This window comes from Pseudoalteromonas sp. APAL1 (assembly GCF_021532475.1).
Classification (GTDB): domain Bacteria; phylum Pseudomonadota; class Gammaproteobacteria; order Enterobacterales; family Alteromonadaceae; genus Pseudoalteromonas; species Pseudoalteromonas lipolytica_C.
In genome coordinates this window covers 1-57,671 of record NZ_JAKGAW010000013.1, presented here as the reverse complement: position 1 = coordinate 57,671, position 57,671 = coordinate 1, and the positions used below count along the sequence as shown (strand labels likewise).

Below are 57,671 nucleotides of genomic sequence, written 5' to 3'. Positions count from 1 at the left end.
TAAGTTGAGTTTGCGCCGGTTTACTAAAATGCTTAAGTTGCGCGACAATCTTATGGACACGTTCTATGAGTGACTGCACCAGTACCAGATTTTCGCTGGCTTGCTCAATATTGCCTTTAATAAGTAACCGTTTTGCACTCACTAAATAAGTATTCATAGCACTTAAAGGCTGATTGATTTCATGATTAATGCCTGCACTTAATTGACCTATCGTTGCAAGTTTGGCTGTTTGGATCAGCGCTTTTTGGGCTTTTTCGAGCGCTTGAGTTCGTTCAATCACTTCTTGCTCAAGGCTGTGTCTTGAAAACAAAAGCTTTTTATAACCAGCAAAACGCACCATTGCCATATGAATTAATACCACCGCAATGGCATAAAACACACAAAACCAGAGGAGCCTTGGGATTTGCGCAAGCTCTACATTCGTCACATCCACCAGCACATTAGCTTTGGCGTTTATAATATCTATTGTTTCTGTCGCACTGATAAAGCGCGCTTCTTTGCCATCAAGTTGAATACTTTGCTGAGCGGTTTTTTCACTTAATGGCTTGTTGGTGTACATAAGCAAACTTGGTTTATGTGATAAGTATCGGCGTGACTTAACCAAAGCGGCCATTTGTTCATCACTTAGTGTATTAAGTGACTTTAAACGCCAATCGGCGACATCCGACATCACAATCACGCTATCTTCTAGCGCGATATAAAAATGGGTGCTGTCTGATGCATTAAGAAGCTGGCGGTCTTGTTCAAACTTTTTAGCATTTACTTTTAACGTGACAACGGCAATCACTTTGCCCTTCTCTATAACGGGCTCTGAAAAGTAAATCCCCCGCTCACTGGAACGCATACCTAAAGCAAAATAAGCAACTTTTTCACCTTGCTTGGCTAAATAAAAATATGGCCGAAATGCAAAATTACTGCCCAAAAAGGTGTAATCAACTTGCCAGTTACTACTTGCCACGACCGAGCCTGTTAAATCCATTAAATAAACATCAGATGCACCACTGGCTCGTTGAATATCTTCGAGGTAATAGTTAACAGCCTGTTCGCCAGTACCTTTATTAACCAAAAAAGATTTAACCAAATCATTGGCGCTAACTAAGGTAGGAATAGTTTTAAAGCGGGCTAACTCGCTTGAAAAATAATGACTTAACTGAGTAGCTTGAACACGACTTTGTTGCTCTGCTTGTTGATAATCGTGAGCGCGTCCAAGGTAAAAAACTAACACAAGCAACAATAAAAGCATTGCACCTGCAAAAACTAACTTTTTACTTAATGACGACATTCAAACCTTTGAGATAAGCGCAACTAGAAATTGAACTGGTAGTGTAACGATAAATCTTCAGTTGTACCAGCAACTGCGCCATTGTCCATGCGTGGATCAAACACGTTATATTGTTTGCCTAACAGGTTTTCTGCCTTAAGCATTAGCTGGCTTTTGGCATTTAGCTGCCACTTTAAGCTACCGCCTAGCAAGGTGTAGGCTGACTGTTTAAAATAGGCACCACTCACCGAGCTCACCTCAACTTTGTCTCGCCACAATACATTTAAACTTAGTTGCCAACTGTCAGATAAGTTATAACTAGTTACTAAACTTGCAAACCGCTTGAAACTTGCATTAATTGGGTCTTCAAAGTATTGAGTATAGGTACCTGTTACAGAGAACTCTTTATTTGATTGCCAAGTACCATCAAGTTCAATACCGCTGTTTTGGCTATTAAAGGAGTTTGCAAAGGTAAATAAGGCATCATTAGATTGTGTAGGTTCAATGTTTATAAAGTCGTTTAATTCATTATAAAAAAGCACTGCATTAGCTTGTAACTCAGATGTTTGAAAATGCCAAACCAGCTCAGTGGTTTTTACTGACTCAGAGCGAAGTGCCGGGTTGCCTACTGTGACATCATCATTTGAGAAAAGCTCGTTAGTAACAGGTGTTCTGAATGACTCGCCATATTGTAACTTAACGGTATGCTCTGGGTTTATGACATATACACCAGCAAGACGAGGCGAAAGTTTGCTGTCGATGTTGTTCACATCGTCATAGCGTGCTCCAACATATAAAGTAAATGCTTTTGTGTAAGGGATTTTTAGTTGCCCATACGCACTATATGTTTCAAAGGTGTATTTGAGGGCCGCAAACTCAGGAAAATCCATCACAGTAACAATACCTTGCTGATAATAGCTAGGATCTATAATTATCAGACCTGATTGGTCGTCGTAATAACTGGTGCGAATTCCAGCTTCAACTTGTTTAGCCTCTGAGTACTCTACTCCTGCAGCAAGCTGCCATTGATTATTAAATTGATAACTCAACTCAGTTTCAAACTTACTATCTGTAGTTTGCCAAGCTGGACCAACCAAAAAGTCAGGCATATCATCAAATGCAACGATTAAACCTGCGCTAGAAATATTATGCTCAGTGTATGAATAACTTGAGTCAAGCTTTAGCTTATCGTTATTAACCCAGTTATATTTAATGCCAACAAAGGTGTTATCACTAGTATGTTGGTTTTGCTTTGAGTAGCCTGCAAGGTTTAAAAACTCATCGAGTTCTGTCTTGTTGTAACGAGCACTTAGTTTGAGCTTTTTGTAATCGACACCCGCTTCGAGATAAATTGCTTCAAGAGGATCTTTAACCCCTTGCGGATAGCTTTCACCGTCTTTTTGATCATAAGAAAATGTCGCATATACAGCGGTACTGTCATTAACTGTGCGGTTAAACTGCCCTGTTGACCCATAGCGACCATTATTGCCAACCACGAGTTGCATAGCATTTCGCTCTTTAGAGGTAACAATATTCATCACCCCTAAAAACGCATTACTACCATAAATCGCTGAGCCTGGACCGCGGATAAACTCTATTTTTTCGATGACTTCAATAGGAATATAAGGCATGTAAACTGAGGCTTTGCCAAATGATGACTCATTAACTCGCTCGCCATTGATCATCACTAATACATTACCGCTATCAAGATAAACGCCTCGTGCATGGTCTTTAGGCACGGCGCCAACCCAGTCTCCACGAGTTGATTGCATACCTGGTACGAAGTTCATTATCTCATACGCATTATCGATACCAAGTGCTTGAATTTGCTTGCGGTTAAACACCGTCATAGTAGAAGGAACTGACGACAAGGTCTCAGTAGTTTTAGTTGCCAGATCAACATGTACCTCAAGCAAGTCCTCAAAACTTAAAGAAAATAAGTCTTGTTCTTCAGCTGAATGAGCAACCGAAGAGATGGTTGAAGCAACTACAATTGAAAAAAGTGCTGAACATCTAAATAGCTTCACGCTGCGAGATACCTGTACTAATAGCCCATGCTGCAAAAGCAACACATTGTTTACACTATTAATACAAAAGATTGGCAAGCTTGCAATGTTTTTATAATTTTAGTTGAAGAGTTATCGGAAGTAGATACAAAAAAACCCATTTTAAACTAAAAATGGGTTTTAATATGAAGCTTAATTAAGCTGTTTCAATATTACTTGTACGCTTTGCTTTGATGTACTTATATAGACCAATAAGTGACGCTGCTATCCAGAAAATTTCGATAACAAAACTAGCAAGGTTAAAGTTATAACAAAGACTAATCAGTAACAGAATTGCCCCTGTTAAGTTCATCATGTTATACACAAGGCCGGTTGGCGATGCTTTATTCAGTTGTAATAAAAAGAAAGCACCAACCACTAAGAATGTGCCTGTCATGCCAATAATATCAAATAAAAGTGCTATCACGTGCGTGAATCCATTTTGTTCATGTGTTTATACCCATACAACTGGCCCAATCCATGGGGAGGGTTGTTTTCATTCATTGAAACAGCAAACCGGACAATAGTATCAGGGCATGAGGGATAAACGAGGATAAATGTCCGTATTTTAAAACCTATTTATGCGTCACCTTACCACCGATGATTTTTAGAGCAGGTGCGCCACGGATCATGGTCTCGCGGGCAAATTGACGTTGGCAGTCAGGGCAAATACCTGTTTCATTGGTAAAGTCTTGGCTAATACGCTCAACAAAGCATTTAACCAAGGCCCCTTTTCCACCTTTGCGGTATTTAAATAATTGGCTTTTACATTGTGAGCAAAAAATATCGACTGTTTTAGTTGGACCTTTTTTATTTGGTTTAGCCATTAACTACCCGATTTTACTTCTAAAACGCTGATCCTACCATGTTAAGACCACAGTCCCAAAACAAGGCCAATAAGAGAAAACTGTAATATAGAGTAACTTGCATTCACCAAAAAAAGCTTTAATGGACGCTGCTCAAAAATATAACCAATCCCCAAGGCACAGCTAACCCAACATAAACCAATAATAAAGCCAGTACCTACTGCCACTCCTACATTGACGTGCGAGCCAATGAATAAGGATAAACTAAAGGCGATTATGCAGCATAAAATAAAACTACCACCAAAGACTTTAATTGGATTGATACTTTGTAAATCAAGCTCTGTTAAACCACAGCTTTCCATCCAAATTCGCTTAAATAGCCAAGGTGAGTACCACAGCGCGCCTAGAAGAAATGAGGCAAGGCCAGCAAAAAAAATAGCAAAAAAATTAAGTTCTGAAAAATGCATATTGCAAACTCATACAACGAACAGTACTAATTTGACTGTAGTTAAGGATCTGCGATGCAGCAAACCAAAAAGACTTAGATTTATACCTGTCTACATCAAAATAATACTTTAGGATGTCACTTAACACGCGTTCCCACTAAGGAAACAGCTTATTTATTGTTGAACTGGTTTTTTTTGTAATTTGCGCTGCAAAGTTCGCCTGTGCATATTGAGTTGTCGTGCTGTTTCGGAAATATTGCCATTATTACTATGGAGTACATGTTGAATATGCTCCCATTCTAATCGCTCTGGCGACATAACTTGGCTCGGCTTTGTATCTTCTAATGATGGGTTTGCTTCAGCGTCACCCAATAATGTTTTTAATAATGAATTAAAATCAACAGGTTTTGGTAGGTAGTCGTTAGCACCTAAACGAATTGCTTCAACAGCACTAGCGATACTAGCAAAACCGGTTAATAGCACAATGCGAGCAGTTGGAAACTGTGTTCTTATCGGTTTAATTAAGGTTAAGCCATTGTCGTCACCGAGTTTTAGATCAACCAAATAATGGCTCGCATCAACAGCGTTTAGTTTTTGCATTGCTTGCTCTTTGTTATGGGCAAGCTCACATGCAAAGCCATGTTTTGTAAAACGCCTTGCCAGTGTGGTGGCAAGGTTTACATCATCTTCGATTATTAACAGTTTCATACGATCTTAAGACTTACGGTGGCAATTGCACCCTGCTGTTGGTGATTACATAGCGTTAATGAACCATCTAAACGCTCTAAAGTTACATTTGATAGCAGTACTGCCATACCCATACCGCTTTTGCTTGGCATTAACTGTCCTCCTAATGCGGACATTTGTTGCTCACTAAAACCTGGCCCAAAATCTCTTAAAGAAAGCGACAGTTGTTGGTTATCTATTTGCCAGTTAGCTTCTATGGTATTTTGTTGGTTTTTTATATTCGCTAAAACTGCATTTTGTAACAAGTTCAAAATTGCTGGTAATAACATAGCATCACTCAAAATGGAGCACTGTGGCGCATCATTGAGCCACTGTAAGCTTTGCTCAGGAAAATGCAATGTCATGGCATCTTCAATTGTATGCTGTAATGTTTGAGCGCTGATCACCTTTTGTGTTTCACCGGTTCTTAAGGCATTTGATAGTGCCCTAAAATGTTCAAGTTGCTGTTTACACTGTGCCAATGGCTTAGCCATTTCTTGCACAATGGGATCATCAGCTTGTTGTTCTTGCAACTCTTCAAATAAAAGCTGCAAATTTGCAAGAGGTGTTGCTAATTGATGCGTAACTTGCGCGGCAGCACCGTCGAGTGTTAATAGCTGCTCATGCCTAAGTTGCTGTTCACGGGCCTTTGCGATAGTAGCTTCTCTGGCCCTTAACGTGCTATTTAATGTGCCAATAACAAATGCGATAACAATGGCGCTGATAACAAAATTAATCCACATGCCAATAAAATGATGAGTCATTTGCATTTGGTGCATGGTGTGTTCAGGCATCTTTATCAATAAAAAGCTATAAGCTGCAATTGCCAGCACAGCGGTATAGGCAAGTCCTTTGGCATTAACAGATACCGCAGCTATCATAATTGGTAACAACAATAACGACACAAACGCGTTAGTTGCCCCACCACTCAATGACAAAAGTATCGTCAAAAACAATAAATCAGCAGTTAACTGCATTAATACAGCAGAAGGTTTCGCTTTTGTTACTTTTCGATAAGCAAATATGCTCAACAGCTGAAAAATAGCTTCAATTAGAATAACGGATAGTAAAGGCAGTAAGGCAATTTGATGTTCAAATAAGAAGTACACAACCATTACAGCAATAAATTGCACTGCAATTGCGGCACTTCTTAACACCAGTAAGCGGCTAAGAGCCGGATCAGTTTGCATAGCAGAGGTGTTAATGATTATTCATCATCCATAGAAATTGTAAAAACAGCACATGGCGTGCCTTGATGAAACACCATTTGCCATTGTTTACCGTTAAAACGCCACAATGACATACGAATTGAATAGTTAAATTCTGAGCGAGCAGAACGTCTAAAGGCCGCCTGATAGCTCAATTGGGCTATGTTATCGCTTAGCATACGGCCTTTAAAATGTTGATTGTAAAACTGCGGTACCACCTCAGTCGGCAAACGGGTTAACACTTGGAACTTATTAAAAGACGTGCCATCTGCTGCAATTTCGATGAAGTCATCATCTAGCAAAGCATCAAGTGCTTCTGCAGATTGTCTTACCTCAGGCTCTAACAACTGCCTTTCGGCATCAATCAAATGATTAAATAAAGTTTCTTTAATTTTGCCGCCCATAGTAACCCTTACTGTTTGAGCACTTTACCGCCCTTCATAACAAAGTTAACTTGTCTAAGTTCACTAATGTTATCAAGCACATTCATATTAACGCTGATAATATCTGCTTGTTTACCAACACTCAAGTCACCTAGGTTATCACTTTGGCCTAATAGTTTAGCAGCTTCAACAGTTGCGGACTTAATTGCCTCTTTAGGTGTCATACCGTATTTAACCAGTAATTCAAATTCTTTGGCATTATCACCATGCTTAGACACCCCTGAATCAGTACCAAAAGCAATTTTCACGTTATTTTTAAGCGCTAACTTAAACGATGCTTCCATCTTGGGCGCTACAACTTCGACTTTATCAGCAATTGCTTTTGGCATATTTGGGTTATTCTGCACTTCTTCTTTTACTGTAGCACCAGCAAGTAAAGTTGGGACTAAATAAGCATCTTGCTTTTTAAATAATTTAACGGTTTCTTTATCTAAAAATGAACCATGTTCTATTGAATCAACCCCAGCTCTGAGTGCCGCTTTTATACCTTCTGTGCCATGAGCATGGGCCGTTACCTTGCGACCTAAATGATGAGCCGTGTTAACAATGGCACTGAGCTCTTCATCAGTAAATTGTTGATTCACACCCGCAGCAGTATTACTTAACACACCACCTGTCGCGGTAATTTTAATCACATCGGCACCACTTTTGATAACATCGCGTACCGCACGAGTACAATCATCAGCACCATCACACACACCCAAGCCACCGCCTTGTGTTGCTTTGGTAATATCACGACGATAGCCATGCATGTCACCGTGACCACCGGTCGGTGTGATCATGTCTCCTGCAGCAAAAATACGCGGACCAACAATGTCGCCACGTTCAACAGCTCGTCTTAATGGGAAGATAACTTGATAGCTGCTACCAAGGTCGCGCACAGAAGTAAAACCGGCATCGACTGTGTGCTGTAAATATTTTAGAGAACGAAGTGCATAATCTGCTTCGTATTCAGTTGCCCATTGGTGTGGGTTACGCTTTGCATCACGCTCAAAGGTAACATGAACATGCATATCAATCAGGCCTGGTAAAACCATCTGATTTTTTAAATCAATAACATCTGCATTACTAAGGTTTAACTGCTGTTGTGTTAAATAGCCTGCTTTAATGGCAGTAATTTTGTTATCGTCAATAACCAGTGTTTGCTGCTCTTTGACATCTTGCTCAGTGCCTACCAGCATTTTTCCAGCGTGAATAATGGTGGTTTGTGCATTAACCGTAAACGAAGATAATAAGGACAGTACCGATAATGTGCTTATTTTTAAGTTTATTTTTTTCATAATCGCCTCTTTTTTATACTAGGTTTAACTTAAATATCGAACAAATGCCATTATTTACGACGTAGTAAAGCGTTAAGCTAGTGTTGAGAGGTGATTTTTGGTATAACTTTGAAAAATTTTAACAAGTCTGACCACATAAAGAGAACACATTATGTCTTATGCCCAAATTACTGGCTGGGGTAAATGTATACCACCCGCTAGCATTAGCAACGATGAAATAAGTAACATTGTTGATACCAACGATGAATGGATCACTACACGTACAGGCATTAAATCTCGCCGTGTCAGCCATGTTTCTACTGCTGAACTTGCTACTGTTGCTGCAAAACATGCCCTAGCTTGTGCTGGCGTTGACGGCAAAGACATAGACTTAGTGTTATTAGCAACCTGTACACCATCAACGATGGTGGCTAATACCGCCTCATTAGTGCAAAAAAACATTGGCGCTGTTGGCGCTGCAGCAATGGATACTAACGCTGCATGTTCAGGCTTTTTATACGCTTTACAAGCTGCCACAGCACAAATTCGTGCTGGTATGATTAAAAAGGCCGTGGTTATTGCTGCTGAGCGCATGACTTGGTATGTCAACTGGTCACGTCGAGACAGTGCTGTACTGTTTGGTGATGGTGCGGGTGCCGTTGTGTTAGAAGCCTCAGATACGCCATCAGGCTTACTTGCGACTAAAACAGGCTGTGATAGTGAAGACCGCGATATCCTGCATATTGAGAACTTTGGTAGCGATTTAAATAAATATGAGCCAATTGGCCCGTCAAACTTATTATTCGAAGGTCGCGAAATCTTCAAACGTGCAGTTAAAGGCATGAGTGAAGCCTGTGATGACGTGCTAAACCAAGCGCAATTGCAACTTGATGATATTGATGTATTAGTTCCTCACCAAGCTAATTTACGTATCATCCAAGCCATTCAGCAACGCTTAAAAGTAGCTGACGACAAAGTCATGGTGAACATTGCCGATTACGGTAATACCTCTGCAGCGACAATTGCAATTGCAATTTGTGAAGCTGTTGAGCAAGGCCTCATCAAGCCTAACTCAAATATAATGTCAGCAGCCTTTGGTGCTGGTTTAACTTGGGCTGCAAGTTATATTAAATGGGGCGATCGTGTGACACCAATTGCGGTATCTGATGCTGCTCTACCTGAGTGTGATAAAACAGGTCTTGAACTTGTTGCACCAGCTGTTGCGGCATGTAAAGCGGCAGAGTAATACCCTACACTCATTAATAGAAAAGCGCGGCTTAGTCCGCGTTTTTTTATGAGCATAAAAGGATTAGACCATGGAATTATTAGGCATACATCACGCTGCAATCATCTGTAGCAACTATGAAAAGTCAAAGCACTTCTATAGTGAAGTTTTAAAACTGCCGATTATTCACGAACTATACCGCGCTGAACGTGACTCGTATAAATTAGATTTAGCGCTTCCTGATGGCAGCCAATTAGAGTTGTTTTCGTTTCCTGGCGCGCCACAAAGACCAAGCTACCCAGAAGCTCAAGGACTTCGCCATTTAGCGTTTAAAGTTGCCGATATTGCAAAATCAAAACACTATTTAGAAACACAAGGTATTAGCGTAGAAGAAATAAGAGTGGATGAAATCACCGGGAAGCAATTTACATTTTTTGCCGATCCCGATGATTTACCGTTAGAGCTATATCAACTCTAAATTATTGAAAACGATCTTGTAGATAATTAAACACGGCACGAATACCCAATGCTTCACCGCCTGCAGGACGACCCGGCAATGAGCGTACGTTCCAAGCCATCACATCGAAGTGAACCCAAGGCGTGCTTGGTTCAATAAACTCTTTTAAGTAAAGCGCGGCAGTGATTGCACCACCAAATGGCGTTGAAGCACAATTGGCGATATCTGCTACATCACTTTTTAATAATGCTTTGTATTGATCAAATAAAGGAAGTTGCCAAACAGGGTCATGACAGCTCTCGCCTGCGTCTATTAATTTGTTCGCAACATCGCGATTATTGGCGAAAAAGCCTGGTAATTCAGTACCTAATGCTACTCGGCAAGCGCCTGTTAGGGTTGCAAAGTCTACGATTAGATCTGGATTATCGTTTTGTGCTTCAGCAAGTGCATCACACAGAACTAAACGGCCTTCGGCATCGGTGTTATCAATTTCAACAGTGATCCCTTTACGGGTTTTGATCACATCACCTGGTCTAAATGCATTTCTAGAAACCGCATTTTCAACCGCAGGTACCAATACACGTAAGCGAATTGGTAAGTTGGCAGCCATAATTAACTGTGCAAGGCCAATAACATGCGCGGCACCGCCCATGTCTTTTTTCATGTTACGCATGCCTGAACTTGGTTTTAAATCTAAACCGCCAGAATCAAAGCAAACACCCTTACCAACTAAGGTAATCTGCGGAGCATCTTTTGCACCCCAACGTAAATCAAGTAAACGCGGTTTGTTTTCCGAAGCACGACCAACCATGTGAATCGTTGGGTAATTTTGCTCTAATAATTCATCACCCACCCATTCGCTGAACTCACCATCAAAGGTGTCAGCTAAATCAGCCATCACTTGTGATAAATGTTGTGGCATCATATCTGCAGCAGGTGTATTGACTAAATCACGCACTAAATTAATTGCGCTGGCATGCTCAGTTAAACGCTTAACTAGGCTTTCATCAGCAATAGCAAGCTGCGCTCGCGGTGAAGCTTTTTCTTTATATTCACTAAACTCGTACCCACCTAACACAAAACCAAGTGCAACTTGCTCAACGAAAGTGTCATCACCCTGGATTTGATAGCAACCTGCAGGAAGCTTCGTAGATAGGTCGCCTGCTAACCAAAAGTCATTAAGATCATTAACTAAGCAATAAACATGCTCCAATGAACCCGACTCACTATCAGCAATAAGGGCAATGCCTTTATTTTTAAAATCACAGTTTGATAACCAGTTTTGAAGTGGTTGTGGTTGCTCAGTTAACCAATCGGTAAGATTTGCTTTTGCAATAAAAGAAAGGGGAATACCCGTTGAAGAATGGCGAATTAATGCACTCATTAAACGACTCGTTATAAAGAAAAGATAACTAAGCATACCAATATCTTGGTACAAAAGGTATAGGCAAAATCAGATTGCCAAACCCAAATCAGTGTTTGTTTTGCTTCTCTTTTTCTTCTTTTTCGACTTGTTGGTCTAGCTCTTTAAGTGACTTATTAATATTGAATGAACTTGGTAATACATCAACACCAACCCACTGCCCTAACTTAACAACAAGGGGGATGGTAATGGGTGCAAATGGCAATACAGCAAATACACCCAAACCCAAGCCTTTCAAGATATCTAAGAATTGTTCATTAGCAGTATGTAACTCTTCTTTACTAGCTAAGCCTTGAGTGTACCGCCTATATATATGAAGCATTTCTTTGGTTTCTTGCTTTTCTTGAGCAAGCGCGATTTTAAGTGCTACCATAGCGCGCTTAAAACGTAATGTTTGACGCTTTTTGGTAATTTTGGCTACTCTGAACGGAGCCCTATGAATAACTTTGTATAATCGCATTTAGGTATTTTCACACAGCATACGAAGTTCACAAAGCATAATTTACTTATATTAGTTTTTGACTTATCCTTAGCACTCTATTATTAATTATTTTTCATTAATTCAAATGGACCAAAAACAACTAAAGGACGAGCAAAAACCAACAAAGCCCGCTTCTGATGAATGTTGCGGTGGTGGTAGCTGTTGCCCATGCGTGTGGGATGAATACAAAGAAAAGCTTCAACAGTGGCAACTACTGAACGATAAGCAACAAACAAAATAGACCGTTCCAATTCCTTTTTTGCCTACATTTCACTCAAAACTTTCTGTTTTTAAAATTTTTTTAGATATTTTATATAAATTTTCACAAAAAAATAAATCACAAAGAATAAATTATCCCCTTAAAATTCATACACATAACCCAAATAAAGTGAATGCCAGAATAACCAACACAACCAAAACAACATTAAATTAACAATTTGCAAATTATTTTCACAGTCTGTATAAGTTATTTACACCAATTTAGAGTTGGTGACCTAATCATAACTATTCTAACTGGGGAAGTCAGAATGAAATTCAAAAATAGCGCGCTGCAACAAGCAATTAAATTTGCTTTAGCAACAACAACTGCAGGTCTGTTTGTATCTGGATCTGTAATTGCGGCAGAAGAAGCAACTGAAGAAACAAAGGTTAATAAAAATGTAGAGAAGATTGCGGTAGTTGGTACCCGCTCTGCACCTCGCTCAATCGGTGACTCACCGGTACCAATCGATATCATCGGTGGTGAAGAGCTAGACAAAGGTGGTAACACCGATATGCTTGAGCTACTAAAAGGCTCTGTACCATCTTTTAACGTTCACCAAAACCCAATCAGTGATGCTGCATCACTTGTTCGTCCAGCAAACTTACGTGGTCTTCCTTCTGACAGTACACTTGTGCTTGTTAACGGTAAACGCCGTCACCGTGCATCAGTAATCGCTTTCTTAGGTGGTGGTATCAATGATGGTGCTCAGGGTGCCGATATCTCAGTTATTCCAAGCATTGCCTTAAAGCAAGTTGAAGTACTTCGTGATGGTGCAGCAGCTCAATACGGTTCTGATGCAATCGCCGGTGTAATGAACTTTGTATTAAAAGATGCCTCTGAAGGTGGCTCTTTCGAAATTCGTCAAGGCGAATACTATGAAGGCGATGGCGATACAACGCAAATTTCAGGTAACGTGGGCTTACCATTTACCGATAGCGGCTTTGCTAACTTAAGCTTCCAATATAAAACAGCTGACGCGACAAGCCGTTCAGTTCAACGCCCAGATGCTGCTGCACTTAACGCAGCGGGTGTACCAGAAGTATCTTCTCTTGCGCAAGTTTGGGGTGCACCTGAGGTTGATGACGATATCTCTATCTTCGGTAACATCGGTTTAGATATAAGCAACACAGCGCAATTCTATATGTTTGGTAACTACTCTGAGCGTGATGTGCGTGGTGGTTTCTACTATCGTAACCCACATACTCGTCCGGGTGTTTATTCAAATGATGGCGGTGAAACACTACTTGTTGGTGATTTAACTGGCGATATGAGCGGTAACTGTCCTACCGATATCATGATTGATGATAACGTTTTAGATAACCAAAGATACATCGATCTAGTTGCTAACAACCCAGATTGTTTTGCGTTTAACGAAATGCTTCCGGGCGGTTTTACACCTAACTTCGGTGGTAACATAACAGATACTGCACTAACAATTGGTACCAAAGGTGAAATCACATCTGGTTTCCTTGAAGGTGCATACTATGACTTAAGCGGTACAGTAGGTTACAACGAATCACGCTATTTCATTTATGACACAATCAATGCGTCATTAGGCCCAGACAGCCCGCGTGACTTTAGCCCTGGTAAGTACTCACAATTAGAGAAAAACTTTAACGCTGATTTATCAAAGGGTTTTGACTTTGGTTTAGCGTATGACGTTAACGTTGCGGGTGGTCTTGAATGGCACGAAGAAACGTTTACAGTTGTATCTGGCGACGTAGCTTCATTTACTGCGGGCCCTCTAACAGAGCAAGGTTTTGGTATCGGTTCAAATGGTTTCCCTGGTTTCAAACCATCTGATGCAGGCGAATATACACGTCGTAACTATGCGGCGTACGTTGATGTTGAAGCACCATTCACTGACGACTTCCTAATGGGCTTAGCGCTACGTTATGAAGATTACGATACATTCGGTTCAACAACTAACTATAAGTTAACTGCTCAATACCACTTAACTGAAGACCTGAATATTCGTGGTTCAATCAGTACTGGTTTCCGTGCTCCTACAGTTGGTCAAGCTAACGTAAGTAACGTACAAACTAACTTAAGCAGCGGTGTTCTAGTTGACTCAGCACTATTACCACCAACAAACCCAATTGCTGTGCAATTAGGTGGTACAGAACTTCAACCTGAAGAATCGCAAAGCTACACTTTTGGTGCTGTATGGACAATTGGCGACTTATTCTTCACTATTGATTACTACAACATCCAAGTTGATGATCGTATCAGTCAATCAGACAAAATTGAGTTAAGCCAAGCAGACAAAGACACGCTTGAAGCGGCTGGTGTACCAAATGTACAAAACTTAGCGCAAGTAAGCTTCTTCACAAATGACTTTGATACAACAACACAAGGTGTTGACGCTGTTGCAAACTATTCAACTGAATTATTAGGTGGTAGTTCAACATTCAGCTTAGCGTATAACTGGAACGACACTGAAGTAACTAAGTCGAGCCCAATTACAGGTGAATTTAAAGTAAGCCGTTTAGAAAATGACTTACCAAATCACCGTGCAACGCTTAGCTGGGCACAACAGTGGGAGAACTTCTCTGCATTTACACGTGTTAACTACTATGGCGAATACCAAGGCGTTCACGTAGATTACGATGCAACAGCTAAAACAGCTGATGCAGCAGTAACAATTGATGCAGAAGTTACTTACTTCCTAACTGAAGAAATTAGCTTGTCAGTTGGTGCGACAAACTTATTCGACCAAGAAGCAGAAAAGCTTGATTTCTTCGACCGTACTGGCATCCCTAATAACAACTGGGGTGGTAAATACTACGAGACTTCACCATATGGTATTAACGGTGGCTTCTATTACGTGAAAGCTACATATACTTTCTAAATAGAGGTACTTTCTAGGTTGAGAGATCAACCTAGAGAGTCTATACCCCAGACTTTTCTGGATATTTATAGTTAATCAAGGCGAAAGACATTTCGCCTTTTTCGTTTTATAGTAAATAAAAATAATAAACATCGCCCCATCATTATGCTGTTAGAAAAAGCGAATCAACTACTTGCTGAAAACAAACTAAAAGAAGCAGAGTTTCATTTTAAAACGATTCTTGATGCTGAACCCGAAAATGGCGAAGCATTATTTGGTTTAGGGCGAATCGCTCTGCGCCTAGAACGCTATGATGCGGCAGTATATCTATTACAGCGAGCTTGCGAGCGACTACCGCACATGCTCGAGCCACTGCATGCCTTAGCGGATGCTTTTAATGGCGTTCACTCACCGCAAGATGCAGTGACTGTACTTGAATACGCAAAATCAATTGCCAGCCATAACCCTGAACCACATTATTACTTAGCCCAACACTATTTGACTTATGGCGAACTCGATAAAGCCTATAACATCTTAAAACATGCGCTAACTATGGGTAACTACCCTGTAAAAGCTTATATTTTATTTGAGTTGGTACAGTTTGCTCGGTTTAACAACGAACAAAACTACATAAACGAACTCCACCACTTCTTAACGTTAACCGATAACGTCCGCTTAAAAATGGTCTGTTACTACGCCCTCGGCAAGAGTTACGATGTACTTGGTGATACACAACAGGCGTTTGATTATTACAAGCTTGCAAATAAGTTTCAGTCTAAATTGACGCAATTTAAAACCGCTGAGCTAGTTCCATTTTATCAACGTGTTATTGAACAAAGTCACGCCCAATTAATTGCCTCACGCGATAAAACTTTTAAAGGGACAGTTACACCAATATTCATAATTGGTATGCCACGCAGCGGCTCTACACTCATAGAGCAAATGCTAACAAGTCATAGTGACTTTGCGAGCCTCGGAGAAGATGCCAGTATCAGTAATCAGGTTGTTGCTTATATTGAACAAAAAACTCAGCGCCCCTACCCTGATTGCTTAGCTGAATTAGATCAAGGGCTTATCAACACAGCCCGGAATATTTATATTGAACGCTTAAAGCAAGCACCAGTGGTGCGCCCCTTTATGATCAATAAACTACCTTCAAACTATCAATCACTTGGGCTAATTTATTTATTGTTTCCAAACGCTAAATTCATCAATATGCAACGGGATTACAATGCCATTGCTTGGTCGGTGTTTAGCAACTACTTCGCAGAAAATGAGCCCTACTTTTGTTCTCTACCCGAGTTTAAACAATACTATGATTTATATCAGCAGTTAATGGCACATTGGCACAACGTAATGCCAGAAGCTATTTTTGATTTAAGCTATGAGGAACTAGTGAGTGAAAGCGAACAAACATTAACAGCATTGTGTAAATTCTTAAACATTGAGTATAACAAGCAATTTTTAACTTTTTATAAATCGAAAAAACCAGTGGCAACGCTCAGTAAAACGGCTGTAAGACAGCCGCTTAACGACAAAGCAATTGATAAATATAAACGCTACGAGAGCGCTATGCACACGCTTATGAATGAGCCTCAAACCAGTTCAGCAGATCAACAAACTGATCAAAACGCGCCTGTGGGTGAGTAAGCATATTAATGTGATCATAATCGACCTTATGGCCAAATTTACGGCCATAAATGGTCATGGTTTGCTTGCCTGTGCCCGACTCTTCCATAAACTTTGCAATATCAATTGGCTGACATAGTGCTTTATCTTTGATACCCGCAACGTGCATGATAGGTGGTAGCGCTTTATCGGCTAATGCTTTGGCGTAATCAAAGCCATCATCGGTGTCGACCCAAGGTTTACGTTTAGCCCATTGCATGCTTTGGTAATGCGATTTACGGGTTTCATCATCACTGCCCCATTTCAGTTTTTTAGCCGGCACAAAACCATGCTTACGGGCAACTAATGGCGCCAAGCCATACCAAATCAAATTACCTTGAATATACTTGCTTGGATGATGGTTATACAAAGACCGTTTAGAACCAAAATAGCCGCAGGCTTTCACATCATCAATCAATTCAGGAAAACGGGCAAACACACTGTTCATCAACACCCCGCCCCATGAGTGAGCAACCCAATAACGAGCAGGCTCGCCTTCAAGCTGTTTAATTTTATCTAGAAATGCAGGAATATCTTCTAAAATGGCCTCGGTCTGACCATACTTTGCATGCTTTGAAATCGCAGGCTTACTCTCACCACGACCGCGCAAATCAGCTACATAGCATACATAACCATGCTCAGCTAAAAATGGCGCCAAGCCTTTATTGCTGTGGGTGTAAAAGATTTTGCCATTTTCAACAGCTCCATGCATAAAAAACACCGCAGGGCCTTTCGCATCAGTCTTACTGATACGACGTAAATGTAGAGTTTGGCTTTCGGCGAGTTTAATAAACACCGATTCTTGTTTAATCGTCACGTTTGACCTTTTTATTCTTATAGACTCATCGTACCAGTATTAAGTTACGCCAGTCTATTCAGCAAAGCAAGTGTGAAGTTGGCGAGTGCCACTCAAAATGAGAATCTCAGGCACGATGAGATTTTGATTAAATAGTAACACCAATGCAGAGCCATTATTCATTGATATGAGAAGTTCGACTTGCAGAAGCCTTTGGCTAAATGAGCGCTAATAAAAAGGCTATGAAAAAGTGCTGAAGAAGTTTGTTTGGTGATTATAATGCTACGTAATTAACATATGCGGAGGAGACAGCCTTTTGCCATTCGTGGTCTTAAGTTTATCATTGAGTGTGAACAGACGTTGAGCATGATAAATATCTAGACAAAAGCGTGTTAGAGTATTTATTTAGTAACGCTTTGCTAAGCGGCAATAAAATATCTGGCTCAAATTAGGTCGGGGTAGCGCAAGCCAAACGTTTTGAGTCCTTTGAAGTCACTTGTTATAGCGCGTTTTCACAAAAGCATGATAGGCAAAGACCTGATTTACTATCAATCAGCCTTTCTTCACAACACTCTTCTTCACACATTTTGCTTAAAAGAGTTCCATTGTAATTGCAAATGCAGCATTCATACAAACCCTCGGATTCGGTTAATTGATATGTCTTTGCACAATCATGAATAAATTCGTGATCCCAGAAGTCCATTTGCGAAACGACTTGGTAGCAACTTGGGCAATGAAATGATCTTTTCTTTTTATTGTAGTTAAAGTAAAGCTTAACTTTTGCTGGTGTTAATACTTCCATAACAGTTCTAAATTCGTTTAGTAATGCGTTTAAGGTATATGATTAAGTATTATCTTCTTCAAACATTTGGACTGAATTTACAGGAGTTTTGTCGAGATACTGCTTTCTAGATTCAAACCAACTACCTGTATCAAAAAAATAATGATAAGCAAATAATATAAATTCAATAACTTCCACAGGCTTTACAGTTAACGATTTGTCTACCGTATGCATGACCTTATTTCTAATAACTCGAAGTTTTTCATACCACTGTACAAATTGATCAGTAAATCTTGTTCCACAGACGGTATCATGTACTTTTAGCAAGTCTTGTGCATAAAGAGTTCTAAACAGTGAAAACTCAACATCCTTTTTACTGCAACCTTTTGGCCAAGATTGAGGGCTACCAGAAATTAGCAAATATGGAGAAACATTAGCTATTCTGCCTTTTATATAGAATTCCACAGCCTATTGCACGAGAGCTGTAGCACTAATTAGTGTTTGTTTGGCTGATCCCCAATATCTCTCACTCTCAACTGAATGTTTTGAATCATCAATTAGGTCGACTATTTTTTCAAACTCACTAATGAGTTCGACAACTGAATCCCTAGAGGAATTTAAATAATCCGTAGCTGCATTGAAAAAATCGTCTTTTGTTGGGAAATCAATAATCAACGCACACTCCTTTTCTCCATTGCGCTATAACGCCTTGCTAAGCGGACTAAAATGGTTGGTTAAAATCGCGTAGCGATAACCAACTGTTTTAGTTCCGTTTAAGCAACTTGTTAGATGATTTTCTTCGGCTAAATAACAAGCTAACAACTGGGAAAACAACACCAAAAGCTAAAGATGCAATAGAGATATATAAGCTTGTCTGTGAATCTGAAAGGTATTGCGTAACAAGCTTATTTTTTTGAGATAATTCATCAGAAAGCTTATTCAGATCGTTTGATACAACAAGATAATTTTCATCAAGTTTGACTCTAATGTTATCAAATAGATCCTTTTGATTTATCTCTAAGCCATCAAAAGGGTTTCTTTGCTGGTACTCCGCTATTAATGCCGAAATATTATTCATGTTATTGGAATCTGTTGAACCTTTTAAATAGCCCTGATTTTTAATATCTTTTAACACTGTCAATAAAGATACATCTTCTCGGTAATGATCTGACTTTTCATTATTCCACCGATAAAATAGCCCCCATTCTTGATCGAAAGTTGTTGAAAAATAGTGTTTTAAAGAATCCAAGTTAGCACCATTCCCAACCATCGTTGAAATGTCGGCTTGAACCTGAGATTTAGTTTTATAGAGTTGGTCATCACCGAACGCCCAACTCCATGCCCAGTAAATTAATAACCCCATAATTACTAAAGCTACAATACCTGCGACGGTATCATCATCTTTCTTTTTCACGGGTACTTCTAAAGTATTATCATTTTTTTCTAGATCATCTTCATGTATATCTTTTACAGCTTCCATTAATGGCTTCCATATTCGTTATAATCATCTAACGCCCCAATCAGGGGCTTTTAAATGTTGGCTAAAATGTGAAGCGAAGCGGAACCGAGCCAACGGTTAAAAGTCCCTGCCTGCATTGGCTTGTTAGGTGTTACCTACGCTAGACCACTTAATATCAGTGATGTCATCGGTTTCTTCTAGAATTTGTCGAACTGCATCTATTAAAGGCTTAGCTAATTCAAGAGGTGCCTTATTTCTACCGAAAAAACCTTTGGCATATGGCTCAAGAAAGCATTGCCACTCTGTCTGCGAACCATCTACGTTGCCACAACATAATCTATATTCGTTGTCACCCAAAAAGTGTTCCACATACCAGCCCCAATCTTCATTCTCAGGGTAAGAAGTAACGATACCTTTTTGAGCTAATTTCTTACTAATCCAAAAAGCCAGTTCTGCCCCATAAACCTCAGGGTTAACCTGAGAGTCATCTGGTAAAAAGGGTTTGAACATATTGGACTTAAAACTTACTGACGTATCCATACGCAACACCTAACGCCCCATTCAGGGGCTTTTTATAGTTGGCTAAAATAACGAACGTAGTGAGGGAAGCCAACTGTAAAAAGTCCCGCACTGCAATGGCTTTTTAGGTGTTACGATGCACGATAGTTGGTTTTTCTCTAGAAAGTACATGAATCCAATCATCTGCAGTTTGGACACAATAATGAACGATTTGATCATCTTGTGGTGTAACGTTAAACAAAAATGTACTTTCTTTTAGATAATTAAGTAAAGAAGAGTTTTTAAAAGTAATAATATTACCGTTTTCAGCGATTTCATCTTTGCTAAAATCATTAGCGCTTTCGCCTATGACTTGATAATAAAGTGCATCGTCAAATTGGATAAAATAGCCGAGAGATTCATCTTGAACTTCAATAGCTCTGAGGTTTGAGATTTTACTTCCTTCAACGATCTCCAAATCTTCTTTTTGAGTCGAAAGCGCAGCTTGACTTAAAGTTATAGTCAATTGTCCATCATGTGATTCAACAGAATCTAAGAATAAATAATAAAACGGGATTTCGTCTATCTCGGACTTCAACTTGTAACACCTAACGCCGCAATATGGGGCGCAAAAAGCTTGGCTAAAATTAGGAACGAAGTGACGCAAGCCAAGCTTTATGCGTCCCATCATAATTGCCTTGTTATATGCCAATTACCACTCTATTTGGATTTTTGTGCCTACTTTAACCAAATCCATGAATTCGTCCATTTCTGAATTTGTTAAAGCAATACAACCATTTGTCCAATTGAAATTTTGAGTAATTCCAGACAACCAACCCAACCAATTCCTTTGCCCATGCACCATGATAAAACCTCCAGCAGAAACACCTTTTCTTTTAGCATTATCTAAATCAGCTTCATTGGGATAATTGATGTGCATTGCTCGGTAAAAAGAAGAATCTTCTTTTTTATAGTCTAATGTATAAACACCTTCGGGAGTTTTCTGATCACCTTCTTGTTCCTTGTGACCTTTGGGTGCACCACCAAAAGCAACACGATATTCTTTTATTACTTTACCATTATCCAGTAAATACATTTTATTTTCTGACTTATCAACTTTTACTAAGTTAACCTCGGCAAAAGTTGAAAATGATAGAATACTCAAAATTAACGCAAATAGTTTCATGGCATATAACGCCGCAAATAAACGGCAAAAATTAGTTGGCTAAACTTGTGAGGAACGAACAAAGCCAACTGATTTTTGTCCGCCCTTTTTAATTTGCTTTGTTATATGCCTGTTGTCTCTATTTTATGGCCGTAAATAACAAGGTGATTAATAATCTCTCGAGACTCGGGGTTACCAATTAACTCATTGGTTAACTCATGACCTCCCCAATCTTCTGTCATTAGATGATCATGTGCATTTCCAGGCTTTTCGGCTTGCGCTGCAATAGCCTCTAATCGAGATGCTAACCAGCGAAGCTTTTCTGGTGATGCATGAATGAAAACTTGTTCAGCTTTTTCGTCTTTTTCTAAAGTTAACATCCGAACCCTTTTGGCATATAACATGTTTATAGCGAGCTAATCGCGCGTTTTTCTACCACAGCGTAGCTCGTTTTTCTTATTAGATTATTTCTAACAAACTTGTTAACTAATTACTAGTGTTATTAAAATTTAGGAGTTCTCGCTTTTACCTCAGGATAAAAACGAGCGATTGGGTCGTTTTTCTGACTATGCAAGCAATATATTTTGACAAAATAGAAAAGCAATTGCGGACGTTCGAAGCCCGCTTTTTGAGAAATTCGCCAAACACGTCTTGGGGCAGAAACAAGTTAGCTTTTTCATCTGTCCGCTTTTTAAAATCAGACAAAATAGTACCGCGCGATCTAAACTTTATGTTACATAACACCCTTATTGCTCAATTACTTGTACTATTTTCTTTTCTGCTTCCTTCATAGTTTAAACTAACGTCTTACTCAAAAAGCATTATTTAACGCAGCGGCTGCTGTTTCGTATTTATAATATTAATCAGCTGTCACTTACCTCAATTATTCTTTACACTCAAAACCTTTAGAGTCAACTTTGGCAATGTTGTCTTTATTGCCACACGCTTTAATTGCCATTTCAGTGTGATTGCGCTCATTGTATTGTTTAGCAATTGCGCCAAGGCTTAGCAAAATTACTACAGCTATCACTATTTTTTTAAATTTAGACATAAACATTCCTTTGAAAACAGACTACTTAAAACACAACGATATTGCTCTTTTGATGGGGCATAGAGGCTCACATTACCAGTTGCTTGAGACGTAAAGGTAAAAGGACAAAGAAAGATACTATTAGTCATTTTTTATAAGCTTCCTCGTTGTTTTTAATATTCAATTAAAATACACAGAAGCTCGATTCCTTCGATTGTCTTTAACAAGATAAAGTGCTTCATCTGCATTTTTAATTATTTTTTCTAAGTATTTCAAGTTAAAAATGATTTTTGCATATCATGTTTTTAATGAGACTAAGCAAAAATATCCACCGCAAACTAACTCAGAGCAAAGATTTATTTGGTACAATCAGCCTTTGATATGGCTAACAGATAGGTTTTCCTTAATGCATCCGCGAAATCGCCACTTAAATGGCTACGACTTTACTTTGCTATGTAAAGATACTCCTGCCCTAACACCTTATATAACGCAAACGCCAGCGGGCACTGATACCATTGATTTCACCAATGCATTAGCGGTTAAAACCCTCAACCAAGCGTTATTAAAAAGCCATTATAAAATCGATTTTTGGGATTTGCCCGACAACTACCTTTGCCCTCCTGTTCCTGGCAGAGTGGATTACATTCATCACTTGGCCGATTTATTAGCAAGCGATAACCAAGGTCATATTCCTACGGGTAAGCAAGTAAAAGTGCTTGATGTAGGCACGGGTGCAAATGTGATTTACCCGCTTACGGGTAATCACGAATATGGCTGGCACTTCACGGGCTCAGATATTGATGCTTTGTCTGTTAAAATTGCCAAACAAATCGTGCAATTCAACCGCCTTAAAATTAATGTTAAGCAGCAAAACAACGCCGATAAAATGTTTACGGGCGTGATATCGAATAAAGATGTCTTTCACCTAACTTTATGCAACCCACCGTTTCATGCCAGCGAGCAACAAGCCAAAGCAGGTACTGAGCGCAAATGGAAAAACCTAAACAAAGCACCACAAAAATCGCTTAATTTTGGTGGCCGCCAAAACGAGCTTTGGTGTGAAGGCGGTGAGCGCGAATTTATCAGTAAAATGTGCATTGAGAGCCAAGAGTTTGCAGAGCAATGTATTTGGTTTACATCGCTTGTTTCTAAGTCTGACACTTTACCGCATTTAAAAAAGTTACTTAGCACACTTGATGTGAAAGAGGTAAAAGTTATAAAAATGGCACAAGGCCAAAAAATAAGCCGCTTTATTGCTTGGAGCTATTTTGACCAAGCCGACCGCAAAGCCATTCTTAACGAACTAGTATAAGGATAATAAAATGATCGACTTTCGTTCAGACACAGTTACAAAACCAACAGCAGCTATGCGCGCGGTAATGAATGACGCCCAAGTAGGCGACGATGTTTATGGTGACGACCCAAGCGTTAATCAGCTTGAACAATTTGCTGTTGAGCGCCATGGCTTTGAGAGCGCCCTTTATTGCAGCTCAGGCACGCAAGCAAACTTACTGGCATTAATGGCACATTGTGAGCGTGGCGACGAATACATTTGTGGTCAACAAGCACATAACTATAAATTTGAGGGTGGCGGTGCTGCTGTATTGGGGTCTATTCAGCCGCAACCAATTGAAAATAATAGTGATGGCAGCATAGATTTAAACAAAGTTGTGGCTGCAATTAAAGCTGATGACTTTCACTTTGCTAAAACCAAACTACTTAGCTTAGAAAACACCATTGGCGGCAAAGTTCTCCCGCTAAGTTATCTTAAACAAGCCAGAGAGTGTGTTGATAAACATAACCTTGCTCTGCACTTAGACGGTGCCCGCGTGTATAACGCTGCGGTTAAGTTAGGCGTTGATATCACTGAAATCACTCAGTATTTTGATTCAGTGTCTATTTGCTTATCAAAAGGACTCGGTGCGCCGGTTGGCTCACTATTATTAGGTAGCAAAGCACTGATTGATAAAGCGCGCCGCTGGCGTAAAGTGCTCGGCGGTGGTATGCGCCAAGCGGGTATGCTGGCAGCTGCAGGCCAGTATGCACTTGAGCATCACGTAACAAGGCTTGCTGAGGATCACGATAACGCAGCGTATTTGGCAGAGCAGTTAAACACGCTAACTGGTTTTGATACGTCAACTTTTCAAATTGATACCAACATTGTTTACGCAAATGTTGCCGAACATATCGATTTAAAAGCAGTGGCGCATGCGCTAAAAGAGCAAAACATGCTGTTTTCACCGGGTAAACCACTGCGCTTAGTGACCCATTTAGGCGTCACTAAGCAAGATATTGATAGCTTTATCTCGGCATTAGCGGCCGAGATTTAACGCTTCTTTATAATGTTTGCGGCACACCGATACATATCGGTCGTTGCCGCCAATTTCTACCTGATTACCGTCTGCAATAGCTTTGCCATGCTCATCAGTACGCAATACATGATTAGCTTTGCGACCGCAATGGCACACCGTTTTTAACTCAATAAGTTTGTCAGCCCAGGCAAGTAGATATTGTGAGCCACTAAATAACTCACCCCTAAAGTCGTTACGTAAGCCATAACACAGCACCGGAATACCAAGCTCATCAACCACATCTGTTAATTGCATTACTTGCTCTTTTGATAAGAACTGGCACTCATCAACTAAAATACAATGGCGCTTTTGCTCTGCGTTTAATGATTTGATCAATTCAAATACATCGATATCAGCATCAAAAATATGGGCATCAGCTTGTAAACCAATTCGTGAAGACACCTTGCCAACACCTGCTCTATCATCAATAGCCGCAGTTAAAATAACCGGTTCCATACCACGCTCGCGGTAGTTAAATGCAGATTGTAAAAGTGTGGTAGATTTGCCTGCATTCATTGCAGAATAATAAAAGTACAGCTGTGCCATGATGTTGCCCAAATTTTAAAGTCGCAATATGCTACCCTAATCGCGCGGCAACATCATCTATTACCTTACTCTTATTACTTGAAACCTTGTCCCAGTAAAATTGCTGTTTTATAACAAGCCTTCGTGTTTAAGTAACCACTCTTTTCTTTCAAGGCCACCTGCATAGCCTGTGAGTTTACCGTTTGCGCCAATAATTCGATGGCACGGCACAATGATGCTAATGGGATTTTTACCATTTGCAGCGCCCACTGCACGCACCGATTTTGGGTTATTAATGGCAATTGCAATATCTTGGTAACTTCTGCTTTGTCCAAACTCAACATCAATCAGTGCACGCCATACTTGCTTTTGAAACTGGGTACCTTGGGTATCTAGCGGAACAGTAAAACGCGTACGCTCGCCGTTAAAGTATTCATTAAGCTCACTTATACATATTAAAATGGGTGTAAGGGTGTGCTCATCAACAGCCTCAGTTTGCATTGCAACCACCGGGTAAAAGCCAACGTAACTGATGCCTTTTGACGTACTTTGAATGGTAATATCGCCAATCGGGCTTGGCATAATAACTTGTTGCATACTCATAATTGTTGCCATAGTTGAAAAGTTAAATAAGAGCGAAATGGCGCGCAGTGCTCGCTATTAAATTCGCTTATACCAGCGAGGGCTTTTTTAACCCCTAAGTCGCCCGCCAATAAAATATCGGGGTGGCTTTGACCGCGTAGTTTGGCGTAATTAACTGTCCATGGGCCAATGCCTTTGAGCTCTAACCAATTATCAAGCTCTTGATTATCTGGGTTTTTCTGACAATAAGCACTTAAACGCCGTAGCGCATCTTTGCGTGATTGTGGCATTTTAAAAAAGTCGAGTTCAGAATTGGCAACCCATTCAGGGCTTGGAAAATAGTGGTTATTACTTTGCTGATTAAACTCATTTACAAGCTGTGTTACTAGGTTATGAGCCGCTGTAACACTTACCTGCTGACCAAGTACCGCACGAATACCTGCTTCATACTCAGACCAAATTCCCGGCAAACGAAGTCCAACACAAAGCGGCATTGCGCCTTTTAGCTCTGCATTTAAATGCTGTTCAATAGTGTGCGTGTCGGCATCTAAATCAAGCACACGACGAATGTTATGGATCACTTGCTGTAAATAGCGGGTGTTATCGATATCAATAACCACTTTAAAATGGTTTTTATGCTCAACAAAATGTGCGGTAAATTGCCCTTGGCAATGTTTATCTTTAAAAGTGCGACCATAGCTCGTTGCGCTTAGCCATTCTAGACCACTAATTAAGCGGCGCTGTAAAAAGTCATGGAGTGCTTGCCAGTTATAAGGCGGCCTAAATGCTAGTGTTAAAGTTAATGTTGATGCTGGTTTTTTATCTGACTTGCGTAACTTTGACGGGGCGATATTTAACTGCTTTAAAAAAGCATCATTAAAACGACGAATACTATTAAAGCCTGCCGCAAATGCGATATCAGCTACCGACAAATCAGTTTGTTGTAATAGCTGCTTGGCAAAATTGCATTGGTTAAATAATCGATATTGGGTGATCGACAGTCCAAAATGTTGGTTAAACAAACGGCGTAAATAGCGGCTCGACACCCCTAGCCTCTCTGCTAAAACCTCACAGTCGTAAGCCTCGCCTTTATCAATTAGTTGTTTGGCACGTAATGCGGTGGTTTTAGTACCTAACCAAGCTGGGCTATTCGGGGCACTGTCTGGGCGACAGCGAATGCAGGGTCGAAAACCATCTTGCGCAGCCAAGTGCGCATATTGATAATACTCAACGTTCTTTTCTTGTGCCGTTGGTGCGGGGCAAATGGGTCTGCAATAAATGCCGGTGCTTTTTACAGCAACAAAGAACACCCCATCAAAGCGTGGGTCGCGGCTTTGTCTTGCAGTTTGCCATTGTTGGCTAGTCATAATTATTCTCGTTACACGCTAATACCGTTAGCTTAACTGAATATTATTTTTTGACTAGCCAGTTTCGGACCTTAACTATTTTTAATTGCGGCTAAATATCGGCGCTCAACTTCCGGCCAATTGATCACTTCGTAAAATGCCGCAATATATTCAGGACGACGATTTTGATACTTCAAGTAATATGCATGCTCCCACACATCAAGCCCTAAAATAGGCGTGTGATTTTGCATTAGTGGGCTATCTTGATTAAGGCTACTTTCAACAACCAACTGGTTATTATCATCAACACATAACCACGCCCAGCCACTGCCAAAGCGGCTTACCGCTGCATTAGTAAATTGCTCTTTAAACTCATCAAAGCTACCAAATGTATCAACAATGGCTGCATTTAACTCTGCACTTGGCATACCGCCGCCATTAGGTGACATAACTTGCCAAAATAATGAGTGATTATGATGGCCACCCACATGCTCTTGCACTGCTTTTTGTAATGACTCAGGCATTGATGAAATAGTGCGTAATAATGTTTCAGCATCTTGCTCAGAGTAATGACTGCCCTCTAGTGCAGCATTTGCTTTATTGATATAGGTTTGATGATGCAAGGTGTGATGAATTTCCATGGTTTTCGCATCAATGTGCGGTTCAAGTGCATCATAGTCATACGCTAAATCGGGTAATGTAAAAGGCATACTGATTCCTTATCGTTAATGTAATAACTGCGTTTTGTGGGGATGGTCAGCTAATAGCTGATTAATACGGTTAATGAGTGTCGGAAATGCCGATGCCATGCTGGCAAACTTAACCAGTTCATAATAGGTTTTATGATGATGGTGCAGCACCAAGGTGCGAACCTGTTGCTCTGGGTGATTCAAAAGCACACTTAATCGTTGATGAGCATGGCAAAGCCACGTACAGGCTTTATCGGGTTTTTGCATTACTTTAAAGGTGTCAGCTAGATTCAAAGTAGCAACAACAAATGCTGCAATACAATGTTCTAGCGAGCGTGTTACCGACTGATTGACTGGGATATTAGAAAATTGCGCAAGAAGTGTTTCGGCGCAGCTGCTTGCAACCGTGTAATGATCACGTGCAGTAATAAGCTCGCCAGATTCAAATGCTAAGTTGCCTTGATAAATTGCACTTTGCCAAGGGGCAAGCGCATCATCAATGGCGTTTGCAGTTAAAGGTGTGTGGCGTGTTGTTTGAGTCATAAAAATCACCTGCACTTATACCAATCTTTGTATGTGTATTTAAACTACACACAGAAAATCTTAAATGCAAATGATTTTTATTTATATTGGTGTTTGTCAATTTTGAGCTATATCAACATTACTTATTGATGCGCAAAGTCGATAAGCTCTTGGCCTGTCAGGCGGTAAATAATCCATTCGTTTTGTGGTTTAGCACCAATGCTGTCGTAAAAATCAATGGCTGGTTTATTCCAATCAAGTACCACCCACTCAAAACGACCACAGTCTTTCTCAAGTGCTTGCTTAGCTAGATATTGCATAATTTGCTTACCAGCACCTTTACCACGGCTATCAGCACTGACGTAAAGATCTTCTAAATACAAACCATTTTTGCCAAGCCATGTAGAGTAATTATAAAAATACACTGCAAAACCAATTGGCGTGTCGCCCTCTAAACAAATAACACTATGAGCCGTAGCACCTTCACTGAATAACGTTTTTAAAATAGCTTGCTCGTCTGTTTTAACTGCGTCGGGTTCTTTTTCGTAAATAGCAAGTTCGGTAATAAAATGTAGGATTGTTGCAGCATCACTCGCGACTGCCGGACGAATTGTAATTGCGTTACTCACTCTGTATTCCTTTTTTACATCATTATTGTAAAGCCCAGTTTATAAGGGCTTTAGTATGGTGTAAACGCCCTTTACAGAAATACATGGCATTAAAAAAGGGGCAACTAAAAGTTAGCCCCATTTTGCTTTATTTACTCATCGACTTATAAAGTACCGGCAGTACAAATAAAGTTAAGAATGTTGCACTGACCAAGCCGCCAACAATAACCGTTGCAAGTGGCTTTTGTATTTCAGCCCCTATACCTGTGCTTAGGAGCATTGGAATTAGTCCAAGCATTGAAGTAAGCGCAGTCATTAGTACGGGTCTGAGCCGTGAAACAGCTCCTTCAAATACCGCTTTATCTTTGCTATCGCCGTGACCCACTCGGTGATTAATGCTTTCAACCATCACCACACCATTCAATACAGCAACACCAAACAGCGTAATAAACCCTACAGAACTAGGTACAGATAAGTATTGCCCAGAGACATACAATGCAATCACCCCACCAATTACAGCGAGAGGAACATTAACAAGAATAAGCACCACTTGCGATAAGTTACTAAAGGCAAAATAAAGCAATAACGCAATCAGTAATAAGGCCACTGGCACCACTATCATTAGCCGCTTTTGTGCCCGTTGTTGGTTTTCGAACTGGCCGCCAATCGCCACGCTGTAACCACTTGGTAACTCCACTTTATCAGCAATCGCAGTACGAATATCCGCAACCACAGAGCCCATATCACGCCCTTGTACATTCGCTTGAATGACTATGCGTCTTTGAACATCATCGCGACGAACTTGTGGAGCGCCAGACTCAATCTGTACATCGGCTACATCACCTACCCTAACAATGGCACCCGCGGGGGTACGCAGTCGAAGATCAGCAATCACATTTGGGTTTTGGCGATAACTTTGCGCTATACGCACATAAATATCATAGCGCTCATTGGCATTAATAATTTGCCCTGCTGATTGCCCACCAATACCGTGCTGGACTACATCCATTAAATCAGCTACCGATAAACCAAAACGCGATAACGCCAAACGGTTGGGTTTAACTATAAGCTGTGCTTCGCCGCCTATTTGCTCCATCGCGACATCTTTAGCGCCAGGTATTTGCTGAACTAGCTGCTCAATTTGTTGGCCTTTTTCACTTAAAACAGCCAAATCACTTCCGAACAACTTAATGGCCAATTGAGCCTTTACACCCGATAAAAGCTCATCTACTCGGGTTGCTATGGGTTGTGAAAAGTTAAACAAAAGCCCAGGGAATTGCTCAAGCTTGGCTTCCATTAACTGTTGCAATTCGACCCGCGTTTTCGCGTTAACCCATTGCTCATGTGGCTTTAAGCCTAAATAGATTTCTATGTTGTTAACCGGTTCAGGATCGCCCCCCACTTCTGCCCGACCGATTCGGCTCAGCGCATATTCCACCTCGTTAAATTTAAGCAACATGGCTTCAAGCTTTGGAGCCACTGAGATTGCTGTTTCGAGACTTGCAGATGGAGCAAGAGTCACACGTAGATTAATCGTGCCTTCTTCAAGTTCTGGCACAAACTCAGTACCTAGCCTTGGTAGCATAACAGCCGCTACAATCAGTAATAACCCTGCAATAGCTAAAACGCTGCGTTTAGCCTGCAATGCTTTTTGTAAAGCCCGTTGATAAAGCATATCGATAGGTTTTAGTAAGATACTTTGCTTTACTGTCACGCCCTTAGCAAATAAATAAACACACAGTGCTGGCACCACAACTAAGGCAACAATTACAGCGCTAATAATCGCAAGCATAATACTCACAGCCATTGGCTGAAATAACTTAGCCTCAACGCCTTCAAAGCTAAACAGTGGTAAAAATACCGTTAGAATAATCAAAGAGGCAAAAAAGATAGGCCGTGCGACTTCTTTTGCAGCAATTGCAACCAGCTCGGCGGGTGGCTTATGTTGATTGTGCTTCATCCCTAAGTGCCTAAATACATTTTCTACCATAACAACCGAGCCATCTACCAGCATGCCGATGGCAACAGCTATACCCCCTAATGACATTAAGTTAGCCGATAAGCCAAGCCATGCCATTACACTCAGTGCTAAACCAATCGAAATAGGGATCGACAATAACACCAAAAATGTTGCTCTTAAATCCAACAAAAATAGCGCTAATACTATGATAATAAATATAAAAGCTAAAAGCAGTGCATCAATAACTGTTTGTACCGCTTGGCTTATAAGCTCTGCTTGGTCGTAAATTGCTTTAAATTCAACCCCATTTGGCAGTGCTTGATTTATCATCTCGACACGCGCGTTAATGCCATCAATCGTTTGCTTGGTATTAGCGCCCATTCTTTTAAGCACGATACCTGTGACCACTTCACCACGATTGACTATTTCCCCTTGATCATTGCGTTTAGATAAGGTGACAGCGCCTTGGCGAATTTCACTGCCAAGCTCAACATTCGCAACATCAGCCACTTTAACGACCGTACCATCAATGGTTTTGATAGGCGTTTGCGCAATTTCAGTAAGCCCTTTTTCGCCTGGGGTAAACCAACCTGTACCACGAATAACCAGCTGCTCTTGGCCTCGGTTCATATACCAGCCACCCACATTGCTATTGTTAGCATCTAGTGCGTCACTAACATCTTGCTGTGTTAAGTCATAGGCTAGGAGTTTATTGGGGTTTAAGTTTACTTGATACTGCTTGACCTCACCGCCAAATGACAAAATATCGGTAACACCATCAATAGGTAATATAAGTAATTTAACCACCCAATCATTTAAGCTACGTAGTGCCATGCTATCTATGTTTGCATCTGGCTTTGCTTCAAGTAAATACTGATAAACTTGTCCAAGCCCTGATGTGTTAGGGCCCATTGTTGGCATACCTACACCGTCTGGGATCAACTCTTTAGCAGACTGCAAACGTTCAAAAACCAGCTGCCTAGCAAAGTAAATATCAACACCTTCTTTGAACACAACAGTGACGCCCGATAATCCCGTTTTAGAAATAGAACGAACTTGCTCTACATCGGGTAGTGCATACATAACCGCTTCTATCGGGTATGTGATCAGCTGCTCAACTTCTTCAGCCGCAAGCCCTGGTGCTTCGGTATTAACTGCAACTTGCACATTCGTCACGTCAGGAAAGGCATCTAAATTGAGTTTTGGGATCATAAATAAACTCACAGCAATCGCTGTAAGCAAGGCCAATAGCACCAGTAAACGATTTTTTATCACCGCTTCAATTAATAAATTAAACATGCGTCACCTCTAGTGGTTATGCGGATCAAATCCGCCTTTAGCTAGCTGTGATGCAATAAAAAAAGCACCTTGGGTGACAACCTCAAGTCCGGCTTCAATACCAAATACTTCGCGATAATCACCAAAACTTCTGCCAAGGGTTACTTCTTGGGCAGCAAAGCCGCCATCGTCATCAACAACAAATAATTGCCAGTCACCATCTGCGCTGCGAGTTAAAGCATTTTCTGGTACAGCAAGTACCGCTTGCTCTGTTTCAAACTGAAAATACACATCGGCAAACATGCCCGGATGCAAACTATGCTGAGTGTTTTTTACTTCGAGCCTAACGGTTCGTGAGCGTGTTTGTTCATCAATGGTATGTGCTTCTTGAATGACTGTTGCTAGATAGCGATTACCGTTTACTTCTAACAGCGCTGTCGAGCCATTATTAATAATACGGTCTTGGTTCGATGAAAGCTGAGCTGCAACCCAAAGCGCTGATTCATCAGCAATCAGCATCAACTCAATCCCCGAATCAACTCGCTGGCCTTGGGCGAAGTTATCGGTTAAAACAGCACCGGATGTTTGTGCAAATAAGGTATATTCGCCGAGTTTTTCTGGGCTTATAGTCAGTGTTTGAGTTATGGCTTGTTTTGATAAACCAAAGGCAACTAAGCGGCTATAAGCTACTTCATACTCGGCTTTGGCAGTCAAGATTTGCTTTTTGCTCACCGTGCCTGGTGTCATTTTAGTTAGCCGTTTTAACTCTGCTTCGGCCAATCTAAATTCAGTTTGCTGGCTGGCAACTTCGCCACTAAATAAGGTGACTAAAGAGTCACCTTTATTTACATGCTGCCCTAACAAGGCATGGCGCTTTACAACGATTGAATCAACGCGCGGTGACACCACATAACTGGCATAACCATTGGCTTTAATTTCGCCCGGTGCATATAAGGTTTGATTGTGTTTTTTCAGTACAAGGCGCTCAACCTTGATATTAGCTAGTTGCTGTTGCTGCTCAGTTAAATTGACTTCATTAGCATGCTCAGCTTGTTCATTTTCTTGATGTTCATGTGCTTCTTTCGCAGAATTATTTGTCACATACATAAAGCATACGCAAAGTAATGCGTAACGCATAAAATTTCTTAAAAACATATATCGTCTCTTACTTAAAATGGGCTAAGCCCAAATAAAATCTAAAAAGGGTTTTGGATTAAGTAAGATCTAAAATAGGTGGGCGATGTAACGGCGCTAAATCTGCTGATGTGAAGTTTAAATCGAGAGATTCAATTTTAGTAAAATAGGTATCAGCAGGCTCGGTCAATTGCAGCGAATCGACAAACACAGGGCTGTGAAAAACATGACAATGGCCTTTTTCGGCTGAATCAGACAACTGTTTGCTAAGTTCGGTGTGCTCTAATTGGTGTAGCTGATGATCGCCATTGATAGCGCAATGGGCTTCAAGATCAATTTCTTCAGATAGTAGTACCGAGGTGTGATTAAACGCAGCATTATGATCGGCCACATCAAAGCTATCCAGCAGTGGCTGGAGCAATAATACGCTAATCAAAATAAAAAATGCAGCTTTCACATTGAGCCTAAAATTAGAACTAAAAATTGGTACAACGGCGTTAAATTAACAAATCCATCAGCATTTGAACAGAAAATTATAATCTGTACACGAACAAATCATTATAAACTTTTCAATACCACAGCACGCATGGTATAAAAATAAAGCAAATCAATAACTAGGTATTTTTATGGGACACGGACACCACCACCATCACGATACAAATAACCAAAGCACCCGCCAACTCATGCTGGCAGTGGTAATTAATGTGTTATTAACCGTCGCTCAGGTGATTGGCGGACTCGTTTCTGGCAGCTTATCGTTAATTGCTGATGCGCTGCACAATTTAAGTGATGCCTCATCGTTATTCATTGCCATAATTGCCCGAAAAATAGGTGCCAAACCTGCCAATGATCGTTATCAATACGGTTATAAACGCGCTGAAATTTTAGCAACCTTATTTAACAGTTTAAGTTTAATTGTGATTGGTGGTTACCTAATTGTTGAAGCCATCTCCAACTATTTAAACCCAGAGCCCATAGACGGCTGGATCATCATTTGGGTTGCAGGTTTTGCACTGGTTGTTGACTTATTCACCGCGCTTTTAACTTACAAAGCAGGTGCGAAAGACAGCATGAATATTCGTGCTGCGTTTATACATAATGTGTCTGATGCATTAGCGTCTGTGGTGGTGATCATTGCGGGTACCTTAATTATTCTTTATCAATGGTATGTTGTTGATTTAATTGCCACCATGCTGATTTCGGTATACGTCATTTACCATGGTATTTTGCTGCTAATAGCGAGCAGTAAAATTTTAATGCAGGCAGCCCCCGATAGTTTTGCGCTACCAGAAGCTATCACTGAACTTAAAGCCCAATTTGCAATCACTGATATTGATTACCTTAAAACATGGCAGATAGATGACCATCACATTCATTGTGAGCTTAAGTTTAGTGCCAAGCAAAGCATTCAAAACGATGAAATACGTCACTTTTTACATGAAAACTTTGCTATTGAAAGCTGCACCATAGAACAAGTTTTAGTGTAAATGTATCGCGTTATCATTTACAATTCAGTTTTGTTTTAACAGCAAACTGAAGGAACAAACTTTGTTGAAGTTGTGGTTACGTCGTACGCATTTCTTGCTTGCCTTAGTAAGCGGTTTATTTTTAATTTGTTTAAGCTTGACCGGCGCGTTGCTTATTTACGCAAAAGACATTCAATACCTTACTCAAAGCGATAAATGGACAGTAACGCCAGCACCTTCAGCACTAGATTTCGATGACCTCATCCAACACGTTTCTGCTACAACAAAACAACCCGTTACCCTGTTAATGCCTGAGCAGCGAAGTGATCTTGCTTGGCAATTACAGTTGGCCAATAACAAATATGTCAGTGTTAATCCATACAACGGTCAAGTGTTACATGAGTACGATTACTACAGTACGATTTATGGCTTTACCATGGCTTTGCACCGCTGGCTGCTTTATGAAGATGGCGATAAAAATCGCCCGCTAAGAAACTGGGTATCGGTGTGTGCGCTGATTCTTATTATTGAAATTCTGCTTGGCTTTTATATTTGGGTAAAGCCAAAAAATCGTATTAAGCGCTTGGCTATTAAGCGTAAAGCAAAGTTTAGAGTGCTGATGTATCAACTACATACCGTTCTAGGTGTGTATTTTTTAATTCCACTCATTTTAATTGCCTACACAGGTATGGCATTTAACTGGAAAGAACAAACCAAAGCCGTATTAGAATTTGTGATGCAAGGCACAGTTGAAGATAGACCTAAACCACCAGCAGTTATTTCCCCTTCAGCTGATACGCCTTTTCAAGTGCAAAAAGCGTTTGATAACGCACAAACTGTATTTCCTGAGGGTAAGTTATTTAGAATTTATTTACCGAAAAAACCAACTGATAACATAGGTTTTAGAATAGAGAACCCGGGTGAAAGCCATGCCTATAGTTGGGTATGGGCAAACCCATATTCAGCAGATATTGTTGCAAGCTATGATGCCAGCCAAAGCTCATGGACCACGCAAACATGGAACTTTAAATATAAGTTTCATATTGGTGATTTTGCAGGGCCTATTGTGCAATTACTATGGTTACTATTTGCTTTATCACCGTTATTTTTCACGATTTCGGGTGTTTACTTTTGGTACAAACGGCATTACAAATAAACAACCATTACTGAAAATGACATTCGCCATGAATAGTGAGCTCAAACATGCCTTTAACACTGAAATGATATTGGCTAAAACTAGTTATGCAAAGACGGATTACACAAGCGCTTTTTATCACTTAGAGCGGGCTCATATTCTTGGCCAAAGCTATATCATTGCGCATACTTACTCACATTGGTGGATGTGTAAAATTGGTTTTAAAAACCATAATGCCAAGGAAATAATTGGTCAGTTTGCTCGCATGGCTGCGTCAATTGTGTTTTCGCGTATTTGGGTCCCACTCGGTAACACTGGCGGCACCAATGTTAGCCCTTTCAAACCAATGCCTATTCCTGATGACCTAAAACGTTACTTAAACTAGCATCAACTAGAACCGCACTTACTTGTACCCTTCTTATCGCGAGTAACTAAAAAGCCATAATTATTATTGCAAATAATTATCATTAGCCTTGCCTTTACACTTCTTTACATTTAGACTTCCGCACAATCACATAATAATTAATACTGATTTAACAAGGATAAACATGTTAAAAACTTCACTTACTCTGATTGCACTCGCACTAAGTAGCCAATCTTTTGCTGATGATGCCATTAATAAAAAACTCACCGCAGAAGAAATGGAACACGTTGTTGTATCAGGCAGCCGTGTATTTGAAAGCATTGATGAAGTACCCGCTTCAGTCACGATTATTAGCCAAAAGCAAATTGAAGAGCATTTAAAAGTTAATCCAGAACTACAAAGCTTATTGGCGCAAATGGTACCTGGCCTTGCACCAGATACGGGTAGCTCGAGTAACACAGGTCAGAGTTTACGTGGCCGTGCACCACTTGTGATGATTGATGGTGTGCCACAATCTACACCACTGAGAAACGGCTCTTTAGGGGTTAAAACACTCGACCCAAGTGCCATTGCTCGTATCGAAGTGATCAAAGGTGCGACTTCAGTTTATGGTAATGGTGCATCGGGCGGTATTATTAACTACATCACAAAACAAGCAACAAGTGATGGTACGCCAGAGGGTGAAATCAGCCTTTCGTCACGTTTTAGTGCAGTAAAACTAGAAGAAAGCGCTGGTGCGCGAGTCTCTGCGGCGATCAATGGTCGAGCAGATAAACTCAGTTATCTATTTACCGCAAGTTACGAAGAAAATGGCGTTCAACGCGACGCAGAAGGTGATATTCTTGGCTTGCAATATGGTTTATCTGACGCAGTAACAGAAAACTACTTCACCAAACTGGGTTATGATTTTGATGATGAGAAGCAGCTACAATTTAGCTATAACTACTTTAGCTCTCAGCAAAAAACCGATTTAGGTGATGTTGTAGGGGATCTTAATGATGGCGAAAAAACCTATGCCATTCATGTACCTAAAGAGCTGCAAAAGCAAGGTAAACCACAAGGCCCAGATGGTAACGAAAACATTACCTTAAAATACACAGACTACGCCCTGTTTAGTAATACTCAAATGACTCTCGACCTTTACATGCAAGATATCGAGAATGTGTTTTTCTTTTCTACAAACTTAGCTAACCCAGACGAAGGCTACGAAGGCGGCCAATCAATTATTCGCTCTGAAAAGAAAGGTGCGCGCGCTACCTTCAATACCCTTGTTGATTTTGACAATGTTGAAGCCACTTTCATTTATGGCCTAGATGCACTTAATGATGTGACGTCTCAGCCGCTAGTAGATGGCCGTCTTTGGGTACCAGAAATGGATATGGAAAGCCTTGCTGGCTTTTTACAAACTAAGTGGGTAATCGATAATGATTTAGTTATTAAAGCGGGTGTACGCCAAGAAAGCATAGATCTTGCTGTAGAGGACTATGAAACCTTAAAACTGTGCCGCTCAGCAACACAATGCTCAGTACCACTTAGCGTAAAAGGTGACACCATTGATTACGATGCAACCACTTACAATGTAGGTGTGAAATACAATTTACTTGAGGCCTTCAGCCCGTTTGCCAATTACTCGCAAGGGTCTGATATTTCAGATATTGGCCGCTTATTACGCTCTGCAACAGTAAACGATATTGGTCTAATTCAAACAGAAGCATCAATCATCGACAACTATGAAGTTGGTTTTACCTCACAGTTTGGTGACTTGCGTTTTGAATTTGCAGCTTACCGCAGCACATCAGAATTTGGCACCACGAATAGCTTTAATGAAGCAACGGGTGTTTATGAGCCAGTACGTGCGCCGCAAGAGATTTGGGGTTACGAAACACTGGTTGATTATAAAATTAACCCAACCCTAAAACTGGTTGCAACTTACAGCTATGTTGAAGGTAAAAACACCGAAGACGATATTTACTTAGGTTCTCGCCAAATCAGCCCACCAAAAGGTACAGCTAACTTAAACTGGCAGCCTAATGATGAATTATCACTTACGGTGAGTTATTTATATGTGGGCTCACGCAAACGCTTTGAACCAAATGCAGACGGTGACTATGTTGGCGATCAAGGCCCTATTAGCAGTTACAATCTATTCAACCTAAGCGGCCGTTATAACTTTAGTAAAAACTGGCAAGCGTTTATGGGTGTTGAAAACCTATTTAACAATGATTACTACCCTGCCCGCGCCCAGTCATACACCTACGGTGGCTATAACATTAAAGGTTTAGGTACCACAGTAACACTTGGTGCAACTTATCGCTTCTAAATTAATTTTTATTAGAACAACAAGCCCTTCTTAGTAAGGGCTTTTTTCATTTAAGAATAGAAACGATAAATTGTTCATTTATCAACCATTAACGCAAACTTAAACGAGAATCACACTCAATAGTAAACAACTGATTTACAAAGGAAAAAGTTTGCAATCTTGTTTTTATATACTACAATTACCGCAACTTGGAATTCGAGGACAGCATTATGAAAGGTAACCAAAAAGTCATCGATAGTTTTAACAAACTACTCGCAAACGAATTAGCCGCTATAGATCAATACTTTATTCATTCTCGTATGTATGACGATTGGGGCCTAAATAAGCTGTATGAGCGTCTTAACCACGAAATGGAAGAAGAAAAAGACCACGCTGATTGGTTAATTAAACGTATTCTATTCTTAGAAGGCGTACCAAACATGACTAAACGTCGTGATTTATTAATTGGTTCAGACGTTAAAAGCATGATGCAAAACGATTTAACACTTGAATTAGAAGTTGTTGATTGTGTTAAAGAAGCAATTGCAATCTGTGAACAAGAAAAAGACTATCAATCACGCGAAGTGCTTGAAAAGCTATTATTTGATACAGAAGAAGATCATGTGTACTGGTTAGAACAACAGCTTGGTCTAATCGACAAAATTGGTAGCCAAAACTACCACCAATCTCAAATGGGCGAATAGAGGCTAATTGTATGAAAGGCGATAAAAGCGTCATTGCTGCACTTAATAAAGTATTAGCGAATGAATTAGTGGGTATCAACCAATACTTTTTACACGCTCGTATGTTTAAAGATTTTGGCTTTTCAAAATTAGACAAAGCTGATTACAAAGTATCTATTCAAAAAATGAAAAACGCCGACCGTTTAATTGAGCGTATTTTGTTTTTAGAAGGTTTACCAAATTTACAAGATTTAGGTCGACTACGTATTGGTGAAAACTCTGAAGAAATGATCGAAGCTAACATGAGCTTTGAACTTGATTCATTACCTGATCTTAAAGAAGCAATTAAACTTGCTGAAGAGAAAAAAGATTACATCAGCCGTGAAGCGCTCGATAACATCTTAAATGAGCAAGAAGAACAGATTGATTGGCTTGAAACACAGCAGCAGTTAATCAAAACCGCAGGGCTTGAAAATTACCTGCAATCTCAAATGTAATTTGCTAAAAATTCAAAAAGCAGCCTAGGCTGCTTTTTTTATAGCTAGTTTTTGCTATTAATCGTCTTCACGGTCAATGATTGACACTTTATTACTTAAAATTAAAGAGTTAGGGATTAAATGCACAGCTCCTTCGCCTTTAATTGTGATATAGCGCAAATTAAGATCAATCACAGTGCCCTTTGAATTACTCACTTCTATGTAATTACCAAGCTTAATAGGTTTATAAAGCACAATCATGACACCAGCAACTAGGTTTGAAATAGCATCTTTCAACGCAAAACCCAGTGCAAAGCCCGTTAAGCCTAAGCCTGCAACCAACGCCGCAACATCAAAACCGAGTTTCGATAACGCAAGCACAATAGCAATGAATAATAAAATAGCGCGCTGCGAGTTAGAAATTAGCCGAAAAGTTTCAAGAGCGGTTGAATCAAAGCGACGTTGAAACTGTTTAATTGCCCGGTCAATTATGAGGCTTGCTATATAAAAGGCAGCAAGCACTAAAAATGCTTGAATAAGTTGGCTAGTCATAAGGTTTTCAATTAAAAAATAAAGCCCATCATAGGCTTAAATTTGCATGAGGAAAACATTTATTGTTTTTCAAACACACATGAAATGTCAGGTTTATCCAATGTATAAGTGATATTGCCATTATCTTTAAAACGCAGATCTTCAGTTGTTGAGCCATTATCGTCTTCATTATCACAGCGAAAGTAGCGCTTGGTTCTAACAATACCATTTACAAAGTACTTTAGCTTCGAGCTAACAACACAAAAGTTTGGGATTTTTTTTACCTGCGTACCGTTATGCAAATCACTAAAGTCAATTAGTGTGCCTAAACTAAAACCTTGTGTGGGTGTTTTGATTAATGAGAATGATGCATTTTGGCAAACTGCGTCACTGCCCTCTTTAGCTGCATACTCCCCTTGTTTATCTTTAATTAAAGACAAAAATTGGGTTTTATTACTCGGCTTAACATCTAGCAATGCACTTGCTAACGCTGAGTTTGAGAACAAAAAAGCAACTATCCAAAAGTAAGATATCATTTAAATTCCATAAACTATAAACACTTAATTAGCATAGCATGCCATTTAAGCTTGGTGAATCTAAGAACCATATTGTTAATACGACTAAAATATGAATTTGGTTTTATTTAGTCATTTCTAGATAAGCAATTACTTTATTTATGTGCTATATCTTTGAATGATCATAATTTTGGAGGGAATCAAATGAAAATAATTAAACTATTAGCTTTAACTACTTTACTAACATTAGCCAGTACACATAGTTTTGCTGGTGATGACGAGTGGAAAACTATCGCTGAGAAAAAAGTTAGTTACAAGAGCGAAACTGATACTGTAAACCCTATTACCAGCAGCCGTTATAGTAACATTAAGGTTAAATGCACACATGGCACAGTGAACCTTAAAAGTATTAAAGTCATCATGAATAATGGTGAAGAAAAGGTATTTGAAAACCTGGGTGTTCTAACCAAAGGAATGTCATCACGTAGCTTAAGTTTACCAGACAAAAACGACGCTAAACTCGATAAAATAAAACTTGAATATGAATCGGTAGGCAGCACAGCACTTAGTATGGCTGGTGTGACCGAAAAAGCCGAAGTTGAAATCCTCGCGAAAAAAGCAAAGAAAGATGATTAAAGTCACGAGTCAATGATGTTTGAGGCCACACACTTTCACAAGTAGCGGCCTCTTTCTGCCGCTACTTTTTAAGAGCAGACGCGCGAAACAAGTTTCACGCCTTCGAGTGCCCTTGTAGGTCGCCATTTATGGCGACAAAAACCGTGGAGATTTTCACGTAGGAACGGCTTCAGCCGTGAACCTTAGATGTTCGGCGTTAAAACGCCCTTGTAAACTTGTAACTCGATAACTTTACCCTTAATCGCGCTAAAGCACGACCTACATAATATCGCGCGAAACAAGTTTCACGCCTTCGAGTGCCCTTGTAGGTCGCCATTTATGGCGACAAAAACCATGGAGATTTTCACGTAGGAACGGCTTCAGCCGTGAACCTTAGATGTTCGGCGTTAAAACGCCCTTGTAAACTTGTAACTCGATAACTTTACCCTTAATCGCGCTAAAGCACGACCTACAAACGCTCGAAACTTGCTAACTTTTCCCTTGTAACTCGCTAACTCTCTCAACGCTTATAAAGCGCCTCAATTGTTGCTGAATCAATCGAATAAGCATTGATCATATAACCTGCTAACGCACCTGATGCGTTCTCTGGTAATTCAAGCTTTTGTGATAACGCATGCAGTGTAAATTGATATCTGTGAGCGCCATGACCTTCTGGTGGGCAGGCACCGCCAAAGCCTTTAAAACCATAATCATTTGTTATTTGCACACTCCCTTTAGGCAAAGCATTCTTGTCAGCATTTCCCGCACCGCTCGCTAAGCTTGATACTGATTTAGGAATATTCACAACTTGCCAATGCCACCAGCCACTGCCTGTAGGGGCATCAGGATCATAAACGGTCAATGCGAATGCTTCAGTCCCTTTCGGAGCATTTTGCCAAGCAAGTTGTGGTGATAGGTTATCGCCGTTACAACCAAATCCCTTGAACTCTTGCGAAGTACCCATAAATTCACCATGAGCAATGTCTTTACTTGTTAAGGTAAAAGACTCAGCGAATGTGGTGCCAGACAAACATAGCAGGAATAATGGCGTGGCAATTTTCAATGTTGATGATTTCATAATATTCTCCGATTAATAAGAATAATCATAATACCTAGCAAGGAGAGATCAAATTAGTACCAAAACTGTCAATTATTAGCCTACTTCGCTCATTATTGTTTTACGAAGAGCTGTTGGAGTCGTATTAAACAACAATTTAAATTTATCTGTGAATCTAGATTGCGACGAAAAACCACATTGCTGCGCAATAGCTCCAATAGGCTCTGAGCTGCTTTGAATTAAATGTAGCCCATGGCTTAAACGCGCTTTGTCTTTAATTAACTGAAAACTACTTTCTTCTGCGGTTAACTTTCTTCTGAGTGTAGACTCGCTCATCGCTAAACTAGCTGCAATACTGTTTGCATCCCAATCTCGTGTTAAATCACTGGTGATAATTGTATGCACTTTATGAGTCAGTGTTGGTGGCTCAATGATTGAACCTAAATCTATAAAGCCCTGCAAAAATAACACTTGCAGCAGCTCTTGTCTTCTAATTGACCATAATTGTGGTGGTGTTACTGCAGCCCATTCAATAAATTGTTTTAAGGACATTTGAAACAAAGAGTTTACTTGCCCATTAATGAACTTTTTCTTTGCTCCCGATTGATATTTCAAACACTCAAAGTCTGTGTAATCAAACTCAATCAATAACGCCATATAACCAATATTTTGCGGAATGTTGCGCATGGCGACCTTAGGTGTATTTGCCATAAAGACAAAATCGCCTGCATTGCAGTTAACTTCTTCTGTATCAATTAGTCTTTTACTGCCAGACAACACAACGACAAGTAATGGTTTTGCGATAGGCACATTAACTATGTGCTGTTCATCATTAGCGCAATAAATCGAAAACGGTAAAGACTGATGTTGCTTTACTGCGCTTAAACCTATCTCTATCAATTCATTCATATTTTCAGTGTTTTTTATTGGAGTCGAAGGAACGGATTGGACCGTGATTCTTAGTTATTCGGCGTAAAACGCTACCGGCTAACTTTACACTTTAATCGCGCTAAAGCACGACCTACAAAGGCGCGAAAAAAGTTTCACGTCTACGGTAGGATACATTAGGTACTAGGGTTTAGGCTCTAGGACGCGATGTAAAATCGCTGCTACTTGTTCGGCGTTGAAACGCCTCCTACAAACTTTACTTTCGCAACTTGCTCACTTTAACCCAATCAGCCAAGCATACTGTTTAACATCATCCCTGGCATTAAAAATACCATTGCAAAAGAAAATGATCCGGTGAGTGCAATTGCAAGACAGCAAAATGCAGTTTGCATTAAAAAGACGTTGGGTTTACCAGAGGCACTGTTTTGAAATGACACATAGGCAAGTAACAGGTTTTCTCTAATTTTTTGAAGGTAAGAACACGCTACTCTGATGATTGGCAAGCTGTACATTGCTAAAAAAGCAAATACAACTTCTATTCCACCAAAATGAAATAACAGTGCAATCTCAGGTGAGAACCAACCAACAATAGCTATCAAGCACCAAAATGCAGCTTTTTGATATTTAGTTAGTTCTTGCCATTTGATCATCGTTTTCTTTGTATTTCCAGTTATATTTAAATTAAGTGAGCAGCTGATTTGTCTAATTTAGTTACATAAGCTTTGAGCTCTGCAAGCTGAAGTTTTTTGCCTTGGTGAGCATTCATCGCTTTGGCAAAATAGCTATTGGCTTGCTGCTGATCACCTGCATGCTCATGAATGATTCCAATGCGAAGATAAGTAAAAGCAAGATTATTTGGGCCTATTTCTGTTTGCAGAATTTTAGCGCTATCAAGCTCAAGAATTCTTGCAAGTGAATTTAACGCATAGAGCGCACTATCATGTGAGCCATTTATGTACTGAGAATGAGCAAGTTCTAGCTCTTTTTTAAGAAACTCAGCTGTAATTTCATTTGCGTTTGTAGGTACTGCTAACGAGACTAAAGCAGCTAAGGTTAAAACTTTAAACATATTAAACCTCCCTTTAAAATGTGTTTACAGATTAATCAAACTAGATTAGCTGGTCAAACTTTATACAAGAAAGCAAATTATCAACGAGCTTAATCGCGACCAAAACCAATCAACTTTTTGCCATTTAGGCCATTTTTATGCCATTCGGTTTGCTCTTCACAGAAAATTTGCGCATCTAATTCTTTACTTGGCTCTTCATTTAAACTGCCTGCAGGAACAAGCAAATAGCTGTTATCTTTTGCAGTGAATGGCAAAGCGGAACCACAGGTTTTACAAAACGCCCGTGATAACGCACGACCAGGGTAATTAAATCGCGTAATGTGCTGTTGACCTTTTACCCATTCAATAGCATCAGGGGAGGTAAACAAATTTGCGGCATGTGCTGTGCCTGATAATTTTCGACACTGCTCGCAATGACAAAAGAAAAAACGTTTAAAGTTGTCAGTTACTTTGTAGCTTACTTCACCACAACAACACCCACCGGTTAGAGTTTTTGCCATTATATGCTCCTTATTATTGTGTTATAAAACGGCGTTTGACAATGCGCTAAAAATTAATTTTAGGTAATAAAAAAGTTTATACTGACATTTAGTATAATCTATGTGATTGATACAGATTAGAAAACAATTTACGACGAAAAAATAAAAATCATTAATTTTCAATTAATTGAATTACATCTGATGCTAGTTTGACTAAAATTTGAGTATCATTTTCAGAAAAATCTCTTGGCTGTGTATCAATAATACAAAGTGTCCCAAGTATAACACCAGTCTTAGCAATCAAAGGTGCTCCGGCATAAAAGCGGATATAAGGCTCCCCAGTAACAAGCGGATTATCTAAAAAACGTTCATCAAATAGAGCATTAGTAACTATCAAGGGTTTAGTATCAAGGATTGCATGACCACAAAATGATATATCACGAGGGGTTTCGCAAACATCCAGCCCTACTTTAGATTTAAACCATTGACGGTGCGAATCTACAATACTAACTAATGCGATCGGAACACAAAACAGTTTAGCTATAAAATCTGTAATTCGATCTATATCAACATTTTCTTCTGAATCTAACAAGTTTAACGAATTCAGATATTCAAGCCTCAAAGTTTCATTTTCAGGTTGTATTGGAACCTTCATTTTCTCGCCATTAGACAGATTGTATTAATAAACTATAGTTTCCATTAACCGTTTTTGTTAGGACCTGATGTGAATTATTTTATTAAGTTCATTCTGTACTTTCTTTTATCAATTATTGGCATATCACTCTTTTATGTCGAAATTAACGAGTACAACCAACAAAAGGTCTTTAACAAAAGCCTTAATCAATACATTGTTAACCTTGAAGGGCTAGCTAAAGTAAATAACCTTATTTTTTCCCTGCAACGTGAACGCGGAATGTCAACTGGGTTAAAGGGTGAAAAGGATTATTTAGAGCGACTTAACACCTATATCAAGGCAACTAATTTTAGCATTGATGATGTGAAAGCGGCCGATCAGTCAGATTATTTTAAGGAGTTTGCGACGCAAGTTGAAAATGACATAAGGTCTATTAGAAATGAAAACCAACTAGCAAGTAAAAGCAAAGAAAGTATTTTTAAAAGCTACTCGGTTTTGATTACCCTGCTATTAAAAAAAGTACGAATTGTTGAAGCCGAGCAGCAGTTTTTTATTCGCCAAAGTAATGATAATAACCTTGAAGCGTTAGATTTATACACTTTACTAAGAGCAATTGAATTAGGTGGGCAGCTCAGAGCAAAAGTTGCAAGATACATAACATCTGAAGATGAACAAGTTAAATTAGTAGTCTTACGAGAAGCACTTAATCTTCATTCTCAACATAATTCATTGATTAAAAATTTATTTAATGACCAAGATGCTAATATCTACAATAATCAAAACAAGCTATTAATAGAAAATTTAATCAACTCACTATCTCAAGGCAAAGCAACTGGAAAAATCACCAAGTTTGAATGGTGGGATATCAGTACAGCTTATTTGAATGAGCTTATAGAACACAGTAATACCATCATCTCTGAAATGCGGTTGAGTGCACAAAAATTAAAGACGCAAGGTGAAGAAAAGACTTTGCTTGCACTTTGCTTTGCCGTTATTGGCGGGATATTATGTGTTGCTTCAATATGTATGATTATTCGGCTATTATCGCTAAGCAAGGACAAGCGTTTAAACTACAGTACTGCAACCACAATTCAACTTATTATTACCTTTGTGGGAATAACCTCTGTTTTGTTTGTTGAACACTATGCAAGTCAAAAACTTTTAAAATATCAATCAAACATTGAGATATTAAGAAACCTAAACCTTCAAGCGATAGATAATATCTATACATTTGACCAACTTTGGCAAAAGCAGAAAGCCAATCAAATGTTGAGCGCACTTTCCTCCATACAACATCAAAATCATTTAGATTTTAACGATATGGATCTAGATGAGCCCCGTGATCTTCAATTTCTTAATAGTATGAACCTGCAAAGTATCATCCAATCTGAGCGTGAAGCTATCAATGAAGGTCGAATTATTTCAAAAGCAATTGAGACACCTGCAAATGGTGTTATTTACCTCATCGCAGGTTTAAAAATCTCGCAAAGTGGATTAACTAATACACTCATAGTCTATGAGGTGAGTCTTAACCATTTGATAGCTAAAGCGCGAGAGAAAATAATCACATTAGAAAATATGCCCAGAGCTGGTTACTTTGTAGAAGACGACTTACTTTCATTTAAAAGCCTGATAAATAAAAATTCTAATCAATATGATAAATCAGAGCTACTCAGTGCATATGTATGGGATCAAGAGCTAAATTTAGGGAGCTACTCATATGAAAGCTCAAAAAATAAAAATGCGTTTTTATCTACTATTCAAAGTAAATTTATCTGGCAAGTTAGTTCGTTGTTTTTCTTATTTCTGCTAATCCTATATGTAAGTAATAAGTCACAACAAAAAAATAGAAAACAAGCAATACTCGCACAAGACAATATAAAAACAAGACAGCTATTTATGAGTGCTTCCGAACAGCTCGCTTCTATTGGCAGTTTTGAAGTAGACATAGAGACAAAATGGGTAAATACATCTGAAGGATTTAGAAACTTATTCAATCTTCCTTTAGATACTGAATTTGTAAAAATAAAAGCTATCCTCAAGCGGTTTGATCAAACTCAGCGAAACAAAATTATTAACCAATTAAAAAACCAAAATTTAATGCAAACCTCTGAGTTACAGTTAACGCTTGCAGAACGTCAAACAAGGCACTTCAACCTTGTTTCAAAAATACGCTTCAAAGAAAGCTCTCAAACATACACATTAGTTGGTGTCGTAAAAGAGACAACGACTCAAGTTTACGAGTCCGAAAAACAAAAAAGGATCCAGCTTGAATTAGACTCAGCTCGCAAAGAAGCTCTTAACAAAATGAGTGAAGCTGAAAAAGAAAGAAAAGAGACACAAAAACTACTGACAATTAAACGCTCTACAGAGAAGCTGCTACAAGAGGCAATAAATGCTTTTCCGGCTTCGATAATTATGCTTAATAGTGAGCAAGAAATTACGATGAAAAACCTTTACCCTGATCCGCTTGTTACGAGCCAAGTTAATACAGCTACATTCATGGGGGTTGAAATATCAAAAGGAGATAACGTACTAAATATTATTAAAAATTTACCTTTAGTTGAAAAAGATGAATTACTAGATATGTTACATAGCAGTTCTGCAGCAGAAGAATATTGCTGCGAATTAAAATGCAAGTATCTCGTTGACTCTTTTGAGTATTGGTTTGAAATCTTATTAAAGAATATTGCCACTGATTCGGGAAAATACACCTTAATTTACCAAACGAATATAACCAGTAATATAAATTCAGCTAAAGAGTTACAAGCAGCTAAAGTGAATGCAGAATTAGCAAGTGAAGCTAAATCACGTTTCTTAGCAACCATGAGCCATGAAATTAGGACACCAATGAATGGCGTAATTGGAATGTTGGATATGTTGGGTGAGTCACATTTAGACCCTGAACAACAACATTTAGCACATGTAGCGAAAAGCTCAGCATTAATTTTACTTCGTATAATCAATGATATTTTAGACTTTTCTAAAATTGAAGCGGGTAAAATGCAATTAGAATACTTAGCATTTGATTGGCTAGACATAATTAAAGAGTTAGCTGAGCTGCTGGCCTACCAAGCTAATAATAAAAAATTAAAGTTAGCCTTTTACTTTTCTTCTGAATTAGCAATTAAACAGCTAGGTGACCCTGTAAGGCTAAGACAAATTTTACTTAACCTAGTAGGAAATGCGCTTAAATTTACTAAAACAACAGCGACTTTATCTGGGTTAATAGAAGTGTCTATAACGCCAAGTGAGCAGCCAGGCTTCTATTTAATCGGTGTAAAAGACAATGGTAAAGGCATGTCGAATCAACAAGTAGATAAACTTTTTACACCTTTTGAACAAGCAGATAACAGCATTCAGCGCCAATATGGCGGCACAGGTTTAGGGTTATCTATCACCAACAAACTGGTTGGCATGATGCAGGGTGAAATTGATTGTCAAAGTCTCGAAGGTGTTGGTAGCCAGTTTGTTGTAAAGTTACCACTTAATGCGCAGCAAGAAGTCGCAGACTTTCCGTTCAAGCTTACAGAAATAAAAATTGCCGTTGTCGGTGATGAAGATAAGTTTGAAACCGACTTAAATGCTCACCTCACTAGACTGCAAGCTAATTGCGAAGTGATCCCAAGAGAATTATTCAATGCGCAACTAGTCGATAGTCAAAGATATGACTATCTTATTATCACTGCAGAGTCTTTCCAACAGCTTACTACAGAAGGCAAAGACGTATTTATAGATGGTAGTCGTTGCCATTATATCTTACTTGATAATAACCAAGATAAATTACCTAAACCAAGCAATGTTAATATCTCTAGTCTGCCTTTATACCCATACTATGCCTCAAAGGTGAGTACACACATAGCACAGCTAGAAAATATCATCGCTAAAGAAAATGAAGACTCCCGAAGCTTAAACTCAGCAATGTCACTACCAAGTATTAAAGAAGCTGAGCGCTTGCAAGAGCTAATACTTGTTGTTGAAGACAATGTTTATAATCAAGACTTATTTAAACGCCAGTTAGCAACTCTGGGCTTTCAATGCGTCATTGCGGACAACGGCAAAATAGCACTGCAATTGCTAGAGCAATTTGATTTTGCGCTAATTATTTCTGATTGCCATATGCCAGTGATGGATGGTTATGAGTTCACAAAACAAAGGCGCATCATTGAAAAGCAAAATAATCTGCCTGCATTACCAATTATCGCCGCAACTGCTAATGCTTTAGATGGCGAAGAGCAAATTTGCTTGGCGTGTGGCATGAATGACTATTTAGCGAAGCCAATATTACTGCAAGAATTAAATAAAAAATTAAAACGTTGGTTAAATGGTAAATCGACACAACCAATTGAGAAGGAAGATCAAGCATCTCAAATTAGCAAGTTACAAACTGAGTCTAGAAACAAAGCTCCTTTTATACAATTAGACGTGCTCGAAAACTATGTAGGGACCGATAAAAGCCTACAAAAATTGTTTCTAGAGAAATTTGTTAGCGACTCAGAGAAGCTAATTAACCAGTTGAATCTTGATGAGCCTAATAATATTAAAGATATTGCCCATCAGCTAAAAACTTCTGCTAAAACGGTAGGGAGCAACCAACTAGCTGACACACTTCAAGAATTAGAAGAGGTGAGTCAGAAAGGATCATTACAAGAAATCGAAATGTTAATTAAGCAGTGTAAAATGCTGTTCAGGAGTGCACAAGATGAAATTACATCTATACTAATTAATACTGATTAAGACACCCAAGGGTAGAACGTATGTTGGAGCAACCTCCTTTGATTCTAGCCATCGACGATAGTCAACTTGTATTAACGCAATTAGAGTTTCTAATTTCTAATCAAACACCGTGTAAATTCATTGGTTTTGATTGCGGTTATAAGGCTTTATCAAGCCCCGAGATCCATCAAGCTTCTCTAATCTTATTAGACATGAATATGCCTTCTATTGATGGTGTAGAAATGCTAAGAAAGCTAAGCGAGTTAAACCTTCAGCAACCGTTAGCTCTATTAAGTGGTGAGAACAGCCTTTTTCTTAAAAATGCCGCTTCACTCGCCTCCCTGCACGGCTTGAATATTATATCATGCATTGAAAAACCATTATCAGTTAGTAAGTTGGCAGAGTTATATAAAGCACTATGTCAGTTTAATAAAGCTCCCCCTTCACAAAAGAAAGATATCACTTACCCTAATGAAGAGATAATCAACGCACTTTATAAACACGAATATATCGCTTACTTCCAGCCTAAAGTATGTAGTAGAACTGAGAAGATTATTGGTGTTGAGACGCTTGCGAGATGGAATCACCCACAAAATGGTATTGTTTCACCATTCTATTTTATTGAGACACTAGAAAGTGCAAATCATACAGCTGAGCTCACCAAGCAACTCTTAAAACAAACTGTAGAATTTTGGTCTATCAACAGAACCTTATTATCGAACCTTCAATTTAGTATTAATATTAGTGCCAATGAACTCAGTGATGTTAGTCTTCCTGAAAAACTTGAGCGCATATGCACCGATGCTTCCATGCCCACTTCACAGATCACCCTAGAGCTAACGGAAAGTAATATTATTAACAATATACGTTCTTCGTTAGATGTTCTTTTACGGTTTAAACTAAAAGGCTTTAAATTATCAATTGATGATTTTGGAACAGGCTATTCTTCAATGAAGCAACTTAATGAGCTTCCCTTTGATGAACTCAAAATTGATCGCTGTTTTGTCAACGGAAGTGCCGAAGATCCCAGTAAAAAAGCGATAGTAGTAAGTACCTGTGAAATCGCCCATAAACTCGGTTTAGATATTGTAGCCGAAGGTGTTGAGAAGTTTGAAGATCTTCTATTGATAAAAAACCTTGGTGTTAAGTCAATTCAGGGGTTTTATTACTTTAAGCCATGCACTCAAACTGAGTTTTTACAACTATTTCAGCAAAATAAAGAAGTTACTTACTCAAATTCTTTATAAAACGACTAATAAATGAGCCACTATCAATGCAAATAAAAGTCGACCACGCGCAAAGAAGACCAAAAGTTATCATTTTATGTGACAAACCTACAGAGTTAGCAGGTGCAGTAGAAGTACTTTCTTCTCAAGTTGATGAATTTAGAACACTAACAAGCCATAAAGATGCTGAAGAGGTTATCGCTACCACAGAGCCAAAGCTCATTATTCTTGCCAGAGAGAGTGTTTCAAAAAGCATTGAAAGTTATAAATTACTTGCTGAGTCAGGATTATTAAATTATCCGCACGAAAATATTCTACTATGCGAAAATAAAGAGTCAGGGATCGCTTTTAAATGTTGTATTAAGGGTATTTTTTCTGATTACTTTGTTTATAAATCTATGTACGAAAATTATCGCTTTAAGATGATTTTACATAACGCACTAAAACGAACTCAAAGCCAAACTGAAGTCAATAAACTCAGAGATGAACACTTTGGTAAAATTGACGACGATTTAAAAAACTTAATTGATGAAGCTGCTAGTTATCGCAGTCAAGCCACTGAGACTTTAAATAATGCCCGTGAAAAGCTGAATAATCATAAGGGTATAAATGTCTTACAAGACCAATTACTACAAGACCTACAAAAAGAGCACCTGTCACCGTTAATCGACTCTTTAGAGTCTCAACTTGAAAAAGTGGCTGAGGAGCTTAAAAAGCGGTTACAAGAAAGACGCTTTTCTCTTGCTGAACTTGCTGCGTTATTAAATGAAAAAGATAATTCTGACACAGCTGAAACCGTTCAAGAAACAAAAAATAAAACTGCTGAAATGAAAGATAAACCTTCTCCCATTCCATCAGAACAGCATAGTCCCCTCTCTGAGACGCCACAAAAAAAGAGCGATATAAAAATTATGGTGGTAGAAGACAACGAATTTTACAGGGAAATGGTATCGAGGATTTTGATTGGAGAGGGATATCAGGTCGTCAGTGTTGAAAGCGGGCTAGATGCAATAAAAAAACTGAAAAAGCAGCGCTTTTCACTCGTGTTACTAGATTTATTCATGCCTAATTTAGATGGGTATAACACAACTAAAAACTTACGCAGTATCCCAAATTGCAAAAACCTGCCAATTGTTGCAATTAGTGCCAACAAAAATAAAGAGATCATTCGCAAGTGGGCAACCCTTGGCTTAACTGCCTACATTACCAAACCTTCCACAAAGTCTTCTTTGTTAAAGGCAGTTGATAAAGCATTACTGCAAACACTATAACCAGCCCGTTTTTAATCAAAAACGAGCTGGTTTAGTATTTTATGCAAAATTAGAAATCTAAGTTTGATAAAACGTCATCATCAACGTTATTAGACAAGGTCACTTTAAGTTTAGGGGTACGAGCCATTTCACGTTTGATCGCAAAATTAGCTTCTTCGTTACGCGCCCAACTACGACGAGCAATACCGTTATTTACATCAAATAATAGCATAGATTTCAAACGGCGCTCGGCAGCTTCACTACCGTCTAGTAGCATACCAAAACCACCGTTGATCACTTCGCCCCAACCTACACCGCCACCATTGTGAATAGATACCCAAGTAGCACCACGGAAACCATCACCAATTACATTGTGAATCGCCATGTCTGCTGTGAAGCGGCTACCATCATAAATGTTTGATGTTTCACGGAAAGGTGAGTCCGTACCACTTACGTCATGGTGGTCACGTCCAAGTACAACTGGCCCTATCTCGCCACGATTAATGGCATCATTAAAGGCTTTAGCGATTTCAGCGCGGCCTTGTGCGTCTGCATAAAGAATACGAGCTTGCGAGCCAACAACGAGCTTGTTTTGCTTCGCATCTTTGATCCACGTGATGTTGTCTTGCATTTGCTGTTGGATCTCTTCAGGCGAGTCCGCCATGATTTTATTTAAAACGTCTGCAGCAATCGCATCTGTTTTATCAAGATCTTCTGGTTTACCTGACGTACATACCCAGCGGAACGGGCCAAAACCGTAGTCAAAACACATTGGGCCAAGAATATCTTGTACGTATGATGGGTATTTAAAATCAATACCGTTTTCAGCCATTACATCGCCACCAGCGCGTGATGCTTCTAGCAAGAACGCATTACCGTAATCAAAGAAGTAAGTGCCTTTTGCCGTGTGCTTGTTAACAGCATCAGCGTGGCGTTTAAGTGTCGCTTGTACTTTTTCTTTAAATACTTCTGGCTCTTCACGAATTAAACGATTTGACTCTTCATAGCTGATATCAACCGGGTAGTAACCGCCTGACCATGGGTTATGAAGTGAAGTTTGGTCTGAACCTAAGTGAATGAAAATATCTTCTGCTAAGAAGCTTTCCCATACATCAACCACGTTCCCGATAAAGGCAATTGAAACTACTTCTTCATTTTGCTGAGCCGTACGTACACGCTCAACAAGCTCTGGCATGTTATCGATTAGCTCATCAACCCAACCTTGTTGGTGACGCTTAATAGCCGCCTTAGGGTTAACCTCAGCACATACGGTTATACAGTTAGCAATGTTACCCGCTTTAGGCTGCGCACCACTCATACCACCTAAACCAGCAGTTAAGAAGATCTTACCTTTTGGTGACTCGCCTTTTTCAAGCACTTTACGGAATGCATTCATTACCGTAATAGTTGTTCCGTGAACAATACCTTGTGGGCCAATGTACATAAATGAACCCGCAGTCATTTGACCGTATTGAGTTACACCCAGTGCATTGAATTTTTCCCAATCATCCGGCTTTGAATAGTTCGGGATCATCATACCGTTAGTTACAACCACGCGCGGTGCTTCTACTGATGATGGAAATAACCCCATAGGGTGACCCGAGTACATGTGTAGCGTTTGGTCTTCTTCCATTTCGCTTAAGTACTTCATGGTTAATAAGTACTGCGCCCAGTTTTGGAATACCGCACCGTTACCACCGTAAGTGATAAGCTCTTCTGGGTGCTGTGCTACTGCGGGATCAAGGTTGTTGTCGATCATTAACATGATAGCGGCAGCTTGCTCACATTTAGCCGGATAATCGCTGATTGAGCGCGCTTTAAGTTCATAGTTAGGCTTAAAACGATACATGTAAATACGGCCAAATTGCTTAAGCTCAGCGGCAAATTCAGCGGCTAATTCTTTGTGCCATTCTTTAGGGAAATAACGCAATGCGTTACGAATCGCTAATTGCTTTTCATCAGCCGATAAAATGTCTTTACGTTTTGGAGCACGGTTTGCATCACTTGGATACGGTTTTGGCTCTGGCAATACGCTTGGAATACCTTGCTTAATTTGTTCTTGAAAAGTCATTATTTGCTCCCTAAATTTACTGTGAACGCTTGTGATTTAACAAGTGCAACCATGGCATCAATGTCTGGCTTAAGTAAGCGGTCTTCTTCTAGTTTGGCAACTTTGCTGCGAATGAGCGCAAAGTTTTCTTCAATAATGTCTGAACACTTGTTAGGACGTCTAAATTCGATTGCTTGCGCTGCATACATCAACTCAATAGCAAAGATTTTATCTAGGTTACCTAAAATCTGGTTTAACTTACGACCAGAGATACTCCCCATAGATACGTGATCTTCTTGGCCCATTGATGTCGGTACGCTGTCTGCTGATGGCGGGAAACACAATGACTTATTTTCTGTTACCAGTGCTGCGGTTACATATTGCGGGATCATCATGCCTGAATTTAAGCCTCCCGATGTGGTTAATAAACGTGGTAAGCCGTGTAAACCTTCAAGCAATAAATAACAACGACGATCAGCAATGTTACCAAGCTCAGCCGCAGCAATAGATGCATAATCTAAAGCCATAGCTAATGGTTGACCATGAAAACCACCACCCGAAATCGCTTCTTCCTCACTAATAACAATTGGGTTATCAGTCACTGAGTTCATTTCTATCTCTGCAAGCTCTTTTAAGTGGTAATACGCATTGCGTGACGCACCATGAACTTGAGGAATACAACGCAGTGAATAAGGGTCTTGTACACGATCACAATTGGTATGTGAGGCCATATTCTCAGAATTGGCAAAAAAGCTACGCATACGCGCGGCAACTTCAACGTTACCTTTAAAAGCACGAATAGCGTGTAATTCTTCACGGAACGGTGATTGGCTACCTTGCATACCTTCAATGCTCATAGCGCCTGCAATATCTGCAAGGTCTAATAAGTAGCGCATTTTAGTAAGCGCTGTAATGGCGTGCGATAAAATAAACTGAGTACCGTTGATTAACGCAAGACCTTCTTTAGCATGCAGATCAAGCGGCTCTAAGCCATGCTCTTTTAATACCTCTGCCGCGGGTTTGATTGTGTCGTTTACCCAGAACTCGCCTTCACCTAAAAGAGGTAAAAATAGGTGTGATAATGGTGCTAAGTCACCCGATGCGCCAACTGAGCCTTGCTCTGGTACAACCGGGATAATATCTAGTTCAATAAACTTAAGCATACGCTCAACAACAGTTAAACGAATACCTGAAAAACCTTGGCTTAATGCATGTACTTTGGTGATTAGCATTAACTTTGAAATAGGCTTAGCAATTGGCTCACCCACACCAACAGCATGTGTGATCAATAAGTTCTTTTGTAATAGGTTTGTTTCTTGTGGAGAAATTTGTGTATCACACAGTGGACCAAAGCCCGTATTGATACCATAAATGGCTTTATCTGAGGCAGCCATTTTATCTACGTTTTGGCGGCTTTTATTTATTTTATCAATGGCTTCTTGGCAAAGCTCTGCCTGTAACGTACCGGCTGCAATCGCATTAACGTTATCTATCGTTAATTGGTCAACACCATACTTAAATGTCATTTATAACTCCTAAAAAACAGGATTAAGTTTTAATTAGTGGCAGTCTAGCTTGCTCTAGTTGTTTTACAAATGCATAATTATCGTTATTCATTCCAGATTTATCGAACTAAAAGAGCCACTATGCAAGTTCATGATGTAGACCTACGATTATTGCGTGTTTTTGTAGCAATTGTTGAGTGTGGCGGGCTTTCAGCCGCAGAGTCACGTTTGAATATTGGCCGCTCAACGATCAGTGCGCATTTATCAGATTTAGAAGTAAGGCTTGGTATTAAATTATGTAAACGTGGCCGCAGTGGTTTTGAAATTACAGATGCAGGTGCTATTACCTACCAAGCATCAATTGAACTGCTTCAGCAATGCGAAGCCTTTGCTAATACCGTCGCAAGCTCTAAAAACGAGCTATCGGGGCGTTTAAGTATTGCTATGATAGATACCATGGTAAGTGACCCTCGCTGCGCCATTCCCCGCGCAATTGCAAGGTTAAAAGGCAAAGGTAAAAACATTCAGTTTGATATTAACGTCTGTGAAGCCCGTGAGGTAGAAACCGCAGTAGCCAATGGCCGTTCATTAGTGGGGATTGGTGTTAGCCGTCATCATATTCGCGGATTAGATTACACTGCCCTACATAACGAAACTAACTTTTTGTATTGCGCAGTCGGTCACCCACTGTTTGAGTGTGAAGACAAACAAATCAATGAGCTTATTAAAGAAGCTGAAGTAATTACCAGTAACTACATGCGAGATAAAGAAAGTAGAAACGATGGCTTAAACTACCAAAACAGTGCGGTAGCCTACCATGATGAAGGTATCGCACATTTGATTTTATCGGGTGAATTTATTGGTTATTTACCCGACCACTATGCTCAGTTCTGGGTTGATAAAGGCATTTTTAAAGCTATTCAACCAAACAAATATCACTACGATATTCCTGTTGTATTAATAACCTCTAAAACAAATGCCAATTCACCACTTGCAAGCGCCATGATCAAAGAAATCAAAGACTGCTATGGTGTTTAATTCACTTATTGCTAGTTTCGCTATTCTTGAGCTCTATTATTAGTACAGTACTAAACGCGATCAGTGCAAGATTTGTAGTCACCGGATTGAATGCTTCAATCAATAGTGCTGGTTGTAAAAAAGCTACAAACAGTATTAAACCTATTAACAATAAAATATTGACTATATTGATTAAAATTGAACGATAGAAAATAAAAAACAACACCGCAAAGATGATTTCACCAACCCCAGCAGCTCGTGTTATGAACATTGAAATTTCGGCATTAAAACCAAAACTGGCTGTCATCCGTTGTTCAAGTGGAGAGATATGGATAATTTTTGGGAAAAGGCCATGGTAAAGCCAAGTAAAGCTAATAATAAACCGTGAAATTTGCACTGCCGTTAGATTTTTCATAATACCCTATTAAACGT

At 39.5% G+C, this 57,671-nt stretch carries 58 protein-coding genes (1 of these 58 running past the window's edge); 18 read left to right on the top strand and 40 right to left on the bottom strand.

The window, feature by feature from the left end; all coding sequences use genetic code 11:
- The 9 genes from L1264_RS08750 to L1264_RS08710 all read right to left on the bottom strand — a co-directional run.
- Positions 1–1,282, bottom strand: the 5' portion of a protein-coding gene (locus L1264_RS08750; protein WP_199526928.1) for a sensor histidine kinase. 458 nt of this gene lie to the left of the window's left edge; the window shows 1,282 of its 1,740 coding nt (coding positions 1–1,282); the start codon lies at positions 1,280–1,282; its stop codon lies beyond the left edge, outside the window.
- A gap of 23 nt (positions 1,283–1,305) precedes the next feature.
- Positions 1,306–3,288 carry a TonB-dependent receptor plug domain-containing protein gene (locus L1264_RS08745; protein ID WP_199526929.1) on the bottom strand — a complete coding sequence of 661 codons (1,983 nt, stop codon included), beginning with the start codon at positions 3,286–3,288 and terminating at the stop codon, positions 1,306–1,308.
- Positions 3,289–3,463: 175 nt separating this feature from the next.
- A complete protein-coding gene (locus L1264_RS08740; protein ID WP_138558288.1) occupies positions 3,464–3,733 on the bottom strand; it encodes a CBU_0592 family membrane protein in 270 nt (89 codons plus the stop codon).
- A 148-nt stretch (positions 3,734–3,881) separates the two neighbouring features.
- Complete coding sequence (locus L1264_RS08735) at positions 3,882–4,133, bottom strand: hypothetical protein (RefSeq protein ID WP_055021979.1); 252 nt, start codon at positions 4,131–4,133, stop codon at positions 3,882–3,884.
- 41 nt (positions 4,134–4,174) lie between these two features.
- Positions 4,175–4,579 carry a DUF1761 domain-containing protein gene (locus L1264_RS08730; RefSeq protein WP_135926519.1) on the bottom strand — a complete coding sequence of 135 codons (405 nt, stop codon included), beginning with the start codon at positions 4,577–4,579 and terminating at the stop codon, positions 4,175–4,177.
- A gap of 153 nt (positions 4,580–4,732) precedes the next feature.
- Complete coding sequence (locus L1264_RS08725) at positions 4,733–5,266, bottom strand: response regulator transcription factor (protein WP_138558287.1); 534 nt, start codon at positions 5,264–5,266, stop codon at positions 4,733–4,735.
- The gene (locus L1264_RS08720) at positions 5,263–6,474 is read right to left on the bottom strand and encodes an ATP-binding protein (RefSeq protein ID WP_138558286.1); all 1,212 of its coding nucleotides are present in this window, start codon (positions 6,472–6,474) and stop codon (positions 5,263–5,265) included. Before L1264_RS08720 ends, L1264_RS08725 begins: the two co-directional genes overlap by 4 nt.
- A 17-nt stretch (positions 6,475–6,491) precedes the next feature.
- Positions 6,492–6,896 carry a nuclear transport factor 2 family protein gene (locus L1264_RS08715; RefSeq protein WP_135926516.1) on the bottom strand — a complete coding sequence of 135 codons (405 nt, stop codon included), beginning with the start codon at positions 6,894–6,896 and terminating at the stop codon, positions 6,492–6,494.
- Positions 6,897–6,904: 8 nt separating this feature from the next.
- Positions 6,905–8,215 carry a metal-dependent hydrolase family protein gene (locus L1264_RS08710; RefSeq protein WP_199526930.1) on the bottom strand — a complete coding sequence of 437 codons (1,311 nt, stop codon included), beginning with the start codon at positions 8,213–8,215 and terminating at the stop codon, positions 6,905–6,907.
- A gap of 151 nt (positions 8,216–8,366) precedes the next feature.
- Here L1264_RS08710 and L1264_RS08705 point away from each other — a divergent pair, with 151 nt between their 5' ends.
- Together L1264_RS08705 and gloA2 are read left to right on the top strand one after the other, a co-directional pair.
- Positions 8,367–9,440 (top strand): ketoacyl-ACP synthase III, encoded by a 1,074-nt coding sequence (locus L1264_RS08705; protein WP_138558284.1) that lies wholly within the window; start codon positions 8,367–8,369, stop codon positions 9,438–9,440.
- A gap of 70 nt (positions 9,441–9,510) precedes the next feature.
- Positions 9,511–9,897 carry an SMU1112c/YaeR family gloxylase I-like metalloprotein gene (gloA2, locus tag L1264_RS08700; RefSeq protein WP_135926513.1) on the top strand — a complete coding sequence of 129 codons (387 nt, stop codon included), beginning with the start codon at positions 9,511–9,513 and terminating at the stop codon, positions 9,895–9,897.
- A 1-nt stretch (position 9,898) separates the two neighbouring features.
- On the opposite strand, the gene L1264_RS08695 is transcribed toward gloA2, so the two are convergent.
- Both L1264_RS08695 and L1264_RS08690 read right to left on the bottom strand, forming a co-directional pair.
- Complete coding sequence (locus L1264_RS08695; RefSeq protein WP_199526931.1) at positions 9,899–11,260, bottom strand: leucyl aminopeptidase family protein; 1,362 nt, start codon at positions 11,258–11,260, stop codon at positions 9,899–9,901.
- Positions 11,261–11,348: 88 nt separating this feature from the next.
- Positions 11,349–11,759 carry a hypothetical protein gene (locus tag L1264_RS08690; protein WP_135926511.1) on the bottom strand — a complete coding sequence of 137 codons (411 nt, stop codon included), beginning with the start codon at positions 11,757–11,759 and terminating at the stop codon, positions 11,349–11,351.
- 106 nt (positions 11,760–11,865) lie between these two features.
- Here L1264_RS08690 and L1264_RS08685 point away from each other — a divergent pair, with 106 nt between their 5' ends.
- From L1264_RS08685 to L1264_RS08675, 3 genes are all read left to right on the top strand, one after another.
- Positions 11,866–12,021 (top strand): oxidoreductase-like domain-containing protein, encoded by a 156-nt coding sequence (locus L1264_RS08685; protein WP_135926510.1) that lies wholly within the window; start codon positions 11,866–11,868, stop codon positions 12,019–12,021.
- Between the two features lie 286 nt (positions 12,022–12,307).
- Positions 12,308–14,893, top strand: coding sequence for a TonB-dependent receptor plug domain-containing protein (locus L1264_RS08680; protein WP_135926509.1), 2,586 nt, complete (start codon positions 12,308–12,310; stop codon positions 14,891–14,893).
- Positions 14,894–15,037: 144 nt separating this feature from the next.
- Positions 15,038–16,522, top strand: coding sequence for a tetratricopeptide repeat-containing sulfotransferase family protein (locus tag L1264_RS08675; RefSeq protein WP_199526932.1), 1,485 nt, complete (start codon positions 15,038–15,040; stop codon positions 16,520–16,522).
- Here L1264_RS08675 and L1264_RS08670 read toward each other — a convergent pair.
- From L1264_RS08670 to L1264_RS08630, 9 genes are all read right to left on the bottom strand, one after another.
- Positions 16,455–17,357, bottom strand: coding sequence for an alpha/beta fold hydrolase (locus L1264_RS08670; protein ID WP_199526933.1), 903 nt, complete (start codon positions 17,355–17,357; stop codon positions 16,455–16,457). The genes L1264_RS08675 and L1264_RS08670 overlap by 68 nt on opposite strands.
- Before the next feature lie 823 nt (positions 17,358–18,180).
- Positions 18,181–18,582 (bottom strand): hypothetical protein, encoded by a 402-nt coding sequence (locus tag L1264_RS08665; RefSeq protein WP_199526934.1) that lies wholly within the window; start codon positions 18,580–18,582, stop codon positions 18,181–18,183.
- 3 nt (positions 18,583–18,585) lie between these two features.
- Positions 18,586–18,792 (bottom strand): hypothetical protein, encoded by a 207-nt coding sequence (locus L1264_RS08660; RefSeq protein ID WP_199526935.1) that lies wholly within the window; start codon positions 18,790–18,792, stop codon positions 18,586–18,588.
- Between the two features lie 88 nt (positions 18,793–18,880).
- On the bottom strand, positions 18,881–19,597 hold the full coding sequence (locus L1264_RS08655) for a hypothetical protein (RefSeq protein WP_199526936.1): 717 nt from the start codon (positions 19,595–19,597) through the stop codon (positions 18,881–18,883).
- Positions 19,598–19,720: 123 nt separating this feature from the next.
- Complete coding sequence (locus L1264_RS08650) at positions 19,721–20,116, bottom strand: hypothetical protein (RefSeq protein ID WP_199526937.1); 396 nt, start codon at positions 20,114–20,116, stop codon at positions 19,721–19,723.
- Between the two features lie 103 nt (positions 20,117–20,219).
- Entirely contained in the window at positions 20,220–20,765 is a 546-nt protein-coding gene (locus L1264_RS08645) for a hypothetical protein (RefSeq protein WP_199526938.1), read from the bottom strand.
- 21 nt (positions 20,766–20,786) lie between these two features.
- Positions 20,787–21,260: a L,D-transpeptidase family protein gene (locus tag L1264_RS08640; protein ID WP_199526939.1), complete on the bottom strand. Its 474-nt coding sequence runs from the start codon at positions 21,258–21,260 to the stop codon at positions 20,787–20,789.
- A 101-nt stretch (positions 21,261–21,361) separates the two neighbouring features.
- Entirely contained in the window at positions 21,362–21,619 is a 258-nt protein-coding gene (locus tag L1264_RS08635) for an Imm32 family immunity protein (protein WP_199526940.1), read from the bottom strand.
- A 503-nt stretch (positions 21,620–22,122) separates the two neighbouring features.
- On the bottom strand, positions 22,123–22,290 hold the full coding sequence (locus tag L1264_RS08630) for a hypothetical protein (protein WP_199526941.1): 168 nt from the start codon (positions 22,288–22,290) through the stop codon (positions 22,123–22,125).
- Positions 22,291–22,675: 385 nt separating this feature from the next.
- Between L1264_RS08630 and rlmF the strand changes: the two genes are divergently transcribed.
- Together rlmF and ltaE are read left to right on the top strand one after the other, a co-directional pair.
- Positions 22,676–23,581, top strand: coding sequence for a 23S rRNA (adenine(1618)-N(6))-methyltransferase RlmF (gene rlmF, locus L1264_RS08625; protein ID WP_199526942.1), 906 nt, complete (start codon positions 22,676–22,678; stop codon positions 23,579–23,581).
- A 10-nt stretch (positions 23,582–23,591) separates the two neighbouring features.
- Entirely contained in the window at positions 23,592–24,599 is a 1,008-nt protein-coding gene (gene ltaE / locus L1264_RS08620) for a low-specificity L-threonine aldolase (RefSeq protein ID WP_199526943.1), read from the top strand.
- On the opposite strand, the gene L1264_RS08615 is transcribed toward ltaE, so the two are convergent.
- The 9 genes from L1264_RS08615 to L1264_RS08575 form a co-directional block, all read right to left on the bottom strand.
- Complete coding sequence (locus L1264_RS08615) at positions 24,582–25,166, bottom strand: thymidine kinase (protein WP_135926501.1); 585 nt, start codon at positions 25,164–25,166, stop codon at positions 24,582–24,584. The two genes, ltaE and L1264_RS08615, sit on opposite strands and share 18 nt — an antisense overlap.
- 108 nt (positions 25,167–25,274) lie before the next feature.
- Positions 25,275–25,742 carry a methylated-DNA--[protein]-cysteine S-methyltransferase gene (locus tag L1264_RS08610; RefSeq protein ID WP_199526964.1) on the bottom strand — a complete coding sequence of 156 codons (468 nt, stop codon included), beginning with the start codon at positions 25,740–25,742 and terminating at the stop codon, positions 25,275–25,277.
- Positions 25,743–25,744: 2 nt separating this feature from the next.
- A complete protein-coding gene (locus L1264_RS08605; protein WP_199526944.1) occupies positions 25,745–27,094 on the bottom strand; it encodes a DNA-3-methyladenine glycosylase 2 family protein in 1,350 nt (449 codons plus the stop codon).
- 71 nt (positions 27,095–27,165) lie between these two features.
- Positions 27,166–27,783 (bottom strand): superoxide dismutase, encoded by a 618-nt coding sequence (locus L1264_RS08600; protein WP_199526945.1) that lies wholly within the window; start codon positions 27,781–27,783, stop codon positions 27,166–27,168.
- 15 nt (positions 27,784–27,798) lie between these two features.
- Complete coding sequence (locus L1264_RS08595) at positions 27,799–28,305, bottom strand: hypothetical protein (protein ID WP_199526946.1); 507 nt, start codon at positions 28,303–28,305, stop codon at positions 27,799–27,801.
- A 122-nt stretch (positions 28,306–28,427) separates the two neighbouring features.
- Entirely contained in the window at positions 28,428–28,913 is a 486-nt protein-coding gene (locus tag L1264_RS08590) for a GNAT family N-acetyltransferase (RefSeq protein WP_054552102.1), read from the bottom strand.
- 127 nt (positions 28,914–29,040) lie between these two features.
- Positions 29,041–32,151 (bottom strand): efflux RND transporter permease subunit, encoded by a 3,111-nt coding sequence (locus tag L1264_RS08585; protein WP_199526947.1) that lies wholly within the window; start codon positions 32,149–32,151, stop codon positions 29,041–29,043.
- A gap of 9 nt (positions 32,152–32,160) precedes the next feature.
- On the bottom strand, positions 32,161–33,285 hold the full coding sequence (locus L1264_RS08580; RefSeq protein WP_199526948.1) for an efflux RND transporter periplasmic adaptor subunit: 1,125 nt from the start codon (positions 33,283–33,285) through the stop codon (positions 32,161–32,163).
- A gap of 58 nt (positions 33,286–33,343) precedes the next feature.
- Positions 33,344–33,721, bottom strand: coding sequence for a hypothetical protein (locus tag L1264_RS08575; protein WP_235403876.1), 378 nt, complete (start codon positions 33,719–33,721; stop codon positions 33,344–33,346).
- A gap of 169 nt (positions 33,722–33,890) precedes the next feature.
- Here L1264_RS08575 and L1264_RS08570 point away from each other — a divergent pair, with 169 nt between their 5' ends.
- The 6 genes from L1264_RS08570 (at position 33,891) to bfr (L1264_RS08545) (ending at position 39,708) form a co-directional block, all read left to right on the top strand.
- Positions 33,891–34,751 carry a cation diffusion facilitator family transporter gene (locus L1264_RS08570; RefSeq protein ID WP_062567993.1) on the top strand — a complete coding sequence of 287 codons (861 nt, stop codon included), beginning with the start codon at positions 33,891–33,893 and terminating at the stop codon, positions 34,749–34,751.
- Between the two features lie 64 nt (positions 34,752–34,815).
- Positions 34,816–35,886, top strand: coding sequence for a PepSY-associated TM helix domain-containing protein (locus L1264_RS08565; protein WP_199526965.1), 1,071 nt, complete (start codon positions 34,816–34,818; stop codon positions 35,884–35,886).
- A gap of 28 nt (positions 35,887–35,914) precedes the next feature.
- On the top strand, positions 35,915–36,250 hold the full coding sequence (locus L1264_RS08560) for a DUF3703 domain-containing protein (protein WP_199526950.1): 336 nt from the start codon (positions 35,915–35,917) through the stop codon (positions 36,248–36,250).
- Positions 36,251–36,413: 163 nt separating this feature from the next.
- Positions 36,414–38,549 (top strand): TonB-dependent receptor, encoded by a 2,136-nt coding sequence (locus tag L1264_RS08555; protein WP_235403875.1) that lies wholly within the window; start codon positions 36,414–36,416, stop codon positions 38,547–38,549.
- A 209-nt stretch (positions 38,550–38,758) separates the two neighbouring features.
- Positions 38,759–39,232, top strand: a complete 474-nt coding sequence (gene bfr, locus L1264_RS08550) for a bacterioferritin (RefSeq protein ID WP_054552096.1) — start codon at positions 38,759–38,761, stop codon at positions 39,230–39,232.
- Positions 39,233–39,243: 11 nt separating this feature from the next.
- Positions 39,244–39,708: a bacterioferritin gene (gene bfr / locus L1264_RS08545; RefSeq protein WP_062567995.1), complete on the top strand. Its 465-nt coding sequence runs from the start codon at positions 39,244–39,246 to the stop codon at positions 39,706–39,708.
- A gap of 57 nt (positions 39,709–39,765) precedes the next feature.
- Here bfr (L1264_RS08545) and L1264_RS08540 read toward each other — a convergent pair whose 3' ends face one another.
- Both L1264_RS08540 and L1264_RS08535 read right to left on the bottom strand, forming a co-directional pair.
- A complete protein-coding gene (locus tag L1264_RS08540) occupies positions 39,766–40,239 on the bottom strand; it encodes a mechanosensitive ion channel family protein (protein ID WP_199526952.1) in 474 nt (157 codons plus the stop codon).
- Between the two features lie 59 nt (positions 40,240–40,298).
- Positions 40,299–40,754, bottom strand: coding sequence for a hypothetical protein (locus L1264_RS08535; RefSeq protein WP_199526953.1), 456 nt, complete (start codon positions 40,752–40,754; stop codon positions 40,299–40,301).
- Positions 40,755–40,937: 183 nt separating this feature from the next.
- Between L1264_RS08535 and L1264_RS08530 the strand changes: the two genes are divergently transcribed.
- The gene (locus tag L1264_RS08530; protein ID WP_199526954.1) at positions 40,938–41,369 is read left to right on the top strand and encodes a hypothetical protein; all 432 of its coding nucleotides are present in this window, start codon (positions 40,938–40,940) and stop codon (positions 41,367–41,369) included.
- A 499-nt stretch (positions 41,370–41,868) separates the two neighbouring features.
- Here L1264_RS08530 and L1264_RS08525 read toward each other — a convergent pair whose 3' ends face one another.
- The 6 genes from L1264_RS08525 to L1264_RS08500 all read right to left on the bottom strand — a co-directional run bounded on the left by L1264_RS08525 (position 41,869) and on the right by L1264_RS08500 (position 45,496).
- Positions 41,869–42,426, bottom strand: a complete 558-nt coding sequence (locus L1264_RS08525) for a YbhB/YbcL family Raf kinase inhibitor-like protein (RefSeq protein WP_199526955.1) — start codon at positions 42,424–42,426, stop codon at positions 41,869–41,871.
- A 75-nt stretch (positions 42,427–42,501) separates the two neighbouring features.
- Positions 42,502–43,314 (bottom strand): helix-turn-helix transcriptional regulator, encoded by an 813-nt coding sequence (locus tag L1264_RS08520; protein WP_199526956.1) that lies wholly within the window; start codon positions 43,312–43,314, stop codon positions 42,502–42,504.
- Positions 43,315–43,580: 266 nt separating this feature from the next.
- Positions 43,581–43,943 carry a hypothetical protein gene (locus L1264_RS08515; RefSeq protein ID WP_199526957.1) on the bottom strand — a complete coding sequence of 121 codons (363 nt, stop codon included), beginning with the start codon at positions 43,941–43,943 and terminating at the stop codon, positions 43,581–43,583.
- A gap of 26 nt (positions 43,944–43,969) precedes the next feature.
- Positions 43,970–44,362, bottom strand: coding sequence for a hypothetical protein (locus L1264_RS08510; RefSeq protein ID WP_199526958.1), 393 nt, complete (start codon positions 44,360–44,362; stop codon positions 43,970–43,972).
- A gap of 89 nt (positions 44,363–44,451) precedes the next feature.
- Positions 44,452–44,862 carry a GFA family protein gene (locus L1264_RS08505; protein WP_135926484.1) on the bottom strand — a complete coding sequence of 137 codons (411 nt, stop codon included), beginning with the start codon at positions 44,860–44,862 and terminating at the stop codon, positions 44,452–44,454.
- A 151-nt stretch (positions 44,863–45,013) separates the two neighbouring features.
- Positions 45,014–45,496: a GAF domain-containing protein gene (locus L1264_RS08500; RefSeq protein ID WP_199526959.1), complete on the bottom strand. Its 483-nt coding sequence runs from the start codon at positions 45,494–45,496 to the stop codon at positions 45,014–45,016.
- A 69-nt stretch (positions 45,497–45,565) separates the two neighbouring features.
- Between L1264_RS08500 and L1264_RS08495 the strand changes: the two genes are divergently transcribed.
- The 3 genes from L1264_RS08495 to L1264_RS08485 are packed head-to-tail and all read left to right on the top strand — an operon-like array spanning position 45,566 to position 52,688.
- Positions 45,566–50,212 (top strand): ATP-binding protein, encoded by a 4,647-nt coding sequence (locus tag L1264_RS08495; protein WP_199526960.1) that lies wholly within the window; start codon positions 45,566–45,568, stop codon positions 50,210–50,212.
- A gap of 20 nt (positions 50,213–50,232) precedes the next feature.
- A complete protein-coding gene (locus tag L1264_RS08490) occupies positions 50,233–51,438 on the top strand; it encodes an EAL domain-containing response regulator (RefSeq protein WP_199526961.1) in 1,206 nt (401 codons plus the stop codon).
- 26 nt (positions 51,439–51,464) lie between these two features.
- Positions 51,465–52,688 (top strand): response regulator, encoded by a 1,224-nt coding sequence (locus L1264_RS08485; RefSeq protein ID WP_235403874.1) that lies wholly within the window; start codon positions 51,465–51,467, stop codon positions 52,686–52,688.
- A gap of 49 nt (positions 52,689–52,737) precedes the next feature.
- On the opposite strand, the gene L1264_RS08480 is transcribed toward L1264_RS08485, so the two are convergent.
- Both L1264_RS08480 and hutH read right to left on the bottom strand, forming a co-directional pair.
- Positions 52,738–54,738 (bottom strand): urocanate hydratase, encoded by a 2,001-nt coding sequence (locus L1264_RS08480; RefSeq protein WP_138599964.1) that lies wholly within the window; start codon positions 54,736–54,738, stop codon positions 52,738–52,740.
- Positions 54,738–56,243 carry a histidine ammonia-lyase gene (gene hutH / locus L1264_RS08475; protein WP_199527693.1) on the bottom strand — a complete coding sequence of 502 codons (1,506 nt, stop codon included), beginning with the start codon at positions 56,241–56,243 and terminating at the stop codon, positions 54,738–54,740. The genes L1264_RS08480 and hutH overlap by 1 nt, the downstream gene beginning before the upstream one ends.
- Before the next feature lie 120 nt (positions 56,244–56,363).
- Between hutH and L1264_RS08470 the strand changes: the two genes are divergently transcribed.
- Positions 56,364–57,260 carry a LysR family transcriptional regulator gene (locus L1264_RS08470; protein WP_135926477.1) on the top strand — a complete coding sequence of 299 codons (897 nt, stop codon included), beginning with the start codon at positions 56,364–56,366 and terminating at the stop codon, positions 57,258–57,260.
- Between the two features lies 1 nt (position 57,261).
- On the opposite strand, the gene L1264_RS08465 is transcribed toward L1264_RS08470, so the two are convergent.
- Positions 57,262–57,654 (bottom strand): DoxX-like family protein, encoded by a 393-nt coding sequence (locus L1264_RS08465; protein ID WP_199527694.1) that lies wholly within the window; start codon positions 57,652–57,654, stop codon positions 57,262–57,264.
- Positions 57,655–57,671: the final 17 nt, after the last annotated feature.

Excerpts from the sequence above, each read along its gene's own strand:
- L1264_RS08735 (WP_055021979.1), bottom strand. The coding sequence starts at position 4,133 with ATGGCTAAACCAAATAAAAAAGGTCCAACTAAAACAGTCGATATTTTT.
- L1264_RS08730 (WP_135926519.1), bottom strand. The coding sequence starts at position 4,579 with ATGCATTTTTCAGAACTTAATTTTTTTGCTATTTTTTTTGCTGGCCTT.
- L1264_RS08725 (WP_138558287.1), bottom strand. The coding sequence starts at position 5,266 with ATGAAACTGTTAATAATCGAAGATGATGTAAACCTTGCCACCACACTG.
- L1264_RS08720 (WP_138558286.1), bottom strand. The coding sequence starts at position 6,474 with ATGCAAACTGATCCGGCTCTTAGCCGCTTACTGGTGTTAAGAAGTGCC.
- L1264_RS08715 (WP_135926516.1), bottom strand. The coding sequence starts at position 6,896 with ATGGGCGGCAAAATTAAAGAAACTTTATTTAATCATTTGATTGATGCC.
- L1264_RS08710 (WP_199526930.1), bottom strand. The coding sequence starts at position 8,215 with ATGAAAAAAATAAACTTAAAAATAAGCACATTATCGGTACTGTCCTTA.
- L1264_RS08705 (WP_138558284.1), top strand. The coding sequence starts at position 8,367 with ATGTCTTATGCCCAAATTACTGGCTGGGGTAAATGTATACCACCCGCT.
- gloA2 (WP_135926513.1), top strand. The coding sequence starts at position 9,511 with ATGGAATTATTAGGCATACATCACGCTGCAATCATCTGTAGCAACTAT.
- L1264_RS08695 (WP_199526931.1), bottom strand. The coding sequence starts at position 11,260 with ATGAGTGCATTAATTCGCCATTCTTCAACGGGTATTCCCCTTTCTTTT.
- L1264_RS08690 (WP_135926511.1), bottom strand. The coding sequence starts at position 11,759 with ATGCGATTATACAAAGTTATTCATAGGGCTCCGTTCAGAGTAGCCAAA.
- L1264_RS08685 (WP_135926510.1), top strand. The coding sequence starts at position 11,866 with ATGGACCAAAAACAACTAAAGGACGAGCAAAAACCAACAAAGCCCGCT.
- L1264_RS08680 (WP_135926509.1), top strand. The coding sequence starts at position 12,308 with ATGAAATTCAAAAATAGCGCGCTGCAACAAGCAATTAAATTTGCTTTA.
- L1264_RS08675 (WP_199526932.1), top strand. The coding sequence starts at position 15,038 with ATGCTGTTAGAAAAAGCGAATCAACTACTTGCTGAAAACAAACTAAAA.
- L1264_RS08655 (WP_199526936.1), bottom strand. The coding sequence starts at position 19,597 with ATGGAAGCTGTAAAAGATATACATGAAGATGATCTAGAAAAAAATGAT.
- L1264_RS08650 (WP_199526937.1), bottom strand. The coding sequence starts at position 20,116 with ATGGATACGTCAGTAAGTTTTAAGTCCAATATGTTCAAACCCTTTTTA.
- L1264_RS08645 (WP_199526938.1), bottom strand. The coding sequence starts at position 20,765 with ATGATGGGACGCATAAAGCTTGGCTTGCGTCACTTCGTTCCTAATTTT.
- L1264_RS08640 (WP_199526939.1), bottom strand. The coding sequence starts at position 21,260 with ATGAAACTATTTGCGTTAATTTTGAGTATTCTATCATTTTCAACTTTT.
- L1264_RS08635 (WP_199526940.1), bottom strand. The coding sequence starts at position 21,619 with ATGTTAACTTTAGAAAAAGACGAAAAAGCTGAACAAGTTTTCATTCAT.
- L1264_RS08630 (WP_199526941.1), bottom strand. The coding sequence starts at position 22,290 with ATGTCTAAATTTAAAAAAATAGTGATAGCTGTAGTAATTTTGCTAAGC.
- rlmF (WP_199526942.1), top strand. The coding sequence starts at position 22,676 with ATGCATCCGCGAAATCGCCACTTAAATGGCTACGACTTTACTTTGCTA.
- ltaE (WP_199526943.1), top strand. The coding sequence starts at position 23,592 with ATGATCGACTTTCGTTCAGACACAGTTACAAAACCAACAGCAGCTATG.
- L1264_RS08615 (WP_135926501.1), bottom strand. The coding sequence starts at position 25,166 with ATGGCACAGCTGTACTTTTATTATTCTGCAATGAATGCAGGCAAATCT.
- L1264_RS08610 (WP_199526964.1), bottom strand. The coding sequence starts at position 25,742 with ATGCAACAAGTTATTATGCCAAGCCCGATTGGCGATATTACCATTCAA.
- L1264_RS08605 (WP_199526944.1), bottom strand. The coding sequence starts at position 27,094 with ATGACTAGCCAACAATGGCAAACTGCAAGACAAAGCCGCGACCCACGC.
- L1264_RS08600 (WP_199526945.1), bottom strand. The coding sequence starts at position 27,783 with ATGCCTTTTACATTACCCGATTTAGCGTATGACTATGATGCACTTGAA.
- L1264_RS08595 (WP_199526946.1), bottom strand. The coding sequence starts at position 28,305 with ATGACTCAAACAACACGCCACACACCTTTAACTGCAAACGCCATTGAT.
- L1264_RS08585 (WP_199526947.1), bottom strand. The coding sequence starts at position 32,151 with ATGTTTAATTTATTAATTGAAGCGGTGATAAAAAATCGTTTACTGGTG.
- L1264_RS08580 (WP_199526948.1), bottom strand. The coding sequence starts at position 33,285 with ATGTTTTTAAGAAATTTTATGCGTTACGCATTACTTTGCGTATGCTTT.
- L1264_RS08570 (WP_062567993.1), top strand. The coding sequence starts at position 33,891 with ATGGGACACGGACACCACCACCATCACGATACAAATAACCAAAGCACC.
- L1264_RS08560 (WP_199526950.1), top strand. The coding sequence starts at position 35,915 with ATGAATAGTGAGCTCAAACATGCCTTTAACACTGAAATGATATTGGCT.
- L1264_RS08555 (WP_235403875.1), top strand. The coding sequence starts at position 36,414 with ATGTTAAAAACTTCACTTACTCTGATTGCACTCGCACTAAGTAGCCAA.
- bfr (WP_054552096.1), top strand. The coding sequence starts at position 38,759 with ATGAAAGGTAACCAAAAAGTCATCGATAGTTTTAACAAACTACTCGCA.
- bfr (WP_062567995.1), top strand. The coding sequence starts at position 39,244 with ATGAAAGGCGATAAAAGCGTCATTGCTGCACTTAATAAAGTATTAGCG.
- L1264_RS08540 (WP_199526952.1), bottom strand. The coding sequence starts at position 40,239 with ATGACTAGCCAACTTATTCAAGCATTTTTAGTGCTTGCTGCCTTTTAT.
- L1264_RS08535 (WP_199526953.1), bottom strand. The coding sequence starts at position 40,754 with ATGATATCTTACTTTTGGATAGTTGCTTTTTTGTTCTCAAACTCAGCG.
- L1264_RS08530 (WP_199526954.1), top strand. The coding sequence starts at position 40,938 with ATGAAAATAATTAAACTATTAGCTTTAACTACTTTACTAACATTAGCC.
- L1264_RS08525 (WP_199526955.1), bottom strand. The coding sequence starts at position 42,426 with ATGAAATCATCAACATTGAAAATTGCCACGCCATTATTCCTGCTATGT.
- L1264_RS08520 (WP_199526956.1), bottom strand. The coding sequence starts at position 43,314 with ATGAATGAATTGATAGAGATAGGTTTAAGCGCAGTAAAGCAACATCAG.
- L1264_RS08515 (WP_199526957.1), bottom strand. The coding sequence starts at position 43,943 with ATGATCAAATGGCAAGAACTAACTAAATATCAAAAAGCTGCATTTTGG.
- L1264_RS08510 (WP_199526958.1), bottom strand. The coding sequence starts at position 44,362 with ATGTTTAAAGTTTTAACCTTAGCTGCTTTAGTCTCGTTAGCAGTACCT.
- L1264_RS08505 (WP_135926484.1), bottom strand. The coding sequence starts at position 44,862 with ATGGCAAAAACTCTAACCGGTGGGTGTTGTTGTGGTGAAGTAAGCTAC.
- L1264_RS08500 (WP_199526959.1), bottom strand. The coding sequence starts at position 45,496 with ATGAAGGTTCCAATACAACCTGAAAATGAAACTTTGAGGCTTGAATAT.
- L1264_RS08490 (WP_199526961.1), top strand. The coding sequence starts at position 50,233 with ATGTTGGAGCAACCTCCTTTGATTCTAGCCATCGACGATAGTCAACTT.
- L1264_RS08485 (WP_235403874.1), top strand. The coding sequence starts at position 51,465 with ATGCAAATAAAAGTCGACCACGCGCAAAGAAGACCAAAAGTTATCATT.
- L1264_RS08480 (WP_138599964.1), bottom strand. The coding sequence starts at position 54,738 with ATGACTTTTCAAGAACAAATTAAGCAAGGTATTCCAAGCGTATTGCCA.
- hutH (WP_199527693.1), bottom strand. The coding sequence starts at position 56,243 with ATGACATTTAAGTATGGTGTTGACCAATTAACGATAGATAACGTTAAT.
- L1264_RS08470 (WP_135926477.1), top strand. The coding sequence starts at position 56,364 with ATGCAAGTTCATGATGTAGACCTACGATTATTGCGTGTTTTTGTAGCA.
- L1264_RS08465 (WP_199527694.1), bottom strand. The coding sequence starts at position 57,654 with ATGAAAAATCTAACGGCAGTGCAAATTTCACGGTTTATTATTAGCTTT.